This is a genomic window from Salinicoccus kekensis, from assembly GCF_900220995.1.
Classification (GTDB): domain Bacteria; phylum Bacillota; class Bacilli; order Staphylococcales; family Salinicoccaceae; genus Lacicoccus; species Lacicoccus kekensis.
This window is the reverse complement of record NZ_OBQF01000003.1, coordinates 1-57,671: the sequence shown is the minus strand read 5'-3', so window position 1 is coordinate 57,671 and position 57,671 is coordinate 1. Positions and strand designations below refer to the sequence as shown.

Below are 57,671 nucleotides of genomic sequence, written 5' to 3'. Positions count from 1 at the left end.
ACCGACGAAATCAAAAGAAGGGCGAAGGAAGAAAACCTCACACTCCGGGAAACCGCCCTCCAGGAAACGACACGTGAGACACCGTTCATGGGGACTTATGAAGAAGTGGCGGAGACGATCATCACATGGATCGATGAGGGTGCCGCCGACGGCTTCGTGCTGACACCTCATGTGCTCGGTGAATTATACAATGATTTCCTGGATGAAGTGATACCGCACCTCGTGGAAAAAGGCTATTATGACACCTCTTACGCAAGTGATACATTGCGCGGGGAGCTCGGCCTGAAATTCAAAGAGAACAGATATGCACAGAAAACCAGGGTTTAAGGATAGAAAAAAGGATGAAGCGGCTGCTTCATCCTTTTTTAACGGTCATTTGGAGCTGATCTTCAGGACCAGTTCCCCGTCCTCAGTCATGCTTTCCATATCGACCAGTTCCTCATCGGAAGTGTCGATGACATACTCACCCGACAAGTTGCCTTCATCCTTATAGAACAGTTTGATCCTATCAATGCTGTTGAAATCATACTCCAGCATGACGAGCATACTGTTGGCATGGTCGAACTCCGGATAGTTTTCATGTTCCAGGAGGACTTCATTGCGTTCCTCCATATAGTCAGCGAGCGATTTCCGGTCAATGACGAGCTCCACCCGGTCATCCTTCAGATCCAGGCGGCTGAAATGCTCTATGTTGATGGCAATCTTCTTCTCGCCGAGACCGACGATATCATCAATGAAAGAGACCGCAGTGAACTTGACCTTGTTGACATCAGATACATCCAATAGTTGATTCATTTACATTTCCTCACATCATTATAATAATATCCTGATTGTATCACACAACCGGAAAACCCTTCATGGGCATGCTCAAAATAAAAATCCCGGTCCTGGAATCTGCATTCCAAAACCGGGTTGTCAGGCTTACTGATCGAAAACGATCTGTTCTTCTTCTTGTTCTGTATCAGAACCGTCATCACCGAGGTTCAGCTCTGTAATATTGCGTGTATTGTAGCCGATCCTTTCCAAAGTGCTGATCAGATCGACATACAGGTGGCCGCCGTCCGTGGAACAGATGCCTTTATTCATCCGCTTCACATGCTGCTTCCTCAGCTTATTCTCTATGTTCGTCGATTTCTGGGTCATGTCCAGAATCATTTCGACATCCTGAGGATTGTATATATCGATGGCATTGACAGCTTTCCTGAATGATTTGCCGACATGCTTGATGAAATCATTCAGTCCCTTCTGGGCGGATTCGGATAAATAGATGTTCTTATTGTATTTCTTGATATTCAGGTCTGTAAATTCAACGATCTGTTCGCTGACTTTATAAAGCATCCGGTTGATTTCCAGCAATGTCGTCTGCCTGATGGCATCCTCATTTGAAATATCATACTTGGATAACTCCTGCAGATATTTCCTGATGCTTTCATTCAGTCCATCCACTACGCCTGCCTTTTCACGTATGCGCTTTTCAATCTTCGCATCGTTCTCCTGGGTGAAATCCCTCGCATCTTCAAGCATGCTGAGTGTCAGCTGGCCGAGATTCTGAATTTCCTTCTGGGTGCCCTGCAGTGCAATCGACGGGGACTGCTTCATCAGTGATTTGTCCAGATGGACAGGCTGATAATCCTCCGCGTAGTCCTTACCCGGTACAAGCTTCGTCACGACCCATGCTAGGAAACCGATCAGCGGCAGATGTATCAAAGTGTTCGCCAGGTTGTATGAACCGTGTGCGAATGCGATGGTCATGCGGCCGTTCAAGTCGAGCGCCGTCTCCAGATATCCCACGAACATGGTGAAGAAAGGCAGGATGAGCATGAAGATGATCGCACCGAACAGGTTGAAGACGACATGGACCGCCGCTGCACGCCTTGCCGCTATGGTGCCGACGAGTGCCGCAAGCACCGCTGTGATCGTCGTACCGACGTTGTCCCCGAGAAGGATCGGAATGGCCGCGGTCAGATCCACGAGATCATTCATATAAAAGTTCTGTAAAATCGCGATGGTCGCACTTGAACTCTGCACGATGACCGTAAGCACCGTACCCACCGCAAAGCCGAGCAATGGATTTTCAGACAGCATCAGCATGAGGTCTGAGAAGCCCTGCAGATCCGCAAGCGGCCTGACACCGTCACCCATCAATTCCAGACCATAGAACAGGGCACCGAATCCGAAGATGATGCGCCCGTAATTGTTGATCTTGGGCGTTTTAAAGAAAAACAGCAGTATGACGCCGAATGCCAGTATGGGCAGTGAATAGGCACCGATATCGAGCCCGATCACAAAAGCTGTGATGGTGGTGCCGATATTCGCCCCCATGATGACGCCGATCGCCTGTCTTAACGTCATGAAACCTGCAGATACCAGACCGATCGTGATCGCGGTCGTTCCGGAGCTGCTTTGAATCAATGCAGTGATGAGTATCCCCGCCAAAATTCCAAGGAAAGGGTTTGTCGTCATGCGGTTCAGTATTTCCCGCAGCCGGTCCCCCGCCGCAGCCTGAAGCCCATCACCCATGCTTTTAATACCGTATAGAAATATACCAAGTCCACCCAAAAACATGAATAGTACTTCCATCGGACTGAGTTCCATTTTCATTCCTCCACTTTGATACTTTGAGCTTACTGCTATCTATAACTGACTTCATATATTTTTTACAATCTTAACCTAAAATTAATTATATACACTCCCCCTTTAAAATGCATTAAGATAAATAAATTAACCCTCTCAATCCGCATTACACGGAATATTGATACTTTGCCAAATAATGTGTCAATTATACACAGATTGTGCAGCAGAGCGCCATCCAGCTCCTGGAGATATGTTAAAATACTTTCAAAGACTTAAAAAGGATGGGTATTTCAATGCAAAGCTACAAGAAAACGAAAGAGGATCTGCTTAAAGCTGAAGATTATAGAAGTTTCACGGTGCGCTCAAGATATCTGCCCGGGATGATGGATGGAGAAGCGGCGCATTTCAAAAAAATCCAGGAGACTTATAAGGAAGAGGGGTTCAACCATCTTTCCGCAGTCGAGCTGTGCCGCACATTCATCAAAGTCGATCTGCTGAAACTGTCTTTGATGCAGAGCACACACGGTGTGTTCACGGACGGCGATAAACCCTACTACCCGATGGAGCACGAAGTGCTCGGCAAATTCACCCTGAATCAGAGCGACATGGATTTCCACGAACTCGAGCTGCCTGAAGACCTTGAGAAGCTCAATCTCGAAATCAGGGATAAAATCATCGAGTTCACCAAAAGCATCGAGCCGTTCCTCCAGCTGATCGAAAAGAATGCAGGGGATTTCAATGAGACCTTCCAAACGGTGATGACCGTACTCATCAATGACAACCCGCATATTTTGAGCAAAATCTATGATGCCACATACTACGGCACCGTGCTGGACTATAACATCGATAATGCATTCGAGAAGGCATGGAAGGAACAGCTTGTCGAAAAACCCCTTGTATCATTTTATGCCGCGTTCACACTGGCGCGCTACGACAACATGTTCAAGTCACAGCTGACATGACCGATAAAAAAACCAGCCGCGGGGCTGGTTTTTATTTCTTTGAAAAATCCATCTTCGCCGGATTCTTCGGTTTTTCACGCTTTTTCTCCATCACCATACTGTCATTGTATCCCCAGATATATGTGAAGATGAATGCCAGGAACAGGGTCATGAATGTGACGAACACAGCATACCAGAAGTTTGCCGTGATGCCCTGTTCGGGATCGATGTAGGACGGCAGGCCAATGATCGAGCCGATGATGCTCCACATGTTGATGCCGAACAGGCCGGTCAGGAGCCCGCCGATGGCACTCGCAAGGCTTGCGCAGATGAACGGCCGCCTGAACCTGAGGTTGATGCCGTAGATGGCAGGTTCAGTGATGCCGCAAAATGCTGAAAAAGCACCGGCATAGCCGATTTCCTTGATTTCCGCCTTTTTCGATTTGACCGCCACAGCAAGTGCCGCACCCGCCTGGCCGACGATGGTCATGCTGACGATGGCGGATAAGTAACTGTATCCGAGTGTCGCAAAGTCGTTGACGTAAACCGGTATGATGCCCCAATGGAGGCCGAAGATGACCAATACCTGGTAAAACGCATTGATTATGAAGCCGAAGATCGGTGCGTTGGCATTCAGCATCGTTTCAAGGCCGTCCGCAAGTCCGGATGACAGGCCGACCAACACCGGACCCGTGATGATGAGGGTGATGGATGAGACCACGCCGATGACGACGATCGGTATGAAGATCGCCTGTATATAGGACGACACCCATGTCTTCAGCCAGTCCTCAAGCTTCTTGATCAACCATGCGGCAAGGATCATCGGGAAGATCGAATATGTATAGGCGATGAACGGGAAGTTGAATGTGCCGAGTGAAAATATGCTCGCTTCGGCATTCGCCGCTTCCAGTATGGACGGATGAATGATCACCCCGCCGATGACGGCTGTGAGCAGCGGATTGCCGCCGAGCCTTTTTGCGGCATTGAAACCGACCAGCACCGGCAGGAAGTAGAACACGGCATCCGCCATCGCATTGATGATCAGGTAGGCGTTGCCTGTATCGGTGACCAGATTAAAGCTTGTCATCACCGCAAGGAGTCCTTTGATGATCCCTGCTGCAGCGAGGATGTTGATGATCGGCATGACCGAAGCCGTGATCAGGCCGATGAATTTATTGAAATTGTTCTTGACCCGGCCATAGAAGGTGTCCGGATCCGAAGCATCGAATTCCGCGCCTTTCTCCGGGCCGCCTTCACCCGATGCAGGCAGCAGGGCAGTCACTTCTTTATAAATATCATCAACCGCCGGACCTACGACCACCTGGTACTGGCCGCTCCCTTCGGCGACACCCATGACGCCGTCCAGATCCTTGATCTCTTCAGTGTCCGCCTTTGATTTATCCTTCAAATAAAATCGCAGACGTGTCACACAATGAATGACGCTCTCAATGTTTTCCGGGCCGCCGACAAGGTCAATGATATTTTCCGCAAGCATTTTATAATCTTTCTTTGCCATGCAATCCACCGCTTTCCATGTTATAGATGGTATTCCAAAAACATAAAGATGTTTTCATTTTACCACACAGGAGAGATTAATATGCAGACTGAATATGGAATTATGGAGCAATTCTGGACTGCACAGTTGTGCGGTTTGGGTGAATTTCCCGGACTTGACAGTAATACCCTGTGTGATACGCTTAACATTATGTGAAAATTTTTATATTTTCTAAAAATAATGGAGGGATTCATCATTAAAAATTTCAGGATTTTCGGTTTGTTCACAGCTTTTGCCTTGATGTTGGTTCTGGCAGCCTGCGGCAACGGCGGGGAAGGCGAGGCTGAGAATGACGCTGAAGGCGGCGGAGCGGCGGATGTCAGCGAGGCCGTGGATCACACGATTTATGGGATTGAACCAGGTGCAGGGCTGACTGAGCTTGCGCACAACACTTTGGACACTTATGACAATCTCGACGGCTGGACATTGGAAGAGAGTTCCACCGGCGGCATGATGACAGTGCTGAGGGAAGCGATTGACAATGAAGAACCCATTCTGGTCACCGGCTGGTCGCCCCACTATAAATTCGTGGAGTTCGATTTGAAATATCTGGAAGACCCTGAAGGTGCAATGGGAGATGCAGAAGATGTACATACGATCGTCCGCCTTGGACTTGAAGAGGATAAACCAGAAGCATATCAGATGCTTGACCGCTTCTACTGGGAACTTGAAGATATGGAGCAGGTCATGTACGACGGGGAAGACAGCACCTATCCGGAAGCCGCTGAAAACTGGGTGGAAAACAACCGGGATGCCGTAGACGAGTGGGTTGCAGACATTGAACCGGTCGACGGCGAGCCGTTTGAACTGGTTTCAATGGCGTGGGAATCCGAAGTGGCATCCGCACAGGTCGTGCGCACGGTGCTTGAGGAAATCGGTTATGACGTGACCGTCACCGACGTGGATCCGGCAGTGGTCTTCCAGGCCATCGCGAACGGTGAGGCTGATGCAACAGTCGCACCATGGCTGCCTGTGACCCAGGGCCATCACTATGAAGAGCATGAAGGGGACTTTGAAGACCTCGGCCCCAACTCGACCGATACGAGAAACGGTATCGTCGTACCTGAGTACATGGATATCGAATCCATTGAGGAACTCGAACCCGCATCTTAAATTGAATTTTCAACCGGCACTCCTTCACCCCTTTCCGGGGAAGGGGTGCTTTTTGAATATTTGACCGGGGTTCGGGTATTTATTGGTAGCATGACCATATGCGCATAATGAAATCCAATGAGGAGGAAGAATATATATGGACGAGAAATACAAACCACTGTTCAAAACGCTGCGGCTGCCGAACGGTGCAGAACTTAAAAACAGATTTGTCCTTGCTCCGCTGACCCACATTTCTTCGAATGAGGACGGCACTGCCTCGATCGAGGAAATTGAATATATGGGTAAACGGTCCAAAGATGTGGGAATGGCGATTTCAGCCGCTTCCAATGTGACGGACCTCGGCAAAGCCTTCCCCGGACAGCCCTCGGTCGTCCGTGATTCGGACATCGAAGGTCTGAGGCACCTGGCGGATGAGATGAAGAAAAACGGGGCGAAAGCGATCCTGCAGATCCATCATGGCGGGGTGCAGGCCCAGCCGAGGCTGACGCCGGATTATGATTCCGCCGGGCCGAGCCCCATCACGACGCGGAGCTTCGATGAAACGGAGCCGCATCATTCGCGTGAAATGACGGAGGATGAAATCGTCGAAACCATCAAAGCTTTCGGCGAAGCGACGCGGAGGGCGATTGAAGCAGGTTTTGACGGCGTCGAGATCCACGGTGCCAACCGTTATATCATCCATCAGTTCGTCTCTCCCCATTTCAACAGGCGTACGGACAAGTGGGGGGAAAATCGCTATTCATTTGCACTGGCGGTGACCGATGAGGTGCTGAAGGCAAAAGCGGAACATGCCGGTGAAGATTTCATCATCGGGTACAGGTTTTCACCCGAAGAAGCCGAGACGCCGGGCATCGATATGGAAATCACAAAGATACTCATTGAAAAACTGATTGAAAAACCGCTGGATTACCTGCATGCATCCCTCGGTGAAGTGCATTCGAAGACACGCACAGGAAAATACGCGGGGACAGAGCGCATCGCACTGCTCCATGAATGGATCGGCGGCCGCATGCCGCTGATCGGCATCGGTTCGGTCTTTACAGCCGATCAGGCGCTTGATGCCATCGAGGGCGGCAATATTGAACTGATCGGCCTCGGCAGGGCACTGCTGCTCGATCATAACTTCGTCGGCAAAATCCAGGCCGGCCGGGAAAGCACAGTCAATAATATGTTCGATCCGGAGCGGGAAGACAGATACGAGCTGCCTGAAAGGTTGTGGGAGCAGCTTCATGACGGCTTCTATCCCCTCCCAAGAGTCCGCAGCAGACAGCAGTCACGGTAAACAGGACCGGCCGTCCCCGATAAGGGGGCGGTTTTTTTACGTCCTGTCATTCAGCATGGCTGCCATCAATGTCTTTGCACCTTTATTCGATACTTCCTCCATCATCGCGGCCAATTTCTTCTCATCCGGCTCGCCGCATCTTTCGATCCACAGCTGGAAGACACTGATATGGGCCGATATCTGATACTCGATGATGTACTCGAACTTCTCCGGTTCCCTGATGCCGATTTCTTCGACATAACCCATTATGATTTTCCTGATCTCACTCCTGAACTCGTACACGAAACTCGGGTCACCTTCCGGCCCGATCATCACCGCAATCTTCTCCCAGTTTGCCCTTATATACGCATTCGTCTTATCAAAGGATTCAAACACCCCTGCATCATCTTTATCAAGGTGCCTCAGATGCCCGATGATCATATCCTTTTCAGGAATCAGCGACTTTTTGAATACTTTTTGGATTTCGTAGACATCGGCGAAGTAGGCATAGAACGTCCCCCGGTTGTAACCGGCCCTGTCCGTGATCTCCCTCACCGTCATTTTGGCGAGTGGTTTTTCTTTATACAGCTCCCAGAACGCTTCCATCAGATTGCTCCTTGTCACTTCAGTCTGACTCATTTTGGACATAACTCTGCTCCTTCCGACATTATCCCGAATATTGTTTATTGAAAGATTCTCTCATTACATTTATCATTTAACATTGTACAACACGTTGTCGGGTTACACTTAAAATAAACTACTGTATTTATTCAAGGAGAGAAAACAGTTTGAAACTATCGGATTTTTCCATAAAACGTCCTAAATTTACAATCGTCGTCATGATCATCCTTCTGCTGATCGGGGCCGTCTCGTTCACACAGCTCCCGCTGCAGCTCATGCCGAACATCAATCCGCCAGTTGCGGCTGTCGCGACTACATACCAGGGCGCAGGGCCTGAAGAAGTGATGGATGATGTCACCGTGCCGATCGAATCGGAGCTTTCATCCCTCAGCGGACTCACGAACATATCATCACAGTCGCAGGAAAATTCCTCCGTCATCATCATGGAATTCGGTTATGACATGACCATCGATGAAGTCGAAAGTGACATCACCCGTGCACTTGACGGGGTCGACCTTCCGGAGCAGGCCGGGGATCCGGTGTTCCTCGAATTCGACATCTCCATGCTGCCGAGCATCCAGATGGCAGTGACCTCGGCCGGTGAAGACGTCGTCGACTACCAGGACCAGGTCGAAGATCTCATTTCCGAACTGGAAAATATAGAAGGCGTCGCATCCATTACAGAGAACGGCTCGGTCACTGAAGAAGTCCAGGTGAACCTCGATATTGACGCACTTTCTGAATTCGGCCTTTCGCAAAACGATATCGCCGGGATCATCGAAGCCAATAATGTCACGATACCCAACACCACAATCATAGATGAGGAAGAAGGTCAGGCGATCTCCACCCGGACGGTCAGCAATATCGACGGGGTCGAAGAACTCGAGGCGCTCGTCATCACCGACCTGCCGGACGGGGAGTCACTTGCTGTTTCCGATGTCGCTGATGTCTCCATCGGTGAGGAGGACAACAACATCATCACAAGGCTGAACCAGGAAGATGCCTTATCCGTCGATGTGATGCTTTCCTCCGATGCGAACGCATCGAGTGTGAATAATGAATTCAATGATATTCTGGATGAAAAGCTCGCCGAAGATGAATTCAGCAATCTGAGAGTCGAGACCTTATATGATGAAGGTGAATTCATAGACATCGCGATCAACAGCGTCTTCACCTCCCTGATCCTCGGGGCGGTGCTCGCGATGGCCGTCCTGTTCGCTTTCCTGAGGAACCTGAAGGCACCTCTGATCATCGGTCTGGCCATCCCGTTTTCAGTGATCACGACATTTGCACTCTTGTTCTTTACCGATATCAGCATCAACCTCATGACGCTCGGGGGCCTCGCCCTCGGCATCGGACTGCTCATCGACAACTCGGTCGTCGTCATTGAGAACATATACCGCCATCTGTCGATGGGCAAGTCACCAAGGAAGGCTGCGGGTGACGGGACGAAAGAGGTCGCAACCGCAATCACTGCAGCGACCCTCACTACAGGTGCCGTATTCGTTCCCGTCGTGTTCGTCACCGGTCTGGTCGGGCAGTTGTTCACCCCGCTCGCCATCACGGTGGTGTTCAGTTTATTCGCATCGCTCTTCGTCGCACTGACCGTCGTGCCGATGATCGCAAGCCGTGTGCTGACTGCACCGAAGGAAAATCTGGAAAAAGCAAGAAGCGAAAGACCTTATATGAAATTACTCGGGAGACTCTCACGCTGGACGCTCAGGCACCGCCTGATCGTTTTGCTCGTCACTGCACTGCTCCTCGTCATCGGAATCGCCGGCATATATGTCAAAGGGCTCACATTGATGCCCGAGAGCGATGAAGGTGCTTTGACCATCGAAGTCGAAAAAGAGCAGGGGACGATCTACTCCGAAACCCTCGAACTCGTTGAAGATATCGAGGAGGAACTCGCAGGCCACGATGAGGTGGATATTTACCTGAGCAATGTCGGCTCCCAGCAGATGATGTCCATGACTGAAGAACCGCACAGAGCCATGATCACTGCAACACTCGTCAGTGCAGGGGACCGCAGCATCACGACAAATGAATTCGTCGACAGCATCGAGGACGACATCGAGGCTCTGGATGAGTCGGCTGAAATCAATGTAAGCCCGATGTCCCAGACAGGGATGGGTTCCGAACCGAACACATTGACGCTCAATATTGCAGACGACAATCCCGATCGCCTCGTTGAATCGGAAGAGACCATCATCACTGAATTGGAAGACGATGCAGATATAGACAGTGTCTCCTCCAGCCGCGAAGATATGGTCGAAGAGATGCAGGTCGCAGTCGACAGGCAGGCGGCAAGGGAGAACGGCCTTCAGCCCGCTGAAATCGGCTCTGCCCTTTACGATGCATCAAACGGCGTCCTTGCTTCCACTGTCGAAACGGGCGGGGATTACCTGTCCATCAATGTGAAGTATCCCGCAGAATTCCATGAAAGCCTTGAAAATTTCGAGGACATTGAAATACCGAACAGTGAAGGAGAATACATCGCGATCAGCGAAGTGGCAGATTTTGAAGAAGCGGAAATCCTTCCGGTCATCAACCGTAATGAAGGTGAGCAGACAAGTGAACTGCTGGTGAGTTATTCTTCATCCATGTCACTCGACCAGGCCGGCAGTCATGTCGAAGACATCATCGCCGGTGCGGACTTCAGTGATGAAACCTCCCACTCGATCGGCGGGGATCTCGAAATGCTCATGGATGCCATGCCGCAGATGCTTCTCGCCCTGATCCTTGGGATCATATTCATATACCTTGTGATGGTGGCGCAGTTTGAATCATTCAGGCACCCGTTCATCGTCATCATCGCCATGCCGCTCAGCATCATCGGTGTGATGGCTGCACTGTTCATCACGAACAGTCCATTGAGTGTCGTCGCTTTCGTCGGTATCATCCTGCTGCTCGGCATCGTGGTCAACAACTCGATACTGCTTGTGGATTACACCAACCAGCAGAAGGAAAAAGGCATGGGTACGCTGGAAGCTCTTGAACTGAGTGTGCAGCACCGCTTCAGGCCGATCGTCATCACCGCACTCACCACGGCACTCGGCATGCTCCCGCTTGCACTCGGCCTCGGGGAAGGCGGGGACATGATTGCACCGATGGGTACGGTCGTGATCGGCGGCCTTGTGAGCAGCACGATCTTCACACTCTTCGTCATACCAGTCTTCTACAGCTACATCGATAAGGAAACCCGGAACATGCATAAAAAGTATGTGACGCCGGACGGGCAGGTCATCACCCAGAAGGAAATCGATGAGAATAAGCGTAAAGAAGAACAGCAGGAAAATCCGGCAGATGAGTACGACTATAGAGAGCCGGATGAGGACGCGCCTGAAATCAGGGAATATGATGAGGAACCGTCCCGCGAAGATTACATCGAAGAAATGCAGAAACTGATCGATAAGATGAAGAACGACCGGTCGGATAAATAAAAATCTTAAAACTGAATCATGACCCCCTGCACATCATCTGCAGGGGGATTTTTTTAAATGCACATATATAATTATGCATTCATCCGCTTGTTTAAACATTCATGGGGGTATAGATAAGAAATGGCTCCGGGGGTGAAATCATGAAAGTCACTATTGTAGGCATGTGGAGCAGCTTCCCTAAAAATAATGAGCCATCTTCAGGCTATCTGGTCCAAAAAGATGAGGTCACCGTGCTGATTGATGCCGGCAGCGGTGTTGCGGCCCATGTCCAGGACTATATCAGTATTCATGACCTTCACCATCTCATCCTGACACATTACCACTATGACCACGCAGGGGACCTGGAAGCTTTCATGCAGGCGCGACGGCTGGCAAGGCGCTTCAAGCACCGCAAGAGGCACCTCAACCTGTACGGGCCGGGGGCCGGGGATCCGGTCAGGCTGATGAGGCGTGCAAGGCACAGCAAATTCCATCCGATCAAACCCGACAGCAAATTCCAGATCGGGCCGCTGAAGTTCGAGTTCCACCGCAATGCACACCCAGTGGAAACTTATGCGGTCAAAGTGACGGATGATACAGGGGCGGTCTTCGTCTACACTTCAGACTCGAGCTATAATTCGGGTCTTGTACGTTTTGCATTCGGTGCCGACCTGCTCTTCACCGACTGCAGCTATTACGAAGGATTTGATGCACGGACCGACGGGCACATGAACGCAGCGGAGGCGGGCCGGCTTGCGGAAAAGACCGACGCGGCCCTCACCGTGCTGACGAACCTGCCGCACCGGGGGGCGCTGGAAGCACTGCTCGACAGCGCCGTCCAGCAGGGAGGCAAGGATATCAGGCTGGCGGAGGCCGGGATGGTCTTCAATATTTGACCGGCTGATGATTTTTAGGGAACGCAAAAGGGCCTTTTCAGGGCTCTTTTTATTGAATTTAATGATTACTCTGTCAATAAAATATATAATGGTTTTATATTATGAAAAATGAGGGATATTTATGCGTTTTGAAACGAAAGCCGTCCACGCCGGACGCGGAATTGACCCGGTCACGGGGGCTGTGACCACACCAATCCACCTCTCGACGACATATGAGCGGTCGGAAGACGGTTCATATACCGATGGATTCATGTACTCGAGGGGGGACAACCCGAACCGCCGTTCACTGGAACAGTGCCTGACTGAACTTGAAAATGGGCATGACTGTGTGACTTATGCTTCAGGCATGGCGGCCATAACATCGGTGATCGAGGCATTGCCTGAAGATCAGCCGAAACGGATCGTCATGGCGGACGATATGTATTTCGGTGTCCGCACATTGCTGATGGAGACGGATATCGGCAGAAGATATGATATCGTCACGGTCGACATGACAAACCTTGATGAAGTGAAGAATACGGTTGAAAGCGCAGAGACGGGCCTCATCTGGATGGAATCCCCGTCAAACCCGCAGATCAAAATCATCGATATAGAAGCCGTGGCCGGAATCGCAAAGGCTGCCGGCGCCTATTCGGTGATCGACAATACCGCCGCGACACCGATGCTCCAGCAGCCGCTTTCCCTCGGTGTGGACTTCTCACTCCATTCCGTGACCAAGTACATCGGCGGCCACAGTGACCTGCTGCTCGGTGCGGTCATAGCGAAAGAGGACAGTGAGATGCTTAAAAACCTCCGGACTGCCCAGCATGCGAAAGGGGCGGTACCGTCATCATTCGACTGCTGGCTTGCGCTCCGCGGTGTGCAGTCGTTATCTGCAAGACTTAATATGCAGTGCACGAGTGCCGCAGCAATCGCAGACTTTCTCGCAACCCATGAGAAAGTTGAAGAAGTTTATTATCCGGGGCTCAAAAATCACCCGGGACATGAAATCGCCGCCCGTCAGATGAGCGGCTTCGGCGGCCTGCTGTCCTTCCAGGTGAAGGGTGGCGCCGCGGAGGCTTTGAAGGTGGCGAACACCGTCGGCCTCATCACACAGGCGACGAGCCTCGGCGGTACGCACACTTACATTGAGCACCGGGCCTCGGTCGAGAAAGAATTGACGAAGGCACCGGATAACCTGCTGCGCCTCTCAGTCGGACTTGAACATGTGGAGGATCTAAAAGAGGATCTTGATCAGGCACTCGGCCATATCACGGTTTAGAACTCCGGTGCTGCGGGAAAAACCCATGTAATGGAGGGATGAAAGATGGATTATACATTACTGGGTGACTCGGGGCTGAATGTTTCAAAATATGCCCTCGGCACCATACCGTTCAGCGGCACAAATGGCTTCGAAGCTGCGGGCGGCATGTCACAGGAGACGGCGGATGAGATGGTGGATTACGCCCTCGACCAGGGCATCAACCATTTCGACACGGCAAACCTGTATGCCACGGGAGATGCGGAAAAAGTGCTCGGCAGGGCGGTCCGGGATAAACGTCAGGAGATGACGATCGCGAGCAAGACGGGATTCCGGCTCTCCGACAACCCGAACGACGTCGGGGCAACACGCATCAACATCGAAGCATCGATCGACAGGACACTTCAGAGACTGGGCACGGATTATCTCGATCTGTATTACGTTCATACATGGGACGGCCAGGTGCCCGTCGCTGAAACCGTGCAGGCGATGAACGACCTGATCAGAAAAGGGAAGATCCGCCACTGGGGCGTTTCAAACTACAGCGGCTGGCAGCTGGGCAAAACCCATACGTACGCCGCAGAAAACGGTTTGGTGCCTCCGGCGGCCCATCAGCTCTACTATACGCCGGAAGCACGGGAAGCGGAATACGAACTGCTGCCGGCCGGCCATGAGCTCGGGATAGGCAATACGATCTGGTCGCCGCTCGGCGAAGGTTTGCTTACAGGCAAAATCTCGAGGGACCAGAAAGCACCGCCGGGTACGCGCCAGGGTGAAGGATGGGCAGAGCCCTACATCAAAGATAAGGCACTGTTATTCGACCTCGTCGACCTGCTCAAGGATATTGCGGCAAGTCACGGCGCCACTGTGCCCCAGGTCGTGCTCGCATGGGTCCGGGAGAGGCCGAATGTCGACTCCGTCATCATCGGTGCACGCAATATGGAGCAGTGGCGCGAAAATGTTGCGTCCTACAACCTGAAACTCACCGGGGAGGAAGCCCGTCAGATCCACGACTTGACCGCTCCTGACGCCATTTACCCATTCTGGCACAGGGCCATGAATTCAATGGAAAGGGCATCCGATTCGGAAAAGGTCTATCTGGAATCCTATAATGAAATCATGGAAAAGAAGGATCAGGAAATATAATGAAAAAACACTTCCACAATTTATGTGGAAGTGTTTTTTCATTTTCCCCCGTCCTTTTAACTTTCCGTCTCATCAAAGTCATATGGGTTCACATGGACGTTGACGTCCCTCACGATATCGTGTTTCCTGATCAGCTGCTGCTTCACATTCCTGCCGATCCTGTGGCCGTCCTCCACAGTGATGGATGCATCCACCGATATTTTAATGTCGACGATGACATAGGACCCGTGGGAGCGTGCACTCAGTGCATCAACCTGCACCACTTTGTCGACGGACATCGCCGTATCCATCAGACCTGCAGCCTCCCGTTCGTTCAGGACCACTTCCAAAGTCATGCTCACGGCTTCCTTGGCGAGCTGGAAACCCATGTACATGATGATGACCGCGATCACTGCACCTGCGATCGGATCGAAAAATTCGAGGTACGGTATATCGTAACGGGCCCCGATGAGCGTGAGGCCGACGCCGACGAGCGCGACGGCAGATGAAATCGCATCCGAACGGTGATGCCATGCATCTGCGATGAGGGCCGGGCTGTTGATCCTGGTCCCCAGCCGGAATTTATACTGGAAGAGTATTTCTTTGACGATCAGTGAAAAAATGATGATATAAAGCACGATCATCGACGTGACCTCATTCGTCGTATCCGACCATATTGATGAGATGGAGTTGTACATGATCTCAAAGCCGACGACGACAAGCAGTATCGCAACGATCAATGTTGCGACATTTTCAGATTTCCCGTGCCCGTACGGATGCTCCTGATCTGGCGGCTTCTGCGCGGCCCTCACACCGATGTAGACGGCGATCGAGCTCACCACATCCGATGCGGAATGGGCGGCATCTGCGACCAGTGCCCGGCTGTTGCCCAAAATTCCGCCGATCCCCTTCACTACCGCCAGGATGAGGTTTACTATGATCCCTATTATTGTTGCCCGCTGCGCTTCCTTATACCTGTTGGTCATTTATATAACTTCCTTTACAGAGCATATTTCCCCGTCATCTGAATCATATCTTACAAATCCTCTTTCACTTCATTTTAACATCATACTTCCATGAGGTTCCAATCCGTTTAACAAAAAGTATGATGAAAGGTATAATCAGGTTAAATTCAAAAAAAGGGGAATGGATGATGTCAGTAAAATATGTTGATTTGGGCTACCCGATTTATGAAGGAATGCCAGTCTTTCCGGGGCTGCCGGAAGTGAAAGTCGAACTGAAGGAAAATCTGGAAGCGGGGGACCACTGGAATGGCAGTGTGCTCACCACCTACCTGCATGCGGGCACCCATGTGGATGCACCCTTCCACCATTTCAGCGGGGAGAACCTCGGCATCGACAGCATACCTGCGGAAAATTTCGTCTATGACAGACCGCTGATGCTTGATGTGCCTGCACAAAAGAAAAATGACATGATTACGATAGAACAGCTTGAAGCATACGGTGATTCGCTGCACGAAGCGGACATCCTGATATTCAACACCCACTCGTATAAGAAGCGGGATGCCGACTTTGAAGCCTATGCCGATGGTTTCAGCACAGTCAGCCCGGAAGCGGCGGAATATATCCGGGAGAAGCTTCCGAACGTCAAAGCAGTGGCCATAGATACTTTGAGCATTGAAAACATCCCCATCGGCAAGACCAACAACTTCAGGACCCATAAGGCATTTCTCGATCCTGAAAAGCCCAACGGCACCATACTGATCTATGAGGATGTCAATCTCGCACCGATCGTCGGGCAGTCGATCAGGCAGATATACTGTACACCTCTCAGGATCGTCGGACGGGATGCCAGCATATGCAACCCGGTCGCCATCATAGAAGAATGAGTAAGATTAATCCAGCGGACCACGCTCCAGTCAGGGCGTGGTTTTTTATTTTATCTCCATGCTCCATTATTTGAAATAAAAAGATAATTTAAAAAGTTAGCGTTTTCATTTAGTAGAACCTCTGCTATAATTTGACTTACAAACCTAAAGGGAGCTGAAACTCATGATTTTCAAAAAATATCTGGCTTTAATTCTCGGCGCAACGCTGTTCCTGGCTGCATGCGGAGACGACGGGGGCGGCGAATCAGCAGAGGAACCGGCTGAAGAGGAACCGGCTGAAGAAGGAGAAGAATCTTCAGAAGAAGGTGACGGCGGCTCTGCAGAGCTTGAAACAAATATAGTGACCATTGCGACCGGCGGATCATCAGGACCTTACAACATCATTGCAACAACGCTGGCTGACGGATACAGCAGTGAATTCGGCGTGAACTCCAGAACTGAAACGACGGGGGCTTCTGCAGAAAACCTGAACCTCATGGCTCAGGAAAGTGTGGAAATGGCATTCGTCATGAGTGATGCACTCGTACAGGCAGTGAACGGCGAAGAAACATTCACCGAGCCGATCGAGAATGTACAGCAGATGGCGGCACTCTATCCTAACTTCGTACAGCTCATCACGACTGAAGGCGCAGGCATTGAAAGTGTCGAAGACCTTGCAGGCAAACGCGTCGCGGTCGGAGACCAGAACTCGGGCGTTGAAATCGCCACACGTTCTGTGCTGGATGCACACGACATGTCATATGACGATATCGATGTGGATTACCTGGGTTACGCAGAAGCTGCAGAAGCCATGAGGGGCGGCCAGCTCGATGCGGCATTCCTGACAAGCGGCCTGCCGAACGCTTCTGTAATGGAGCTTGAAAACTCTGTCGACTTGAAGATTGTACCGATCGAACCTGAAGTGGTGGAAGGCATGGAAGAGGATTACTTCACTTCACTCGACATCCCTGAAGATACTTACGGTAACGAAGAGGCGGTGCCGACCGTTGCCATCATGAATGCACTGGTCGTAAGATCCGACCTCAGCGAAGATGATGTCTACAACCTCACGAAATATATGTTTGAAAACCTGGAGTCTCTTGAGAACTCACACCAGGCAGCATCAGATATCAGTATTGAAAACTCAATGGATAATATGGTCATAGATGTTCATCCGGGAGCACAGCGCTTCTACGATGAGCAATAAGAAATTATGGGTGGCCTCGGGGAGCATTATTACAGTGCTCCTCTTATTTTTCCTTTGGCCGAGATCTGCACTGGTCATTGAGGCGGAAGGTCATACTCCGGTGTGTTTAAAGCCGGAAACATTCGAGCTGCATTGGATCCATTCCATTGAACATGAGGAATGGTATGAAGTGTATGAGGTGAAAGGTGATGATCTTCTGCTCACCAGAACCTACTTCAAGACTTTTGGGGCTGGCGTGCCGACAGATTCGGAGACACCGCCTGAAATTACAGACGAGGGTTTCGTCGAGTTCACGGTGAACGTCACTTATCCTGAATTGAATGTGAACGTTTCGGAAAATGTGGAGACCAGGATCGTCCAGGATGATCACGATCATTTACTTTACGAAATGTATGAACCAAACACTTCAGTGAACATCAGCGTCGGCAACAAATCAGTATTGTGCAATTCACAGGGGGGATTAATATGACAAAGGAGCCACAGGTGGCGCCTGATACCCAGGAAGTCCTGGAGAAATATGATAGAGATGCCACCACAAGGCAATTCGACAGTAAGACCATTTTTTGGATCGTCACCATCATTGCCGTATTATATTCTGTATTTCATCTCTATATGGTATTCAATCCGATGCCGGCACTGCAGCAGCGTTCCATCCATGTTGCAGTCGGCCTCGCATTGATTTATATGCTCTATCCGATGTTCAAAAGTCAGGACCGTACAAAACTGCCTCTCTTCGACTGGTTGCTCGCGGGCCTGAGCTTATTCACCGCAGGCTACATACTCGTCGAATATCAGGCCATCGTCACTGAACGGGGCGGTATACCGAACAACGTGGATATCGCGGTGGCAATATTGGCAGTCCTGCTGATACTTGAAGCGGCGAGAAGAGTGACGGGATTGATTCTTCCCATCCTGGCACTCATATTTTTAGCATATCCGTTCTTCAGCCACATGGATTTCCTGCCGAATATGATGCTCACCAGACCTTACAGTGTAGGGGACATATTCGGGCAGTTGTATCTGAGTACTGAAGGCCTATATTCGACAGCGATTGCGGCCTCGGTCAACTTCATATTCCTGTTCATACTATTTGGAGCTTTTCTCCAAAAATCGGGCATGGGTCAGTTCTTCAACGACCTTGCCATGGCCCTCGCCGGGGCGAATAAAGGCGGCCCTGCAAAAGTTGCTGTCGTATCCAGCGGATTCATGGGGAGCATCAACGGGGCGGCTGTTGCAAACGTAGTCAGCACCGGCGCCTTTACGATTCCCCTCATGAAAAAAGTGGGGTACCACCGGAACTTTGCAGGTGCGGTGGAAGCCAGTGCCTCCGTCGGCGGGCAGATACTGCCGCCGATCATGGGCGCCAGTGCATTCATCATGGCAGAGACCACAGGGATCAACTACGGTGTGATTGCTCTTGCAGCCGTCCTTCCGGCAATCCTGTATTACTTCGCCGTGATCATGCAGGTCCATTACCGGGCAGGCAAGCGTGATTTGAAAGGTATCCCGCGGGCCGACCTGCCAAGGATTAAAGAAGTCCTTAAAGACAGGGGACATCTGCTCATCCCGATCATAGGGCTGATCATCATGCTCTTCATGAACATGCCCATCCCAAGAGCGGCAATTTATACGATTCTGTTGACGATCATCGTCGCCACACTCAGGAAAACAACCCGTATGTCACTCCGGGAGATATTCGATGCCATGGCAAACGGTGCACAGCAGGCACTCGCGGTCATGATCGCCTGTGCGGTGGTCGGTATCATCATCGGCGTTGTTTCCCTGACAGGATTCGGTGCTGTAATGACATCTGCAATCGCAAATATCGGTGCAGGTTCACTCTTCCTTACGCTGTTCTTCACGATGATTGCATCGATGGTCCTCGGTATGGGGCTCCCGTCGATTCCGGCTTATATCATTACAGCGACGATGGCGGCACCAGCATTGGCTGAATTCGGCATACCGGTGCTGCTTGCACATATGTTCGTATTCTACTTCGGCATATTCGCAAACGTCACACCTCCGGTCGCACTCGCAGCCTTCGCCGGCGCGGGCATATCGGGCGGTGATCCGATGCGGACCGGCTTCCAGGCACTTAAATTATCCATAGCAGGCTTCCTCATCCCGTTCATATTCATTTACGAACCGGCACTGCTCATGGTGGACGTGGAAGGGCTTGCTACAAATGCGAGGGAATACCCGCTCGCAAGCTTCTTTGATATCGCCCTGGTCGTCCTGACGACACTCATAGGACTGACTGCGCTGTCAGCAGGGCTTGAAGGATTCTTCAAGACGCACGTAGGTGTAGTCTCCAGAATCATCCTCATAGCTGCGGCCGTCCTTTCAGTCGTGCCGGAACCATTCACCGATGTTGCAGGCGTCGCAATCATAATCATTGTCCTCCTGCTGAACTATATGAAATGGAAGCGGCAGGATGCACCAGCGACGACGTCATGACTGTGGATAACCGTGTAAATATGTAAAAGAAAAAAGTATCAGGCGATAGTTTTTCATCGCCTGATACTTTTTCTTTTGGTCTTATCCATTTTTCAAGAATCGCGATTATCTTTCTGAACGATTTCTTGGATTGTTCGGATCATCCGGGTTATTAGGGTCTCCGGCTCTGTCCGTACCGCTCACCGAATCATTTACGTTTGGATCTTTAACTCTGCCGTCAGCGTCGCGTCCGTCAGTGCGGGCTGATGAATCCGTCCCGGCAGTTGCAGTCGCTGCACGCGGTTCCTCATATTGATCATTGATGTGCTTGAAGAACTTAAGTGAATACAACGCTGCAAGACCAACTAAGATGTAAACGATCTTGGAGAGAATGGCATCCTGTCCTCCAAATAACGAAGCAACAAGATCAAATTCAAACAAGCCGACAAGCAGCCAGTTCAAACCACCGATGATGACAAGCGCCAAAGCAATCATGTCTGCTACTTTCATGCTATTCCTCCTTAAAAATTTATGCTAGTCCACTTGTTCCCTCCTTGAATTAATATAAACGTAAAATGCATGGATTTAATGGAAATACCGTAAAGGATGTGAAGGCAACCTTTGAAGATAATTAATGGATCGACCTGTTTTCTGTAAGTTTCACTACAATCACATACGTCCTTTTCTGTAACGCCATGCGTTACCTCTTAAAATGCATGATACTGGGATTCAAAGATTTTCTATAACACTGAAATAACGCATATACAATTGGTCGTGAGGCTGTTAATCATGCTATTATCTGACTTCAAAGAAGGTGACTTGATCTATCAAAGCGTCCTTCTTATGGCTTTTAAACTCGATGAACCATGCTAAATCGATGCTCTCACCTTTTGTTGTTACAGCCGAACCGTAGGCTGCGCCTTCTTTGCCGTGGGTGATGATTGATTTCAAATCCAGCATGCTTATATCGTGCTTTTCTTTCAAAAGATGTTGATGAATTTCTTGCATCCCCTGTAATTCCTGAGCGGGGAGTATATTAAGACTCATGTCTTCATCACAGGTCATCACAAATCCATATTTATTTCCTTCCACATATGAAATTGCAAAGTCCCTGATGATTTCCCTCTTCGGTGCGTTGTTGCAGTCCAGACTGCCGAAGACGATGAAACCGGGAGTGAAGGGGAGGGGCTCATGTTTTCTGAACGCCAGGCCTTCTCTTTCCAATTCAACCTCCAGTGTACTGATGGCTTTAGGGCCGATGCCATGAACCCGGGATAAGCTTTCCTTATCCACACGACTGAGCTGCTCCAGGGATGTAACGCCGATATTCTTCAATGCATTTGCTGCCGGCTTACCTATACGGGGAAGTGATGTCATTGTATCCCTCCTCTTATCGATCAATAATACTGACCTATATGTATCTAATGATAATTACCCGGGAAATATCCTTCTTATACCGAGTCCGGCCAAAAGTTTAAAAAACAGTGATTTCATTTGATATTGAAATCACTGTTTCTTTTAATTATTCCGCTCCAGGAAGCCCAGGATCTCTTCCAGGGATTCTTCCGCTGCATATGCATTCTCCCGTTTGGTCCCGCCGAAATCTATGATCATCCCATCCACATTCATAAGAACATTGGCAGGCATCTGATTAAAGCTGTATGGAAAAGAGTTGAAGTGGCCTGCACCGGGATAATACAGGTAACGGTCAGCCTTATTGTCCCTTTCCTTTTTTATTTCCCTGCTGAAAGATGTTGATGGCCACAGTTTGTCCTCACCGCCTGAAATGATGAGCAGCGGTGCTTCGATTCCGGATACATCGATTTTATGATCAGCCGCTTTTTTGCCGCTCAGTGATTTCTTCCATACATCGAGGAAATAAAATGGACGTTTCTTAATATAGTTTCTTATAGTGGAAAACATGAAGCTCACTGGAAATTTCATTTTTAAATAGGGAAGTGCTTCACCGTCCAGCGTCCACCCGGACACGGGGGCAAAAATACCGCCTTTCATGCCTGAAGTGGCATAGTTCGAACCTGCACCGGCAATGATGGTCTGATATGAATTGAATGTCTCTCCAAGCAGTAACGCAAGCTCTGCACCTTTGGAGTAGCCTATCAGATTCACTTTGGCATCGCTTTTTTCATGATTTGATAAATACCCGGCAGCTTGTTTGAAGTAATTCAGATCGACGTTTTCCAAATGTTCATTTAATCCTTCGTCATTGAAGTAGGACAGGGAGAGTACCAGATAGCCTTTGCCTGCAAGATAAGCTGCGGCATGGGCCGTGTTGCCGCCATCCGATCCGCCGAGTATCATGACTGAAGGATAAGTGCCTTGCTCTGACGGAGAATATAAATTACCTTTCAGTTCAGGGGGCTCTATCTCGAGTGCCTCAATCCCTTCACCCTTAAACTGCAGCGTCACTTTTTCTGCAGCCAGTATTTCGTCATCGCCGGTGACATAGATCGTCGCTTCCATGTCTTCATCCGTTTTTTTAATAAAGTAATCATCCTGCCTGGTGTCTTTCCTGACCATAGACCAGAACAGCCCGGTTCCATCTGCATGCTCGTATGTGCCGTTGAGTGGTTTTGCAGTATCCAAATCTATTCTGCCGCTCTTATCAGATATGAATTCTGCGCAGGAACGGAACATCTTACCATCTTCATCTGCAAGTTCCATGCTTATCCTGACCTGCTGCTCCGGTTCCGAAGTCAGCACATTAATATTTATCGCTTCATCTACCATCAATTTATTTTTATCGAGTATAATTTCAGCCATATTTTCACCTGCTGTCATAATTTCTGTATCACTGCATTATACTTCGCCTTGATTAAATTTTCATGAATAATGGGTGAAAATCACAGGAAATTTACTGGCTCATCATGGAATCCAAAAACACTTCCCGCACCAGGATCGACAGGGGAAGTGTTACTTGTATGACAGGGGAAGTGTTACTTGTATGATGAGGGATCATTTGATCGTGCCGCTGATCACTTCTTCTTTATGTGCCGCAAAAGCCGTCAGCACTTCATTTTTCTCATTTTCAGGCACATCGAAATGATCGAGCGTATCGGCGAGGACTTTGCCTGCTGCGTCAAATTCTTCTTCAGTCAGCTTCATATCATAGTGTGTCGGCTCCAGATCCAGGGAATCATCATTCGGTTCTGTGCTCACATAACGATATGGTCCACCTGCTTTTTCGCAAACCCACAGGGTCGTCAGTACTTTAAATCCAGGCTCGCGCCATCTTCTGTTACTGTACCAATCTCTGAGGAAAGGATTATCGGACTGTTCCCCGGCAACGGGGTCTTTCGCCAGTCCTTCGGCAAAATGTTCCACCACCGCTGCAATGCTGTAAATACCGCCTAAACGTTCATACAATGACTTCTCCATCATACACGGCTCCTTTCATGTTCTTATTCATCGAAAGCCATCACCTGCGACATGAAATATTACACCTTATGAATAATTGTATCATATGAATTTTCTCTTATCAATTTGCCAGTAAAAAACCCATGCTCAAGCTTTAATCCGCTTGAACATGGGAAGTCTTCAAATTTTACATCATGACTGGCTCGCAGCCTGTTCTTTTTTATTTTTACCGAACGTCGGCCCGCCTTTGATGACGAACTGCAGGACGATCAACAGGACGAATATCGGGATGCCGATGACATCGGAAGGTGTACCCGGATACATGAGGAAAATCCCTGTCAGAAATGCAATGATCCTGACGTACCATGGTATTTTTCTGTACCAGTAGCCGACCATGCTTGCACCTATCGCATTCATTCCCATCAATGCTGTAAGTATTATGAATGACACTTCCCAGACGGTCGTATCAATCATCAGAATCTGCGGCTGGAGGACGAACATATAAGGTATGATGAATGCGGCTATTGCAAGTTTGACCGCGTTCCCTCCAGTCCGCATCGGTTCCCCTCCGGAAATACCGGTTGCGGCGAACGCTGCGAGGGCGACCGGCGGGGTGATGTCTGCGACGATACCGAAGTAAAATACGAACATATGCGCTGCAAGCACCGGCACCGCGACATCCAACTGGTCATTCAGTGCCAGGATCGCCGGCAGTGCAATCGTCGAAGTGATGATGTAGTTAGCCGTCGTCGGTGATCCCATACCCAGGATGATGGAGGCGATCATCGTGAACACAAGTGTCAAGATCAACTGCATCTCAACATTGAACGAAAGCGTACCTGCGATATCGACCAGCATATTTCCGAATTTCAATCCGAGCCCGGTCCTCGTCACAACACCGACGATGATCCCTGCACAGGCAGTGGCTGCCGCCACTCCAAGTGCTGTACGCGCACCTGATGTAAGGGCGATGATGAACCTGCTGAAGTTAATCCTTGTATCTTTACGGAAGAGGCTGACAAGTATCGTGATCGCTATACCGTAGAGTGCCGTCCTTTCGATACTGAACCCCTGGAAGAGCAGCCAGACGATGGCTACAATCGGCAGAAGCAGATGTATTTTCTTCAATACTTCCTTTTTCGGCGGAAGCTGATCCGCCGGAAGGCCAAGCAGGCCAATCCGTTTGGCTTCGAAATGGGTCACTATCCAGATACCGGTGAAGTACAGAAGGGCAGGGATGGTCGCAGCTTTTGCGATATCCCAGTAGCTCTCACCGGCAAACTCGATCATCAGGAACGCTGCCGCACCCATGATCGGCGGCATAAGCTGGCCGCCGGTGGAGGAAGCCGCCTCAACGGCCCCTGCAAAGTTTTTATGATAGCCGAGCCGCTTCATCATCGGAATCGTGTAGGAACCCGTCGTCACCGTATTGGCCACTGAACTCCCCGAAATCGTTCCATTCAGGGCACTCGAGAAGATGGCCACTTTTGCCGGCCCTCCGGTCCTTTTCCCGGCAATCGCCAAAGCAAGATCATTGAAATACGAGCCGACCCCCGTCTGGACAAGGAATGCCCCAAACAGGAGGAACAGGAAAATGTAGGTTGAAGATACCGCAAGCGGCGTACCGAGGATACCTTCAGTGGTGAAGAACATTGACGTGACCAGCTGGTTCAGGCTGAGGCCCCTGTGTGCCAGAGCCCCCGGCATATACGGCCCAAAATATGCATAAATGAGGAAGGCAGCTGCCACAATGACGATCGGCAGCCCGACAGCCCTTCTTGAACCTTCCAGCACAAGCAGGATGGCAATGCTCCCGATGACAAGCTGTGCATCGGTGGATCCGCCAATTTGCTGGACTATGGTATCGTAATAGACCGGCCAGTATCCACATACGATGATGGAAAGGATGGCAAGGAGGTAGTCATACCAGGCGACCTTACCTTTAGGGCCGCCCCTTCTTGCCGGGAACAGCATGAAAATCAACACGAGGGCAAAACCCAGGTGGACCGTACGCTGTACATAAGCTGTATATTGGCCGAACATTCCCGTATAGATTTGAAATAATGAGAATGCAATAAGTATGATAAAGACAGTTTTTCCAATGATACCGGTGAGATCCCTCGTGTTGGATTCCGCATCATATTTCTCCATCAACTTGGCCTGTTCTTCCTGGGAAAGCTCTTCTCCCCCGGCCATTTTTTCTTCTATTCTCTCATTCTCCCGCTCCAGGTCTTTCTGTTCTTCCTGCTGTTTCTTTGAATCACTCATGGATTCTCACCCCTTGTATCATTTGCCATAATGATAATTCGTCTACTTTTATAGTGAACCATGCGCCCGGTTCAAAGTAGTTGTTGAACTCTGTAATATACTCATGCTCCGGTCCCCAGACCAGTCTGTGTTCAGAAACGGCCTTTCCGTTCCTCAACTTGATTTCCGGAAAGACGTTGTTCATATTCGTGATATGGTATCTGCCGTTTTCAGAATGGAATTCTTCTTCCCCCTGTGCATTGGAGGGCATACCGATCCCAAATTCCTCATAAATCATTTCATATTGCTGTATATGCTGATTATCCAAAACGACATATTTTTCCACCACATCGGTCAGATGGATGGAGTGGGTGAAGATGATCTGAAAAGTTTCCTGATTCTCCAATGGGAGATAAGCCTCTATCTCAGTAGTGTTCTCTTTATAAAATACAAGAGACTGTTTTACAGGAACGAACAATATCAACAGGACGACAAGTGTCAGAACCATCATTAAGATTAAAACTTTTTTCATAAAAATACCTCTTAACAAACGGATTGACCGGAAGTCATCCATTTGAAGCAAGATTGACTGCCGGTCATATATCCGTAATTTTTATGAATCTTATTCTGATTCCACACCCTGCTCATCAAAGTATCTCTGTGCACCCGGATGGACATCAATGCCGATTCCATCCAATGCAGTGTCCACTGTGATGTCCGCAGCTCTCGCATGCGCCATGGATTCTGCGTTTTCATAAATCGCAGCGGTGATGTCATAAACCACATCTTCAGAAAGGCTGTCCGTCACAGCGATCATTGCACCTACTGCGACTGTAGTGACATCCTCTTCGATGCCATATGTGCCTGATTCAACCATATCTTCGGTATAGAATGGGTATTCCGCCATCAATTCTTCAATCTTATCCTGTTCAACAGGGAGAATCTTCACATCTACTGTCGCTGACAATTCTTCCACCGCACCTGTCGGTGTACCGCCTGTGATGATCGCGGCATCAATGTTTCCATCCTGGATACCACCGGTGGATTCACCGAAATCAAGGTTTTGAGCATCAATATCATCCATTGTCAGACCATGAATCTCCAAAATCTGCTCTGCGTTATAGAATGTACCTGAACCTGGAGCACCGACTGAAACACTCATGCCTTCAAGATCTTCAATCGTTTCTATTCCGGAATCAACCGTCGTGACGATTTGGACAGTTTCCGGATAAAGTGCACCAAGTGCCATCACATTATCGACAGGGTCGCCTTCAAATGCGCCGACACCGTCAACAGCCTGAGCAATCGTATCCGTTTGGACCATGCCCAGTTCCGCTTCACCGTTCTGCAGATCGATTATGTTGTCAGCAGAAGCGTTTGAAGAAAGTGCATCCGTCTGGATACCTGTTTCGTCAGAGATATTGGACGCCATTTCTCCGCCCAGCGGGTAGTAAGTACCACTTGTACCGCCTGTGAGCAATGTCAGGAAGTCAGGTGTTTCCCCTTCAGCTTCCCCTCCGTCATCCGTCGTTTCCTCTGCGCCATCTTCCTCAGTTCCATTTTCTTCAGTCGTCTCCTCTTCGGTGCCGGTATCTTCTTCGGCGCCTTCATCACCGGTATCCCCGCCGTTGCCGCAGGCAGCAAGCACGAGTACGAATACCAGGAAAGCAGACAACAACCAAAACTTGTTCAACTTCATAATTATATCCCCCTTTTTTGTTCTTAATTGAAATTTTATCCCTGTTTCAAAAAATTGTCAATACTCTGTAAATTTGTTGTCTCGCCATTTTTAGCTTCCTATGACACTGCATGCAGACCAGAGAGCATTGACAGACACATGCAAATCAAATCCCGCACTCCATTATTGAATGCGCTTACATATGATTATACTGGATGCGCATATGAAGTTACAACAGAATTTTAAAGATTTTCATCAAAAGCATCTATAGTGTGCATTTGAAGTATAGGTTGGGGTGTTAAGAGCTTTTAAAGATTTACATTACATCCGCATTACAGTACATGACGTCATTTGTAACCTCGTTATCACCGGACTGTAACCTGCCGGGCGTCATAACATGTTACATTGGGTCATGTCCTGGAAATACAGGACCGGAAGAAAACATCTATCTCAAAGGTTTGAACCATCAATTTGGAGATAAATCATGTTTTGGAGGAATTTAATTATGAAAAAAACAATACTCACTACAACACTGGCTCTTGGCCTGGGCATCGGCGGCTTTACAGCAGCGGATAACGCAGAAGCTTCAGAGCACAATATAAATAAACAGGATCTTGCTGAAATGGCGCAGTCGCATTCAAGCGAACTTGACAATGCACCGCTTCACGAAGGCGAGTATCACTATAATTTCAACTTGAACAATGTCGATTATGACTTCAAATCCGACGGTGTCAACTATACTTGGGCATACGGCAACAGCGGCACTGCACAACCTGAAGCTGCAGAACAGCCTGCAGAGCAGGTGACTGAAGCACCGGTCCAGGAAGAACAGCCTGCACCACAGGTGACTGAAACTGCTGTCCAGCAGGAACAGCCTGCACAGGAAGCCGTTGAAACGACGCAGGAAGCACCACAGGTTGAAGAGGCACAGGAAGCACCGGCACAAACTGTGCAGCAGACTGAACAGGACAGCCAGCCTGCAGCACCGGCAGCGAGCGGCTCAACCAAGGCACAGTTCCTTGAAGCGGGCGGTACTGAAGCAATGTGGGAAAACATCGTCATGCCTGAATCAAGCGGCAATCCGGATGCAGTCAACGAACTTGGCTACAGAGGCCTTGGACAGACTAAAGAATCATGGGGCACCGGCTCTGTTGCAGAACAGACATCCGGCATGCTCAACTATGCTGAAGAGCGCTACGGTTCTGTCGAAGCAGCAATGGAATTCCGCAACGCAAATAACTGGTGGTAAGATCCACATGAAATAAACCCGTATCGTCCGGACTTTTCCGGATGATACGGGTTTTCTTATATCTTATAGATTCATTGATCGAGATTCAGATCCCCGGCAGTCGATTTCCGGATCTGTTCCAATAATGAGCTGTCCTCAATTAAAGAATGGCCGTAGGAAGGGATGATTTCCTGTATCCTTGGCGTCCATTTTCCAATCTGGTCCGGGAAGCTCCTTTCAAAGACTTCAAGAGCCGTCGAGACCGATACTGAGGCACCCGGAGACTCCCCGAGCAGTGCGATGACGGTGTTGTCTTCCGAATGGACGACTTCCGTGCCGAACTGGATGTAGCCGCGGCCGTGTTCTTCGGTATCCTTGATGACCTGCACCCGTTTCCCTGCCACATGGAGATCCCAGTCCTCATCTTTTGCATCGGGCACGAATTTACGGAGCTCTTTCATACGGTCCTCCTTATCCATCATGACCTGCTGGATGGAGTATTTGACCAGCGGCAGATTTTTCGCCCCGGCGGACAACAGCGTCAATACGTTATTGGACTTGATCGATTTGAACAGGTCCGTATTGGAGCCTGCCTTCAGGAACTTCGGTCCGATCGCTGCGAAAGGGCCGAATAAAAGACTCGTCTTATCCTCCAGATACCTTCTGTCCAGATGGGGGACGGTCATCGGCGGTGTGCCTTTTGGCTCCTTTCCATAAACTTTGGCGTCATGACGGTCGACGACTTCAGGATTGTTGCACACCAGGAACGTGCCGCTGATCGGAAAACCGCCGAGCTGTCTGCTTTCCGGTATGCCCGTCTTCTGCAGGAGCGGGATGGCGTGGCCGCCTGCGCCGATGAAGATATGGTCCGCCACATGGTACTCGATGCTGCCATCTCCAAGATTGCGCACTTTCACTTCCCACTGTGAATTTTCCCTCTGCCTGAAATCAACCACTTCATGGCGGTAATGGACTTCGGCATTCTTATGATCGCTTATGTCTTTGATCATCTTCCGGGTCAGTTCACCGAAGTTCACATCGGTGCCCCCGTCCATCCTGCTTGCAGCAACGCGTTCGTCCGGTGCACGCCCTTCCATCATGAGCGGCATCCATTCTGCAAGTTTCGCGTGGTCCTCCGAATATTCCATTCCCGCAAACATCGGCAGGGGGGAGAGTGCTTCATAGCGTTTCTTCAGGAAATTCACATTATCCTCCCCGTATACGAAACTGATATGGGGAAGGGGACGGATGAACGATTCCGGATCATCGATGCGTCCGTTCCTCACCAGGTGTGACCAGAATTGAAGTGACACCTCAAATTGTTCATTGATCTCCTTCGCCTTTTCGATGTCCACAGAGCCGTCCGGCTGCTCGACCGTATAGTTCAGTTCACAGAGCGCTGCATGACCCGTGCCGGCATTGTTCTGGCCGTGCGAACTTTCCATGGCCGGCGAATCCAGCCGTTCAAATAATTTAATATTCCAGTCGGGCTCGATTTCCTTCAGGAATGAGCCGAATGTCGCACTCATGATGCCTGCACCGATCAATATGACTTTTTTCGAATCCGTATTATTCATATTCAGTCTTCCTTCCATTAGAGCATTTCTTTATTTTCCCTTAAGTTTTTATAAGAATAAAGTATCCCGCTGATGATTGTGATGAGGATTGCCGCGATGATGAGGGAACCGACGTTGAAGCTGACGCCGTTGATCCATACATAACCGATCGCCCCGGCGAAAATGATGTAGAATGCCGTCGGTATCAGCAGCTTGGCGATGATGGAACCCTCTTTGCCGATCAGGCCGACAGCAGCACTCGCCGCCACCACATTGTGTACACAGATCATATTGCCTGCTGCGCCGCCGACCGCCTGGAGCGAGACGATGACGAGCGGGCTTACATTGATCTGGTCGGCCACGCCGAACTGGAACAGTCCGAACATCATGTTGCTGACCGTGTTGCTGCCTGCTGCAAAAGCACCGAGCGCGCCGATTGCAGGAGCGACCAGCGGCCAGCCGTCACCGAATAATGTTGCGGCCGCATGGGCAAGGACCAATGGCATCGATTCATAACCAGCCTCGTTGATCCCCGAATTGATGAAGACCTGGACGAGCGGCACCGATACGATGAGGGCGGCCATGGCTGAAAGGATCGTCTTCCAGGATACTTTGAATGCACTGCCCATACTTTTGAAATCCACATTGTGGAGAAAGCCGGTTGCAACGGCGACCAGGATGAATACTACCCCCGGGATCATCAACGGAGATAAGCTGTGTGTGATTCCGGTGCCCAATATATCATCAAACGTCACCTGCCATGCAGATACGATTGCCTTCAGGCCGAGTGCTTCGATCCTGGTTACGACCAGCAGCAGTGCCACAAGGACGTAGGGCAGCCATGCTTTCATCATCGATATGTTCCGGGAGGCCGCCGCTTCACTTTTAATGTCACTGAACCATGACTCGGGCCATTTGTCCTGCGATTGGAACTCGAACGTCTCCTTCGGCATCAGAAAGCCTTTTCTGGCAAGCGGGATGACGATCACCATGCCCACGAGCCCTCCAATCAGAGACGGGAATTCCGGCCCGAGGAAGTTTGCCGTCAGCGAGTAGGGCACCACAAACGCAAGGCCCGCAAAGATCGCAAACGGCCATACTGCGAGACCCTCCATGAAGCTTTTGTTCTTCCCGAAGAACCGCGTCAGCATGGCTGACATGAAGAGCGGGATGAACAGTCCGACCATCGCATGGAATATGGACACTTGGGCACCGACATCAAAGATGAAGGTGGAGAGTTCAATCCCTCCGCTGCTCAAGTGTTCATTCACCACCGGCTGGTTTTCAAGGCTCGTATTGACGCCGACCAGTATCGGTGTGCCCACTGCACCGTAGGATACCGGAGTGGACTGCAGCATGAGTGCGATGATGACGGCTGCAAGCGCCGGGAAACCAAGTGCGATCAAAAGCGGCCCGACAATGGTCGCAGGTGCGCCCCATCCTGCCGCACCTTCCAAAAATGTTCCGAACAGCCATGCAACGATGATCGCCTGGACCCGCCGGTCAGGTGAGATGCTCGTGAATGAAGACCGGATGGTGTCGACGGCACCGCTCACTTTCATCATGTTGAGCAGGAGCACTGCACCAAATACTATGACGCCGACTTCAAGGGCGGTCATCACACCTTTGAAAGAGGCTGCTGCGATTTCAATGACGCCCATCTGCCAGCCGAAGAAGGCGATCAGGACCGTGATGATGAAACTGTAAAGCATCCCTTTCTTTGCTGGCCACCTCAGGATGACCAGGAAGAAAAAGATCGATAAGATCGGCAAAAGACTCAAAAGCACGAGCATGAAATTTCCCCCTTTGTTTCACATGACATCTAGTCATCAGATGACTAAAGATATAACGACAGTATATGTAAACGCTTTCTCATTGTCAAGGGGTTTTGAAAGGATTCACGAATCTTAAGCCAACTATAAAAAGAAGAGGCCGATGGCCTCTTCAATAATGCTTCAATAATAATTCCTCCACGCCGAGGAGATGGTCGTACATATGGCCGGCAGCCGCTTCATCACTGCCGGCTCTGATTGCTTCGTAAATCAGCTTATGCTCATTATGGATCTTCTCGATGGATTTGTGGCCTTCATAGAGCCAGATCCGCCGTGTTTCCTTCATCGTGCGGATCATCGTTTCCGAAACGTCTTCAAGCAGGCTGACCAGGAGGGGGTTTCCCGTCGATTCGGCTATGCTGATATGGAATTCATAATCCGCCTGCTCGCCGAGCTCATTATTTTCAAGCGCCGTCGGCATTTTATCAAGGGCCTCTTTTATTTTTCCGAGTCCTGCCTCATCCACTTTCCGGGCCGCGGCCCTTGCGCATCCCACTTCAATGATTTTCCTCAGTTCCAGCAGATTTTCTATATCCGCACGTGTGATGATTTCAAAATTCTGTTCAAAACCGAGCGGCATCTTCTGTTTGATGAATGAACCCTGGCCATGCTTCACCTCAATGACATCCATCACACGCAGGCTGTTCAAAGCTTCCCTGACGGAGGCTGATGATACTTGATGCGTCTTGGCCATGTCAGTGATGGAAGGCAGCCGGTCACCCGGCTCCAGCTCACCCGATTTTATATCTTCCAGTATGATATCGACAATTTCCTCGTATATCTTCTTTCTCTTAATGCTCATCCGATCACTTCCGATAGTCTTGATATGGTCTTCAACTTTCCAGGTGCCTGTAGAGTGTCGCTCTGCTGATGTTCGTCTTCTCTTTGATTTCGTCGAGCGTATACTGCTTCGACATATACATTTCGACGGCTTTCTTTATATTGTCGTCGCTGCGTCTCGGTCTCCCCATCTTTTTGCCGTCCTTGATCGCCTTGCTCACTCCGAGCTGTGTCCTGAACTTTACGACATCGCTTTGAAAGTTGGAGATCTCATTCAGGATTTTCTGGAAATTATATCGGGTTCCCTCATCAACCAGGATACCTGGATTAAGGATGTGGATTTTCACCGGCTTGCTGATGCATGTATCGATGATGTCGACGAGATGCTTCGTCGAATCCGCGAGGACACAAAAGTCGGTGACAAATAATTCATCGCCGTCCTCCAGTGTATCCAGCAGCTCCTCAAGCGCCGTCCTCTTTTTATTGTCGGCATGTGCTTCAATGAACAGATGCCCGGCATATTCAAGGATTTTTTTCTTCTGACCTTCAGTTTCATCATATAATTCAACAGGTCTTATGTATCCGTATTTCATCGGAAGGCCTCCAGTCTTTACAATATTATAACATGACACCATCATGTTTTTCTCAAAAAGGGGTATACATATGAAACTTTTCTGATATAATGACTTTAGTTAATTCATAGATTAGGAAGTGTTTTAGTTTATGGTAGAAAAATTCAAAAGGGAATGGCTGACCGATCCCGGGACCAATATAATGGCCGGACTCGTCGTGGCACTCGCCCTGATTCCGGAAGCCATCGCCTTCTCGATCATTGCAGGGGTCGATCCGATGGTCGGACTGTATGCTTCATTCCTTATCGCAGTGATCATCTCGTTCGTCGGCGGACGCCCGGCCATGATTTCTGCAGCGACAGGGGCGATTGCACTCCTCGTAGTACCGCTGGTCAGTGAATACGGTGTCGATTATCTGCTCGCCGCCACGATACTGATGGGTGTCATCCAGATCATACTCGGCATACTCAAAGTCGGGAAGCTGATGAAATTCATCCCAAACTCTGTCATGATCGGTTTCGTCAATGCACTGGCCATCATGATCTTCATGTCCCAGCTTGAACATATTTTCGGCATCTCGATAGATACATATATCTACCTTATCGCCACATTGTTGATTTTATATATATTGCCGCGTTTCTTCAAGAAGATTCCGGCACCGCTGATCGCGATTGTAGTGCTGACCGGCATCTATATCGCTTTTGGATCCAATGTAGGGACGGTGGGCGACCTCGGCACGATCGAACGGTCTCTTCCGAGCTTCTTCATCCCGGATGTGCCGTTCACCATGGAAACACTTATGATCATACTGCCTTTTTCATTATCCATGGCGGTCGTGGGACTCGTCGAGACTTTGTTGACTGCACGCATCGTCGATAATGCAACTGACACTTACAGCAGTAAGAACAGGGAATCCCGCGGACAGGGCATCGCGAACTTCATTACAGGTTTCTTCGGCGGCATGGGCGGTTGTGCAATGATCGGCCAGTCGGTCATCAACGTGAGATCCGGTGCAACCACCAGGCTGTCAACATTCACAGCCGGCGTCGTATTGATGTTCATGATCATCGTCCTCGGGAATTGGGTTGTCCAAATCCCTATGCCGATCTTAGCCGGCATCATGGTCATGGTCTCCATCGGCACATTCGACTGGGGTTCTTTCAGGTTCATGGCAAAAGCGCCGAGAACGGATGCCTTCGTCATGGTGCTCACGGTGCTCATCGTCCTCGTGACGGACAACCTCGCCATCGGCGTCATCGCCGGTGTCATATTCAGTGCATTATTCTTTGCGACGAAAATTTCAAAAGTGGATGTACACTTTGAAGAGACGGCCGATGCAATCACACTACGCTTCATCGGACAGATTTTCTTCGCTTCCATTGATACGACGATTGAACAGATCGAGTTCAAAAAGTATGATAAAGATATACACCTCGATTTTGGGGGCGCCCATCTATGGGATGACTCGGCAGTCGATGCAGTCGACACCATCGTCAGGAAGTTCGAAGAAAAAGGGAACGCCGTTTATATCAGCCGGATGAATACGGACAGCAGGAAAATCGTCAAAGAACTCGGCCAGCTCAATGAACAGCACCTCACATAAAGGAGGAAGATGAATATGTATCAGTCAATTTTACTTGCAGCAGATGGTTCGGCCAACAGTTACAGGGCGGCACAGCAGACGCTGAACTTCATCGGGGAGGGCACCACGGTGACTATCCTCCATGTCGTCGATGCGGAGGATTCAAAGGATGAAGTGCTTCACGGGGAAGGCAGCACCTTCAACAGGAAGGCGAAACTCTCCGACATCATCGCCCTTTATGATGAAAATGATGTCTCGTACGATATAAAGTTCGAGCATGGCACACCGGCACCAACGGTCGTCGATTTCGCAAATGCAGGCAGCTATGGTGTCGTCGTACTCGGCAGCAGGGGGTTGAACACCCTTCAGGAGATGGTCATGGGCAGTGTCAGCCATAAAGTCGCAAAGCGCGTAAACGCCCCCGTGATGATCGTCAAATGATGATATAAAAAACATCCATGAATATTATGGATGTTTTTTATTGCAGCTGATTCAGGCACAATCGGCCTCATATTCATATAAAACGTCATACTTCGTTCATAAAAAAATGCATGCTTTTCCTGAAGTTTATACTCGAATGATATATCATTTGAAGTAAGGAACTTTAAGCATATTAGAGGTGTTTTGTTGTTAGCCATATTATTATTCATAATCACATCCGCCGGACTTTATCTGCTCGCAGCCGGAGTCAGGAAATCGATCAATAAGGAAGATCCATTTTTCCATTACTTATACAGTACAATCGTCCTTATACTGGCAATCACTTTTTATATTTATATTGCTTACAGCGACTTTTTGTCATCCATCTCAAACATTGAAGATGTCACTTTTCAATTCATGGCGCTCTGGCTCATCAGCAGCCTGATTGCTGCAGTCTTTTTGATCAGGAATGCTGTTTCAAAAAGATCAGTCGTCATTCCCGGAGTGGTCACTGGAATCGCTTCTTCGATGTTTCTCATGGTGCTGACATTATATATATCCATGGTGTTACTTTAAACACACTAAAGAGGAACTTCTAGAAGTTCCTCTTTTTCATTCAATATGTGACGGGAATCCCCATCAGTTCATTGCTTTTTTGATGCCCGCATAGCCTTTATCTATATTGACGACATTGTCATAACCGCGTGCTTTGAGTGCACTCATTGCGATGGCCGACCGTACACCGGACTGGCAGTGGACATGGATCGTGTCGTCTTTCTCGAAGGGCAATTCTTTTTCATCGAGATGTCCAAAGTGGATATGATGGGCGTTGTCCAGATTGCCTGCCTCATATTCGGACCGTGCCCGGACGTCAAGGACCTTCCTATCCTCATAATCCTGGACGAAGTCTTCAATGGAGACATTTTCATATGAATCATCGGAATACCTGTCCGCTTCCTCTTCAGGCACGATCAGCTTGAGGTTGTCGAAACCGATCGATGCGAGGTCTTTCTGCAGCCGCCCGCTGTCTTCGGGATTTGCGATGACCGTCATCGGCTGATCATAATCCACATACCATCCTGCAAATTGAAGGAATTTATCATTGTACGGGATGTTGATGGCGCCTTTTTTGAATCCTTTTTTGAATGCTTCCTTGCTCCTGAGATCGAACACCTGGCCCGGCAGTTCATCCGGTGTGCCGACTTCAACTTCCTTCACCTTGAATTCAGGCAGGCCTTCCTTATTGACCTTCTTCATCTGCGCAAAGTAGCTGGGCGGTTCAGGCTGGTCACTCGTCAATTCCCTGCTGAATGCATCTTTATCCTCATATTCAAAGACCCAGTTGTTCCTGAATTCATATCCAAGGGTGGATAACGGGACTGCGCCGAGTGACTTCCCGCATGCGCTGCCCGCACCGTGCCCCGGCCATACCTGCAGAAATTCAGGATGATCTTTCATTTTCTTAAGGGATTCGAACATCGCCTCGGCACCTTCTTCCGTCGTGCCTTCCATTTTGGCCGCTTCCTCGAGCAGATCCGGACGGCCGATGTCGCCGACGAAGAGGAAATCGCCTGTGAAGATGCCCATCGGTTCATCACTCCCGGCGCCGCGGTCGGTCAGCATGAAAGAGATGCTTTCAGGCGTATGTCCGGGCGTATGGATGACTTTGAGTTCGACGTTACCGACATTGATGATGTCCCCGTCCTCCAGATGGACGGTGTCTTCCGGCATGTTCTCATACTGCCAGTCATCACCGCCTTCACTGGATACATAAGCCGTGGCGCCGAAGCGTTTTGCCGCATCACGGAGTCCCGATGCGAAGTCGGCATGAATATGCGTCTCGGTGACATGGGTGATATTGAAGCCTTCCGCTTCCGCCGTTTCCGCGTATTCTTCAAGGACGCGTTTCGGGTCGATGATGATTGCTTCCTTCGTCTTCTGACAGGCGGCCATGTAGGAATTCTGTGCGAGTTTCTTATCAAAGAATTGTTTAAAGAACATTTGAATGCACTCCTTGGATTTTTTGATAGGCAGTATGTCTCTATTGCTTATATCTTTTCATATTATTCCTCTTATGGCCACTGAAATTGCCTTTCAATGTCATCGGCGCATCCAGGTCGACGAGGAACAGCACAAGCGTCGAGTCTTCCCTCAGTTTGACGGATGTCAATTCTTCACGGCTGCCGGTGACCGCATCACCTTTATTAAGCACTTCCCCCGGAATTTCTATACTGCCGTCCATGACGTAAAGCCATGGTGTCATGGCTTCTTCCCGGGGCAGGGTGAGTTCATCACCCGCCTTCCCATGTACATCGAACACCGCTACTTCATTCCTGATGCGCATCGGCGGATTCATGAAGGAAGGTCCCGCAATCAGATTCCACTCAGAATCTTCCCTGATTTCACGCTCCCAAAACTGCACATCCGGTTCGAGATCCTCCTTTTCCGGACGGATCAGTATCTGCAGCATTTCATTGCCCGCGTCCGGTGTGGATTCCTCATGATAAAACTCACGGCCGGCGTTCATCACCATCAGCCTCTCCGGTGTCAGCACCACTTCATTATCGTCGGTGTCCCGATGGTGCATTTCACCTTTATAAATATAGCTCAGTATTTCATCGTTATGATGCAGGTGCATCTTTATGAGATAATCCTGCGACAGATGGACATGATCGATCCGGCTCAAAGGGCCGAAGGCATAGTCTTCACGGTCGAAATCCTGAAATATTAAACCCGGCCGCTTCGTGTGCACCTGGAAATCTTCATCGCCGTAGCGGAAGTACTGATTATTTCTCAATATATGCATAATACCCTCCCTTAAATAATCCCTCTGATGATTTCTAAATTACAGGTTTAGTACGTTATTCCCTTTTCCCGGGCAATCAAGCCCTCATGCCGCCTGTATGTTTTAAAAAACACATTGAGGGAATCATTAAAATGTTGAGGATTATAAAAATCATCATCAGAAAGGGAGTGTTCAAAATTAAAGGTTGGCAATTTACTAAAACGCACGAACCACTCGAAATGGTTGAAAAGGAAACGCCAAAAGCGGAGAAGGATCATGTCGTCATAAAGACAGGCGCCGTAGGCTTATGCCACTCCGACGTCGGTACGATGGAGGACGAAGGCTGGATGGCTTTAATGAATGCCCCGGTCATCATGGGTCATGAGAACGCAGGCACCATCATCGAAGTCGGTGAAGGTGTGACGGACTTCAAGGAAGGCGACCGTGTAGCCATATGTCCGACCGGGCCGTCAGGTCTCGCACCGGGCTATGCCTACGACGGCGGCTTCGGTACGCATATCCATGCGCCTGCATCCGATCTCGTTCCGGTACCGGATGAATTATCCATCGAACAGGCTGCTTCGGCGACGGACGCGGGGATGACGTCCTACCATGCACTGTTCACAAGAGGTAAAGCCGAAAAAGGCATGAAGATTGCGTTGATCGGCATCGGCGGCCTGGGTCAGTTCGCACTGCAGGCAGCAGTCGCCCAGGGCATTGAGGACATCTATGCAGTCGATACTTCCGAAAGGGCCCAGGAGCTGGCTAAGAAAATTGGTGCCAAAGAAGTCGTATCCGATATTTCGGAACTCGCCGATAAAGAGTTGGACCTTGTAGTGGACTATGCCGGATTTGACGTCACGACTTCAAAAGCCCTCGAGACAGTGAGACCCGGAGGCACGGTTGTGCTGGTCGGCATGGGTAAACTGCAGACGACGATCAATGTGACGGACTTCATCGTCAATAAAAAACAGCTTCTGGCATCAGTCGGCGGAAACAAGGAAGACATCGCAGCAATCTATGACCTGATGGCTTCAGGAGATTTATCACCGACACTGTCGGAGATCACGCCGGAAGAGATTCCCGAAGGCATCGAAAGACTCGCGCGCGGCGAAGTCCAAGGCAGACTCGTCGCCACCTACAATGATGATGAAAAATAAATATTTATAAAAAAAGCTTCCTTCGGGAAACTTTTTTATTTCTTTGACCTGTAATTCCGAGGAAGCACTGGCCTTGTCAATTACAGCGTGGAATATGGATTTGATGAGGACTACCACTTATATAACTGGGGTTTTTCAGAATAATATAAAGACCGGGGATATGATATAAAACTCGTATCCCCGGTCTTATTTACTGCAGCTGGATATGCATTTCATCCGATGACTTCAACAGCATGGATATATAACCTGCCGTCGTTGTGGGTGTAATTACATGAAATGAGCGTCAGTAATTTCGCATCCTCTTCAATATCCACACTGGATTCATATAATGATTCCCCTTGCAAAAATTCCCCGTATTCCTTCGTTCCGTCATTTTTAAAAGGTTCATTGATATATTGTAGGTCTGCAGGGCCGATATGGACGGAGATGATCTCATACTCCCGCTTTTTATATAGATCCTGTATTTCGATGACCTTATTCTCTTCATAAAATGACTGTGTCAAATATTTTTCAAAATCCGCAAACATATGCCCCGTGTCGGTATGGTGCCCGTAGATGAGCGTGTGGTCGTCGTGCCCATTGCCAAGGTTTCTGTAATCCATGAATATTGCACCGTAAGAATCCGGTTCGTTATAGAAGTTATTGTCCAGATAATAGGAATTGTCCCGGCCTTTGACGATAGGGTGATCGATATTTGTACCGTCCACATTGATCCATCCCGTGAAATCCGGATTCATTGCCAGGTATTCAGAAAAAGGGTTCGGAGTGAATTCATAATTAACCCGCTCATCGGCCGGCTGACCACGGGACAAATTTATGTTTCCCCCTTTGACGGTATTCATGATTTTCGAATGGAATATATGAAGGGGCATATTCATTTCGGAGGCCTCTGTGGGCGCTTCCGGTTCATTGCTGATTGAAGCTATATCCGGGACTTCCCGCGGCTCCGGAGGATTGAAATGGTCATATAAAATATAACCAGATTGGAAGACGAGAAGGGCACCCAGCGTTAATAACATGAATTTCCTTTTCATCAATACGGCCCCCCGACTTTTATGAATCGACTTTAAAATAGGTGTTTTTCCACTTTCATGGTAATATTGAAATGTAAAATGTATATTTACATTTTACCATAGTATTTACCGAAGGAGGTAATGGAATGGTTAAAGCGACAAAGGGATTTTTCATCGTTTTGGCGGCCATGATGGTTTCACTTTCGTTTGCATCGGTGATCTCAGCAGATGAACACGGGGAAGAGCCGGGCACAATCGTGGACATTGCAGCAGGTAACGAAGACTTCAGCATCCTGGTGGCAGCACTTCAGAAAGCGGAACTTGTGGAAACACTGCAGGGCGAAGGTCCGTATACGGTGTTTGCACCGACCAACGAGGCATTTGCACAATTATTAAGCGATCTTGACATCACTCAGGAAGAACTGCTGGCCCAGCCGGATTTGGCGAATGTGTTATTGTACCATGTCGTTGAAGGCGGAGTTTTCGCCGGTGACCTGGAAGATGGCATGGAAGCACCGACGGTGAACGGTGAGACATTGATGTTCGACCTCAGCGACGGGGCGATGGTCAACGACTCCAATATCGTCGATACAGATATTGAAGCATCCAACGGTGTGATCCATGTGGTGGATTCAGTCTTGGTGCCGTCCAATTTCACGCTTCAGGATGTACAGATGGATGAATCAGAAGTGCCGGATACAGGCGTACAGACCAACAACATGATGATTATCGGGGTATTTATGACTGCGATTGCATTTTTCTATGTATTCTTCAGAAAAGAAGTACGTACAGAAAAGAATAAGTAGTTTTAAATCAGGATAATGGACTTCTACATTGTAGACCTCATGTAAATTTTCATTATCTTTTTTGTGCCTGAAATTCGGGCAACACCTTTTAAACTCTGTTTTTTACTGCCTTCTCCCCACTTGCTGCGGGTATACTCTTCTCCTTCATTTTTATTACCTCTTCCCAAAAACTCTATTAAAACTACTAATACATATACATATTTAGTACTGAAAGTACGTAGATATGCCATCTGATGATGAGTATCATTTATTTGAATTGTCTGAAATTGATAACGCTTTCAATTTACAGATTATACAGATTTATCGAGTTGAAAATGAAGGGAAGTGGAACCGATAGAGCGATCAGCCTGCTGCAGTGTGAACAGAAAAGATGTTTCGGGTGCCAAAGGTACGATGACACAGACACCCGTGAAGGAAATAAAGCCCGCTTCACAAAGAACAAAAAATGAAGATCAGATCTACCTCCCCGGAGGGAGCTTCTTCATGGGCACCAATGGCAGGGAGGGTTATCCGCAGGACGGGGAAGGGCCTTCAAGGAAGATTGAAGTCAGCCCGTTTTATATGGATGTACATACCGTCACCAACCGGGAGTTTCAGGAGTTTGTCGAGGATACGGGTTATGTGACGGAGGCGGAGGCATTCGGATGGTCCTTCGTCTTTTATCAGTTCGTCAGTGAACGGACGAAGAGGAAGATCAAAAGGATGGTCCAGCAGACGCCGTGGTGGCTCGTCGTCCAGGGGGCGTACTGGAAACATCCGGAAGGGCCGGATTCCAATATCGAAAACAGGATGGACCACCCGGTCGTGCACATCTCCTGGAACGATGCCAATGCCTATGCAAAATGGGCCGGGAAAAGGCTGCCGACGGAAGCGGAATGGGAATTCGCAGCCCGCGGCGGGCTCGAGCGCAAAAAATTTCCGTGGGGCGATGAACTCACGCCTGACGGCGAACATTTATGCAATATATGGCAGGGGGAATTCCCGAAACACAATACGGCTGAAGACGGCTATAAGGGGACCGCGCCTGCCGTCTCGTTCCCTCCCAACGGCTACGGCCTGTACAACACTACAGGCAATGTCTGGGAGTGGTGCTCGGACCGGTTTTCCAAAAGCGTGCATAAAAGGGGAGGAAGAAAAGACCCGCAAGGCCCGAAATCCGGGGAATTCCGTGTGATGAAGGGGGGATCATACCTTTGCCATGAGTCCTACTGCAACCGCTACAGGGTGGCAGCAAGGTCACAGAACACGCCTGACAGCGCCTCGGGGAACATAGGATTCCGTTGTGTGTCAGATGTTTAGGAAAACTTTCAGAGTGCCATCATAAAACAGGGGGAAATACATTTGAACGTTAAAAGAGAAGACAAACCTTGGAAAAAGTATGTCGGTAAGTTCGCAAAACTCAGCACACTCGCACTTTCAGCCGCTCTGCTGCTCGGAGGGGAAACCGCAGGCGCTGCCGGAGGCGGCGGTGCCGGCCATCAGGATATGGAAGGCACCGAAGACAAGACGAATGTCATGTACATCATCCTTGATGATGCAGGGTTTTCGGACCTCGGGAGTTTCGGCTCCGAGATCGATACAGAGAACATCGATGCGATTGCCGAGAACGGATTGAAATACAACAACTTCCATACATCGCCGGTCTGTTCACCCACCCGCGCTTCGTTATTGACCGGAAGGAACAACCATGCTGTCGGGATGGGCAATGTGGCGAACTTCGACTTCGGTGAAGGCCAGCCGAACAGCCGGGCCAAAATACCTGAAGAAGCAGGCTTCGTCACTGAAGTGCTCGGTGAGAACGGCTACACCAACTTCGGCCTCGGCAAGTGGCACATCACACCGACCGTTGAACTCTCACCGGCCGGCCCGTATGACAGATGGCCGCTCGGCAGGGGCTTCCACAGGTACTACGGGAACCTCGAAGATTCTTCAGACCAGTACCGTCCGGAACTGTTCAGGGACAACAGCCCGGTGCCTGTGCCCGATGTGGAGGACTATCATTATTCAGAAGACATCGTGGAAAACGGCATCCAGTACATAACCGACCATGCCTCACTGCGTCCTGATGATCCATTCTTCATGTACCTCGGTTTCGGCGCGCAGCATATGCCGCACCAGGTGCCGGAAGAGTATATCGAGATGTACGAAGGTGAATACGATGAAGGCTGGGATGTCATCAGGGAAGAAAGATTTGAAAGGCAGAAAGAACTGGGCGTGATCCCTGAAGACGCAGAACTGGCACCCCGCGCAGAGGGCATCGCTGCATGGGATGAACTGAATGAGGAACAACAGGAATTATACGCAAGATTCATGGAGACTTACGCAGGATTCCTGACCCACACCGATGAACAGATCGGGAAGCTGGTGGATCATCTGGAGGATATGGGTGAACTGGACAACACACTCATCATGCTGATTTCCGATAACGGCGCAAGCTTCTCAGGCGGGGAACAGGGCACGATGAACCAGGCCATGGCCTACAACAAAGTGCTCCAGGATTTCGACCATATGTATGAAAATATGGATGAAATCGGCGGCGAGCGGGGCGGCAGTGACTACCCTGCCGGCTGGGCCCAGGTCAGCAATACACCATTCGAGGAATTCAAAGGCACCACCCACGCCGGAGGCATACGACTGCCTTTGATCGTCCACTGGCCTGAAGGCATCGAATCAAAGGGCGAAGTCAGAGATCAGTTCACACATGTCAGCGACCTGACTGCGACCGTGTATGACGTCCTCGGCATCGAGCCGCCGGCCCATATGAACGATACCGAACAGATGGAGATCACGGGCGTCAGCTTCAGTGCAAGCTTCGATGATCCTGAGGCATTCACAGGAAAAGACACCCAGTACTTTGAACACAGCGGCCACAGGACGATCTATCATGACGGCTGGAAAGCGGTATCCGTCCATGAGCCAGGAACGGACTTTTCAGAAGATGAGTGGAAGCTCTTTGACCAGACCAGTGATTTCTCAGAGCTCAACGACCTTTCGGATGAGTATCCGGAAGTGTTGAATAATCTGATTGATATATGGCATGTCGAGGCGGAGAAGAACGGTGCCTTGCCGCTCTCCGAAAACTTCCTGGACGGACTCGGGAATTTACCGGCAGATAACCTGCGGGCGAGGGAATCCTTTACATTCTATCCGGGCATGTCACATTTGAGCGAATCCGCTTCACCTCTCACTCTGGACCGTAATTATGAAATCACGATCCCGATTGAACTGGATGAAGGTGATGAAGGCGTGCTGCTTGCGCTCGGGAACAGGAACAGCGGCTACACGTTCTATATCAAAGACGGCGAGCTGCATTATGAATACAATAACGGCGCAGAACGCTACACCATTTCATCCGTCATCGAAGCAGGGGCAAATGAAATCAGGTACAATTTCCAAAACACCGGCGACAACCAGGGTACAGGCACGTTGTATATAAATGATGAACCTGCCGGGGAAGCTGATGTCGAGACACTGCCGTTCAAGATTGCATTTGAAGGGCTCGATGTCGGCAGGGATCTACTGTATCCGGTCAGCCCGGCTTATGAAGATGAAGGAGATTTCGAGTTTACAGGCGAAATTGAGCATGTGCATTATCAATTCGAAGAACCTGAATACATCATCTCAGAAGAAGTGGTTACAGAAGGCATCCCGATACAGGAATAAACAGCACCACCGGCAAAGCATCCCCATCCTCGAGTCATGTTCACTCGAGGGTGGGGTTTTTTTCTTCTAAAACCATCCTATTTTGAAGTGTCCCCGATTCTTCAATAAGAGGGTTACGGCAGGGCCGGAGGGGGAAGTAGAAAGTATAAATATACAACCGGAAAGAAGGGGTCGGATGAAGGTGTTCCTGTTTGGCGGCAGTGAGGAGTTGGGTGAGTATGTTTTAAAGCAGTTGGCGGAAAGAGGGCATGAAACTGTGACCGTTGCGGAGAATACAAACAGGGCGGAGGAGCTGAAGATGTTCGGCGCGGCGCATGTGATGCTTGCCGATGATGAGGATTTCACCAAAGCGATTGCGGATGCCGAGGCCATCATTTATATCGGGGCGGCGACTTTCGGTGCGGGCGGGGAGCAGGATGCGCTGGTGGACCACGAAGCGGTGATCGAGTCGCTTGAAGAGGCGGAGCGGCAGAACATTGGACGCATCGTCTATTTGAGCCCGGTCCGTATAGATGAGTCTGAAGCGTCAAAAGAGACGGGGGCCAAGGAGAAACCTGAGGAATGGATCGAGAACAGCCGGTTCGACTATACCGTCATACGGACGGTGAAGGCCGTGAGTAAACCGGGGAAAGTCACGATTGAAGCGGCGGAGAAGGTCAAACCGGATAGTGATGAAATGCCGTATGAAGATATGGCCGGCACGATTGTGGAAACACTTGAGAATGAGAATACATTCAGAAAGACATTCGAAATGACTGCAGGTGACACCCCGATAAAAGAAGCTTTGGACGCTTTGTGAAATATAAATGAAAATGGAAGGATGAACTTTATGGGGAAAATAAGGACAATCACAAAATATCTGCCGTCCGCTATCATGACCACTTCAATAGCGACGCCGCTCATATATATGGCATACATGTATCAAAAAGACGACCGCCAGCAGCAGCATGCGATCTTACGGAACTTCCCGCTGCTCGGGCGGGTGCGGTATATATCGGAGCATGTCGGTCCGGAACTCAGACAGTATCTGTTCGCAGAGGACAACGAGGGGGAGCCGTTTTCGAGGCTGCAGTTCCAAAACGTTGTGAAAGCCGGGAAATACAACGAACGGCTCGTTGGTTTCGGTTCAGACCGGAATTTCGAGGAAGAGGGGTATTTCATACGGAACACGCTGTTCCCGAAACTCCTGACTGAAATGCGTATAGATAATACGGAGAAGACGAATACTTACAAATACGTTGTGGACAATGAAGGTCTGTTCTCCCGGAAGGAGCACCGCGAAGAAGCGCAGGTCGACCCGTATTTCCTCCGGGATGAGGATGCGATCGTCCTCGGGGAGAAAACTTGCCGGCAGCCGTTCCGTCTCAAAGGCCAGGTCGGCATGTCCGGGATGAGTTACGGCGCTCTTGGTGAACGGGCGATCACCGCATTGTCGAGGGGGCTTGCGATCGCGGGCGGTACATGGATGAACACCGGGGAAGGCGGGATATCCGATCATCATCTGGCCGGCAACGCCGATTTGATGATGCAGATCGGTCCTGGCCTGTTCGGCGTCCGTACACCCGCCGGTGAATTTTCATGGGAAGCATTCAGGGAGAAAGCTGCAATGAAGCAGGTGAAGGCGTTTGAAATCAAGCTCGCCCAGGGCGCGAAGACCCGTGGCGGCCACCTTGAAGGACAGAAGGTCACTGAGGAAATTGCGAGGATCCGGCTGATTGAATCCGGCAAGACGGTGAACAGTCCGAACCGCTTCGAAGAATATGATTCCTTCCCGAAACTGTTCGACTTCATCGAAGAACTCCGCGAAGTCGGCGGTAAACCTGTGGGCATGAAGATTGTGGTCGGTGATATTGAGAGCCTTGAAGAGATGGTGCAGATCATGAAGGAATCCAACAAGGGTCCTGACTTCATCACGATTGACGGGGGCGAAGGCGGGACAGGGGCGACCTATCAGGAGCTTGCGGATTCCGTCGGCCTGCCGATCATGACCGCCCTGCCCATCGTCGATGAACTGCTCCGCGAGTACGGCATCAGGGACCGCGTCAAACTGATCGCATCCGGCAAATTGATCACCCCGGATAAGGCAGCCATCGCAATTGCGATGGGCGCAGACCTGATCCATATCGCACGCGGCTTCATGATCAGCGTCGGCTGCATCATGGCCGAAGTATGCCACACAAATACATGCCCGGTCGGTGTCGCGACGACCGACCAGAAACTCCAGACCGGCCTGATTGTGGATGAAAAACTCTACCGGGTCACAAACTACGTCACCTCACTCCGTGCCGGCCTGTTCAATGTGGCCGCTGCCGCCGGGGTGGATTCGCCGACGAAACTCGAACGTAAGCATATACTTTATAAGGACAACCAGGGCCGCATCTCAGGAGTGGAAAATATGCTTGAGAAGCTCAAGCGGCCGGTGGAAGACGAATAAAAATCAGCGACACAGGCTCCGGCAACCTTTAGGTTATCGGGGCTTTTTATTTACATCGGCATCACATTAGATTGATCATTTCGTCTTCATATTCACAAATTGGACGAGCTGCTCATTCATATAATCGGCACTGTAGGAAAAACCGTTCTTATACCAGTAAATGATCATCCCGATGATCGCGTTCGCATGATACGAGGCATACATCTGATGGTTGATCTCTTCTTCCAGCTTTATCTCCATATCCTGCTGGAACAGTTTTTCTATTTCCTCAAATAACAGATAGTAATAACTCAGCGGCACTTTTTCGGACAGAATGATCTCATAGAACATCTTGAAATTCTCAATATGATGGAAGATGCGGACCGTCGAGGGGTCCAGCTCACTCGCCCTTAAAACCGAAACTTTACGGTAAGGCTCCTTGTATGACTCAGCCAGATCCAAAGTGATCTCCTTGAAATATTCCCCGAATACATCTTCGACCTGCCTGTAGTGGAGGTAGAATGTGCCCCGGTTGATCCTCGCTCTTTTACAAATCTCTGTCACCGTGATCTCATCCAGGCTCTTCTCATTCAATATTTCCAATAAAGTCCGGTGCAATGCATCCTTGGTTTTTATGACGCGCAAATCATTTTTCGACATTTTTTTCACCTCTTATTGAACAGGTATTCCGTTTCCGTTTATTAATGAACAGATCGCATTTTTTTGATTATTGAAAGCGGTTTATACATTCATTATGATGGATAATGAACACTTGTACAATATCAAGGAGGATGAAAAAGTGAGACTAAAAGACAAAGTCGCAATCGTCACAGGCGCTGCATCCGGCATGGGCAAATCAATCGCAGAAGCTTACGCAAGGGAAGGCGCCAAAGTCGTCGTTTCCGATATGAATATTGAGGGTGCACAGGCAGTGGCGGAGGACCTTAAAGCAAATGGTGCCGAAGCGGTTGCCGTGAAGACGAATGTGACCTCCGAAGAAGAAGTGGAACAGCTATTCGAAGAAACGAAGCATAACTTCGGCAGATTGGATATACTGGTGAACAATGCAGGCATCATGGATGGTATGGAACCTGTCGGGGAGATTTCCGATGAAAGATGGGAGACGCTGTTTGCGGTGAATACGACTGCAGTCATGAAATCCATGCGGATGGCCGTGAACCTCTTCTTAGAACAGGGCTCCGGCACGATCGTCAACAACATTTCAGCCGGCGGACTGTACGGCGCACGCGCAGGCGCCGCCTACACAGCTTCGAAGCATGCTGTTGTCGGTTTGACGAAGAACACCGCCTTCATGTATGCAGATCAGAACATCCGCTGCAACGGCATTGCACCGGGCGCGGTTAAAACCAATATCAGTTCGAGCATGAAGAATGTCAGTGAAGCCGGCGCTGCCCGTCAGGGACTGGGGCTGGCAATCAACCCGCGCATCGGCGAACCGGAAGAAATTGCAGAAGCCGCCGTATTCCTCGGTTCGGATGAGGCGAGTTTCGTAAATGGTCAGGTCCTCGCCGTCGATGGCGGCTGGACTGCGTATTGATCAGTAACAACCCCGCAACTCAATATCCTCATTGGTGGTACAGCCGTTATATTTGGCTGTACCACTTTTTTAATGATTTCTCCTGCAAGAAGTATTATGAATCGTTTAGATCAACTTATAAACATTGACATTGAACATACCATTAGTAACAGTAATATTATGCCACGTTAGTTTCTTATTACTTATTTTTGTGATACAATGTATTACACAGAGTAAAGTAGTGGGAGGATGATTGGTGATGAGTACAATTACTGTCCGTTTAAACGAAAAGGAGCAAAAGATTTTTGAAGAATATGCAAAATTATATGACATGCCTTTGTCGACTCTTTTAAAACAGGCACTGGAAGAAAAGATAGAAGATGAGTTGGATTTTGATGCCATAAAATTATACGAAGAAGATATTAAAAATGATGATGTAGTAGTCTATGAGCATGACGAAGTGAAAAAGATGCTGGATTTATAATATGAAATATCGTGTGGTATATGAGAAAAGAGCTATTAAGAGTTTAGCGAAAATCGACAAAGGGCAGCAACGTATGATTATTTCATGGATTGAGAAGAACCTCCAAAATTCAAACAACCCGAAGCACAATGGAAAAGCATTAAAAGGGCAGCTCAAGGAGTACTGGCGTTACCGTGTCGGGAATTATAGAATTTTAGCAGAAATCAACGAGAACGAAGTTAAAATCGTCATCATAAATATTGGACACCGGAAAGATATTTATAAACTATAAATGAACTCTCAAAATTATTTAATTGATGCATGGCACGCATCTTAAAGATCATAAAAACACCGTATCGCATGGCGATACGGTGTTTTTGTCCGGGTTCCTAATTATTTAAACGTCGCGGTAATTGTAATTAATGAAGCACAATACTTAACAAAACATCAATAAGCGATACCGACGCGTGACTTCATGAATCTGTCATCTTCAATCTGCATGTATGCAAATTCCGCCGTATCGGGGACGGAGATCATTTTCCCGTCTTCAGGAAGAAAGTCCTTTTCCACCCGGTATTCACCCGTATATTCACCATCCGGCAGGTAAGTGGGGCAGACAATCGTCCAATCCAGTTCGGATTTTTCAAGCAGCTCGTAGACTTTGTGATGCTCCTTTGCCGCACGCGTGGTCCTCCTCTTTGATTCATTGGATTGGTAGCGTAATTTGCCGGGTTCGGTCCTGCTTTCCAGGATTCCTGCAGTCCCGATGGTGATGATCCTTTTACTCCCCGCTTCTTCCATTGTTTCAACAATAAAGGGCATGGTCTCAGAAAGCGTGGTCGTCCCGTCTGTCCCGAGTGCACTGATCACAACATCCATGCCCGCTGCCGCATTCTCTATAGCTGATTTATCCAGTGCATTGCCTTCCATCACCGTTAACTTGCTGCTTTCCACCTGGATTTTATCCGCATCCCTCACGAGGGCAGTCACCTGATGACCATCATCCAGTGCAGACTTCAGTATATGGCTGCCGGTACGGCCGGTCGCGCCTAAAATTAAAATATTCATTATAAGTAACCGCCTTTTTCAATTACTAGGATTAGGTTCATCATATCACTTTAAACTGCAGCTTTTCATTTGCCTTCTATATTGATGATGGGATAAACAGCGGATTGAGGAGAAAACAGTGAAATTGAATAATAAAAAGTCTTCAATCCTTTTCAAAGGACTAAAGACTTTTGTATTTCTGCTAGTGATTCAGGTCATCAGAAACTTCTTTCATGATTTCATAGGATCGAATTTCGCTGTCGGTGTCATAAATATTAGTGAGGGCAATGATTTCATCCGCCTGGAACATTTCCTGGAACTCCACCAATTCGCGCTTGATCCGGTCTTTGTCCCCCATAATGGTATAGCCGAGACGGTGACGGATGATGTTCAGTTCCGACGGTGATAATGTATCAATAAAATTCTCAACCGGCGGAATCAGCTTGCTCAAGTTATTCGTGTAAATATCAATGTATACCTGCAGCAGTGTCGATGAAATAAATTCAGCTTCTTCTGTTGAATCCGCGGCAACCACGTTAATGCATGCCATCACATATGGTTCTTTTAAATATTTGGACGGCTTGAAGTTTCTTCGGTAGATGCTCAGCGATTCGGCCATGGACGCCGGGGAAAACTGGGCGCCGAATGCATACGGCAGTCCGAGATTGGCAGCGATTGATGCAGAGGCGGACGAAGAACCGAGAATATATAAAGGCACATTTGTATCGCGGCCAGGATAGGCACGTACCTGCTCCTGCTCATCTTCATTACCGAGGTAACGTAAAATGTGGCCAACCTCTTTTTCAAATAAAAACACGCCATTATGATTTGAACGGCGGATGACATCCGCTGTCTGTGAATCTGTGCCCGGCGCACGCCCCAGTGCCAGATCCACCCGATCTGGATAGATGGTCTCAAGCGTTCCAAATTGTTCAGCCACAAGCAATGGAGAGTGGTTTGGCAGCATGATTCCGCCTGCACCGACACGGATGCTTTCTGTATTATTCAGTATATGCTGAACGATGTTCACGGTTGCCGAGCTCGCATAGGCATCGTGATTATGATGCTCTGCAAACCAGATGCGCTTATAACCTTGCTTTTCTGCAGCCTGCGCAAGATTCAGTGCATTGCTAATTCCCTGTTTCATCGTCTCACCCTGTCTTAAGGGTGCTACGGATAACATAGATAAATCATACTTTTTCATAAATTCCACCTCTGAATTATTCTGTATTTATAATGATAGAGATTTGAAGTGGAATATTACATAGAACAATTAAAGAGATTATAAGGTTTTAGTTTATTTTTTAAAGTGTACTAAAATTACTTGCCGATCACGATGGAAAGTTTGTAATTTGCGTATTTGTTTAAGTCCGTCAAAAATTGGTCCAACACTTCATTTGAGGGGAAACGTGACTCCAGTAAATAGCATCCCTCTCCGCTCACCTTATAGTTATTGATGACAAATTGAGGATATTCATTTAAAAATTCAAGATAGTTTTGATGAGTGATGCCGGGTATCATTATATTGATGAAAGCATGGACCGGGTAGCCGATCTTCATCTGATTCACTTCGATGCTGCAGCTTGTAATCACGCCGTTATCGAGAAGCTTCATGACACGTGCGGCAGCCGCAGCCCCGGTCAGATGCACCCTTTCCCCAAGTTCCTTCATGGAAATGCGGCTGTTCTCCGACAGTATATCCAGTATTTCCTGGTCTGTATGATCAATCATTTCATTTATTCCTTTCATGATTATATGTTTGGTACATTATATACGATTCAACCGTGTCAAAAAAGTATCTTACACATGCTTGACGTCGGTCCCGCTCCGGGAAATTTCATTATCAGTTGTTGTTGTGACCTGTTCCTAAGCAGAAACGTTTATGAGTCCAACGCACTTCTTTAAAATGAATGGTTGAGGATACAAACATAAAAAGCGAGGTAATTAGAGATGGAGAAGAAAATTGGGGTCGGCATAGTGGGTGCAAGCCCGTTGAACCCGGGGTGGGCCGTTGCAGCACATATTCCTGCACTACAGGCATTACCGGAGCATTATGAACTTAAAGCTGTCAGTACAAGCCGTCCCGAATCAGCAAAAGCAGCTGAAAAAGAATTCGGGGTGCCTGCTTATGATAACAACACAGATCTGATTAATCACCCCGAAGTTGATCTCGTAGTGGTGGCGATAAAATTACCAAATCACTATGAGGTCGTATCAGAAGCAATCGATGCCGGGAAAATGGTGTACTGCGAGTGGCCGCTCGGTAAAGGTCTCGAAGAATCTTTGGAGCTCGCAAAGCAGGCTGAAGAAGCAAATGTACGTACTGTAATTGGCCTGCAGGCACGTTTTAATCCAGTGTTCAAATATCTACGCGACTTAATCAATGATGGCTATATCGGTGAGTTGTCGGGTACGTCAATGGTAGGTTCCGGAATGGCCTGGGGAGATGTGATAGACCAGTCTAATGCCTATATATTGGATGATGATAATGGTGTGAATATGCTGTCAATCGCAATCATGCATACAGTGGATGCAATGATGTACATGCTGGGGGACATCAAGCATGTATCTGCTGAAACAGCCGTACGGATACCGGAGACTACCATACAGGAAACAGGCGAAACAGTAAATAAAACAACGCCTGACCAGGTCGCATTTTTCGGTACGCTGGAAAGTGGCGCAATGATGAGTGTTCACTACCATGGCGGCGTATCACGCGGCGAAAATTTACAGTGGACGATCAGGGGCAGCGAAGGAGAACTGGTTTTAACTTCAAATCACGGGCAGGCTCAAATGGCTGATAACCTGAAAGTGTATGGAGCAACAGGAGATGAAACCGAACTTCGGGAATTGAAAGTGCCGGAGGAATACTTTGAATCTTCTTCCCAAATACCTGAAGGCCATTATCATAACGTTGGACGGGTTTATCTGCAATTTGCGAAAGACCTTCGGGACGGCACCCATTTAGCTTCAGACTTTACAGATGCCATCAAAAACCATAAATTGCTGGACGCCATTGAAAAGGCTGATGCAGCAGGTGAAAAGCAGCCGGTCGAATAAATTCTGTAATTCATTTATTACCGGGGCTGTATGTTCAAATCCATCAAGAAGAGTCCATCCAAAATTGGGTGGACTCTTTTTAACTCTCTCAATTCCCATTTATAATGCTGCGATTTTTTTATTATCCACCGGGATGAAATACACGTCATTCATCTATTCCTCTGTCGCTTCTGCATCGTTTTTATCAGATTCCGTGCTGCGCCAGTAGCGGTAGGAGACCCACGTCAAAGCCAATACCGCGAGCCACGCGATGACTACCACTGCACCATTGAACACTGTGGGATTCACTACAAAAGCACCTAAAGCCACCAGGGAGATCTGGCCGGGGAGGGAGGCCAGGAAAGTCGCGGAGATGAATGTATACTGCCCTATCCCCAAGGCTCCGGCACCGTAATTCACCGGCCAGTAGGGCAGGGCGGGCATCAACCTCACGGTACACATCGCCCAGAAGCCTGCATTGCTGAGGTAATCCTCCACCAGTGAAGCATGGCGTCCCAGGAGCCGGAAGGTGAGGCGTTTACCCAGAGCACGAGCCAGCCAATAGCCGATCCAGGAGCCGATCACCACCCCGGTCAGGGAGAGCATCGTCCCGCCAATCACACCATAGAGGGAGCCCGCCACCACGGCAGTCACCGCTATGGGAATCGGGGTGACGGCAAGCGCTGTGATGATTCCAAGGAACACCAGCCACCCGGCCCAACCGTAGCTGAGTATGATCTCGCGCATTTCCTCCGGTGGCGGCGGGTTCATATTGAAGCTCACCCATAACAGCACAGCTACGATTACGACCAGGGTAGCCAGCGATACTATTGAATTTATGGAAAATATTTTATTGCTATCTTCGCCCGAACTCATAAATTTCCCTCTTTCGTCTTGGGTTTACATCATGTCTTGTATGCATTTAATTAATCATTTTCTTATTCTGAAGCTGATAGATAAAAAAGCAACTCTTTCGAGTTGCTCCTATTCTTAATTAATCTTCGTTGTATCTCAATGTAATATTATACCATGGCTGCAGGAGTTTTTAAATCTTCAATCATGGATGATGTTCCTTCCCACGGCGAGGGCACACCTCTCTACATTGCAGTCATTAAAATAATGTAACAGAAAATTAGTGAGAAATAAAAACATTTTAGTCTATAACTCAACACAAAGCCTTTGTGTCATAAATATATTATCGGTTACACAATAAAACCCTAGATATCGACATTCACAGGAGCTTCTTTATTTTATAGACAAAACTAAAATGCTAATAGACTCTGTATCTCTTCAATATGCTGAACAGGATATCATTCATCTCCTCAACAGAGTCTTGGAATCCGTTATGGCTCCACTCCATAATGACTCCCAATATTGCATTCGCCTGGTAAGACACCTCAAACTCATTTATTTCTTCTATACCGATTGCCTCCATTGAATTCCTTACGAGTTTTTTGATGCGGTCGTAAAACATAGCATAGTAAGTGAATCTTGAATTTTCACTGAAAACGATTTGATAAATTTCTTTATTTTCATAGATATGTTCAAAGATATAAATCATTTTAGGGTTCAATCGTTCATTTTTCATCAACCGGTGATCTGTCGTCCTTTTCATGGCGCTCTCTATCTCATCGAGTAGATCTTCGATAATTCCTTCAAAATATATTGTGATGTTTTCATAGTGAAGATAAAAAGTTTTCCTTGTGATCCCGGCTGTTCTGCACAGTTCCGAAACATTGATTTTGTCCAAGGTTTTTTCATCAAGTAATCGGATAAATGCGGTCCGTAAGTTCTTTTTTGTTTTTATCACCCGTAAATCCTCAGTCATTTATCCTGATTCTCCTAATAAATAATTTTATTGAATTTTCTAATAACTCTTTCTTATTACACACGTGTGTATTATAATTGGGTTGTATATAGTTGCACTTAATAATTAGCAGTTCACTTTCTCAGCCTACCATAGAATCATCAATAAATAATAACAAGATAAGGGGATGTTTTAATGAATTTGCAAGAAGAATACGATGTTGTTGTTGTAGGCAGTGGCGCAGGGGGCATCATATCAGCGATTACAGCTGCTAATCACGGACTGAAGACGATCATCGTCGAGAAGTCGGATGTATGGGGAGGTTCTTCAGCACTTTCCGGCGGCGGTTTATGGATTCCAAATAACCATGTATCCATCAAAGCCGGCCTGAAAGACAGTGAAGAAGAAGCGCTGACGTATATGCAGGAAGTCATCGAAGATGAAGGACCGGCTTCAACTTATGAACGGAAAGTTTCTTATGTACAGAACGGGAGTAAGATGGTCAAGTTTTTGGAGGAGTTGGGAATGGAGTGGGTTCCGGGCACTTTATATCCGGATTACTATCCGGAAAAACCCGGCGGCAAAATTGGACGGTCCATTGAAGGAAAAATTTTCAATGTCAATGAACTGGGTGAATACAAAAACACTTTAAGAACAGGGGAGATTGAAGCCCCTATCCCACTATATTCCGGTAAGGTTGCATCTTTGCCAAAAGCTTTCACAAATACAAAAGACTTCACCACAGTCGTCGGCATGTTCCTGACTGGATTCAAGCACAAATTGAAAAGGGAAAAGGCGATATCGATCGGCGCAGGCCTGGTCTCAAGGTTGATGAAGATCGCACTTGAACAAGGCGTCACTTTGAAGCTCTCTACACCAATAAAAGATCTTATCATTGAAAATGGCAGAGTGATTGGCATAGAGGCGGAACATGAGGGGCAGTCGACGTTCATTAAAAGTAAAGGCGTCATACTTGCAGGAGGCGGCTTTGAAAATAGTGAAGCGCTCCGTAAGAAATATCATGATGTCGGTACAGACTGGACTTCGGCAAGCCCGGGCAATACAGGGGATATGCTGCTGCTGGCACAAAAACACAATCTTGATACGGCGTTATTGGATGATGCCTGGTGGGGACCCTCCACGATCGATCAGAACGGCGCCAAAAAGTTCCTGGTCTATGAACGTTCCATGCCCCATTCAATGATTGTCGACCGTACCGGTTCAAGATATTTCAATGAGTCCGAATCTTATGTGGATGCGGGACATGCAATCCTTAAAAGGGAAGAAGAGAACGGCAAGGCGATCCACTCGTGGATGATCATGGAAAGCCGCCACCGGAATAAGTACCTGTTCGGTGATATGCTCCCAAGACGGACACCTAAGGAGGCAATTGAAAGCGGTTTCTTAATTAAAGCAGATACCATTGAGGAGCTCGCAGAAAAATGTGAAATTGATTTGGAAGGTTTAAAGACCACCATAAAAAGATTGAACGGCTTCGCAGAGAAGGGTGTCGATGAAGATTTTGGACGCGGCAATTCCGCCTATGATAATTATTATGGCGACCCGAGATATGATAACCCGAACCTCGGCGCCATCGAAAAAGGGCCGTTTTATGCCTGCAAAATCTTTCCTGGCGACCTTGGTACAAAGGGCGGCATCGTTGCAGATGAATATGGCCGGGCACTGAGTAATAATGAACCGGTGAAAGGATTGTACGCCACTGGTAACTGTTCAGCATCTGTAATGGGCCGAGTATATCCAGGCCCCGGCTCTACTCTGGGTCCAACCTCCGTCTTCGGTTATATATCAGCAAATCACATTAAAGAAAACCTGAGCGAATTGGCCGACGAAATTGCAGAGGAGAACATAGACATTGTTGCAAACTGAAGAGAACGCAACTCGTGTAATGCAGTAGGAGATAAAAATATATGATTTAAAGGAACCGTATCGTCACACGATACGGTTCCTTTATGTTGACTCTCGACATATTAAACTATACTGCGATTATTGAAAGGATAATGATGTCTTACATTTTTTTGAATTCCATTCGCAGTTACACATATTTAATATGTGGTCAGGGCTTACTCTGATCAATTAAGGATTTAAGAGAGAAAAACATGTCTACAAACTGTTTAACTGAAAATTTCAGTAAAACTATATACCAAATATTAAACGTTCGTAAACTATTTTTATATATTTAAGAACGTTTATTTTAATCTATTTCAAATGTTTTAAAGCTGTTCTTAAAAGTGTACTGTTATAAACGCTTTTATTAGTAGATGTCAAGGGCAACATAAAATTGTAGGTTAACGGCAATTTGAAATTGTAGGTTTTCGGCAATGCAATGTGTAGATGAAAGCTCAAGTGTGTTTCATCCGGTATGATTTACCTTTGATTTTAAAAATCTTTACATGGTGGACCATGCGGTCCAATATCGCTGCAGCCGTTT

At 48.6% G+C, this 57,671-nt stretch carries 54 protein-coding genes (1 of these 54 running past the window's edge); 27 read left to right on the top strand and 27 right to left on the bottom strand.

All coding sequences use genetic code 11. The features are described from left to right. A protein-coding gene (locus CRN96_RS06805) for an LLM class flavin-dependent oxidoreductase (RefSeq protein WP_097040481.1) crosses the window boundary here: on the top strand, positions 1–327 show its 3' end. It extends 999 nt beyond the left edge of the window; only the last 327 of its 1,326 coding nucleotides appear in the window; its start codon lies beyond the left edge, outside the window; the stop codon is at positions 325–327. Positions 328–372: 45 nt separating this feature from the next. Here CRN96_RS06805 and CRN96_RS06800 read toward each other — a convergent pair whose 3' ends face one another. Together CRN96_RS06800 and CRN96_RS06795 are read right to left on the bottom strand one after the other, a co-directional pair. Next, complete coding sequence (locus tag CRN96_RS06800) at positions 373–795, bottom strand: hypothetical protein (RefSeq protein WP_097040479.1); 423 nt, start codon at positions 793–795, stop codon at positions 373–375. 126 nt (positions 796–921) lie between these two features. Then, positions 922–2,595 (bottom strand): Na/Pi cotransporter family protein, encoded by a 1,674-nt coding sequence (locus CRN96_RS06795; RefSeq protein WP_097040478.1) that lies wholly within the window; start codon positions 2,593–2,595, stop codon positions 922–924. Positions 2,596–2,867: 272 nt separating this feature from the next. Here CRN96_RS06795 and CRN96_RS06790 point away from each other — a divergent pair, with 272 nt between their 5' ends. Then, positions 2,868–3,536, top strand: coding sequence for a hypothetical protein (locus tag CRN96_RS06790; RefSeq protein ID WP_097040476.1), 669 nt, complete (start codon positions 2,868–2,870; stop codon positions 3,534–3,536). A gap of 31 nt (positions 3,537–3,567) precedes the next feature. Here the strand turns inward: CRN96_RS06790 and CRN96_RS06785 are convergent, their stop codons facing one another. Further along, positions 3,568–5,031, bottom strand: a complete 1,464-nt coding sequence (locus CRN96_RS06785; protein ID WP_097040474.1) for a PTS transporter subunit EIIC — start codon at positions 5,029–5,031, stop codon at positions 3,568–3,570. Between the two features lie 219 nt (positions 5,032–5,250). Here CRN96_RS06785 and CRN96_RS06780 point away from each other — a divergent pair, with 219 nt between their 5' ends. After that, positions 5,251–6,183, top strand: coding sequence for a glycine betaine ABC transporter substrate-binding protein (locus CRN96_RS06780; RefSeq protein ID WP_097040472.1), 933 nt, complete (start codon positions 5,251–5,253; stop codon positions 6,181–6,183). 136 nt (positions 6,184–6,319) lie between these two features. Further along, positions 6,320–7,465 (top strand): NADH-dependent flavin oxidoreductase, encoded by a 1,146-nt coding sequence (locus tag CRN96_RS06775; RefSeq protein ID WP_097040471.1) that lies wholly within the window; start codon positions 6,320–6,322, stop codon positions 7,463–7,465. Positions 7,466–7,501: 36 nt separating this feature from the next. Here the strand turns inward: CRN96_RS06775 and CRN96_RS06770 are convergent, their stop codons facing one another. Next, on the bottom strand, positions 7,502–8,092 hold the full coding sequence (locus CRN96_RS06770) for a TetR/AcrR family transcriptional regulator (protein ID WP_097040469.1): 591 nt from the start codon (positions 8,090–8,092) through the stop codon (positions 7,502–7,504). Between the two features lie 140 nt (positions 8,093–8,232). Here CRN96_RS06770 and CRN96_RS06765 point away from each other — a divergent pair, with 140 nt between their 5' ends. The 4 genes from CRN96_RS06765 to CRN96_RS06750 all read left to right on the top strand — a co-directional run bounded on the left by CRN96_RS06765 (position 8,233) and on the right by CRN96_RS06750 (position 14,769). Then, entirely contained in the window at positions 8,233–11,508 is a 3,276-nt protein-coding gene (locus tag CRN96_RS06765) for an efflux RND transporter permease subunit (RefSeq protein WP_097040467.1), read from the top strand. Between the two features lie 140 nt (positions 11,509–11,648). Further along, complete coding sequence (locus CRN96_RS06760; protein WP_097040465.1) at positions 11,649–12,383, top strand: MBL fold metallo-hydrolase; 735 nt, start codon at positions 11,649–11,651, stop codon at positions 12,381–12,383. Positions 12,384–12,504: 121 nt separating this feature from the next. Further along, positions 12,505–13,644, top strand: coding sequence for a trans-sulfuration enzyme family protein (locus CRN96_RS06755; RefSeq protein ID WP_097040463.1), 1,140 nt, complete (start codon positions 12,505–12,507; stop codon positions 13,642–13,644). A 45-nt stretch (positions 13,645–13,689) separates the two neighbouring features. Beyond that, positions 13,690–14,769, top strand: coding sequence for an aldo/keto reductase (locus CRN96_RS06750; protein WP_097040462.1), 1,080 nt, complete (start codon positions 13,690–13,692; stop codon positions 14,767–14,769). A gap of 56 nt (positions 14,770–14,825) precedes the next feature. Here CRN96_RS06750 and CRN96_RS06745 read toward each other — a convergent pair whose 3' ends face one another. Then, complete coding sequence (locus tag CRN96_RS06745) at positions 14,826–15,734, bottom strand: cation diffusion facilitator family transporter (RefSeq protein ID WP_097040460.1); 909 nt, start codon at positions 15,732–15,734, stop codon at positions 14,826–14,828. 167 nt (positions 15,735–15,901) lie between these two features. Here CRN96_RS06745 and CRN96_RS06740 point away from each other — a divergent pair, with 167 nt between their 5' ends. From CRN96_RS06740 to CRN96_RS06725, 4 genes are all read left to right on the top strand, one after another. Next, entirely contained in the window at positions 15,902–16,597 is a 696-nt protein-coding gene (locus CRN96_RS06740; protein ID WP_097040458.1) for a cyclase family protein, read from the top strand. 163 nt (positions 16,598–16,760) lie between these two features. Beyond that, positions 16,761–17,783 (top strand): TAXI family TRAP transporter solute-binding subunit, encoded by a 1,023-nt coding sequence (locus CRN96_RS06735; protein ID WP_097040456.1) that lies wholly within the window; start codon positions 16,761–16,763, stop codon positions 17,781–17,783. Next, a complete protein-coding gene (locus tag CRN96_RS06730) occupies positions 17,773–18,252 on the top strand; it encodes a DUF1850 domain-containing protein (protein ID WP_179647141.1) in 480 nt (159 codons plus the stop codon). The genes CRN96_RS06735 and CRN96_RS06730 overlap by 11 nt, the downstream gene beginning before the upstream one ends. Then, positions 18,249–20,240, top strand: a complete 1,992-nt coding sequence (locus tag CRN96_RS06725; protein WP_097040452.1) for a TRAP transporter permease — start codon at positions 18,249–18,251, stop codon at positions 20,238–20,240. The genes CRN96_RS06730 and CRN96_RS06725 overlap by 4 nt, the downstream gene beginning before the upstream one ends. Before the next feature lie 105 nt (positions 20,241–20,345). Here CRN96_RS06725 and CRN96_RS13480 read toward each other — a convergent pair whose 3' ends face one another. The 7 genes from CRN96_RS13480 to CRN96_RS06690 form a co-directional block, all read right to left on the bottom strand. Continuing rightward, entirely contained in the window at positions 20,346–20,729 is a 384-nt protein-coding gene (locus CRN96_RS13480; RefSeq protein WP_097040450.1) for a DUF378 domain-containing protein, read from the bottom strand. Positions 20,730–21,014: 285 nt separating this feature from the next. Beyond that, positions 21,015–21,596 (bottom strand): helix-hairpin-helix domain-containing protein, encoded by a 582-nt coding sequence (locus CRN96_RS06715; protein WP_097040448.1) that lies wholly within the window; start codon positions 21,594–21,596, stop codon positions 21,015–21,017. Positions 21,597–21,737: 141 nt separating this feature from the next. Then, positions 21,738–23,000: an acyl-CoA thioesterase/bile acid-CoA:amino acid N-acyltransferase family protein gene (locus tag CRN96_RS06710; protein ID WP_179647140.1), complete on the bottom strand. Its 1,263-nt coding sequence runs from the start codon at positions 22,998–23,000 to the stop codon at positions 21,738–21,740. A gap of 192 nt (positions 23,001–23,192) precedes the next feature. Continuing rightward, the gene (locus CRN96_RS06705) at positions 23,193–23,615 is read right to left on the bottom strand and encodes a group I truncated hemoglobin (protein WP_097040444.1); all 423 of its coding nucleotides are present in this window, start codon (positions 23,613–23,615) and stop codon (positions 23,193–23,195) included. Between the two features lie 171 nt (positions 23,616–23,786). Beyond that, complete coding sequence (locus tag CRN96_RS06700; RefSeq protein WP_425442530.1) at positions 23,787–25,745, bottom strand: TRAP transporter permease; 1,959 nt, start codon at positions 25,743–25,745, stop codon at positions 23,787–23,789. A 109-nt stretch (positions 25,746–25,854) separates the two neighbouring features. Further along, the gene (locus CRN96_RS06695; RefSeq protein ID WP_097040443.1) at positions 25,855–26,373 is read right to left on the bottom strand and encodes a DUF1850 domain-containing protein; all 519 of its coding nucleotides are present in this window, start codon (positions 26,371–26,373) and stop codon (positions 25,855–25,857) included. A 90-nt stretch (positions 26,374–26,463) separates the two neighbouring features. After that, a complete protein-coding gene (locus CRN96_RS06690) occupies positions 26,464–27,540 on the bottom strand; it encodes a TAXI family TRAP transporter solute-binding subunit (protein WP_097040441.1) in 1,077 nt (358 codons plus the stop codon). Positions 27,541–28,024: 484 nt separating this feature from the next. On the opposite strand from CRN96_RS06690, the gene CRN96_RS06685 reads away from it, so the two are divergent. Further along, positions 28,025–28,768, top strand: coding sequence for an aggregation-promoting factor C-terminal-like domain-containing protein (locus tag CRN96_RS06685; protein ID WP_097040439.1), 744 nt, complete (start codon positions 28,025–28,027; stop codon positions 28,766–28,768). A 71-nt stretch (positions 28,769–28,839) separates the two neighbouring features. On the opposite strand, the gene mqo is transcribed toward CRN96_RS06685, so the two are convergent. The 4 genes from mqo to CRN96_RS06665 all read right to left on the bottom strand — a co-directional run bounded on the left by mqo (position 28,840) and on the right by CRN96_RS06665 (position 33,508). Then, the gene (gene mqo / locus CRN96_RS06680) at positions 28,840–30,324 is read right to left on the bottom strand and encodes a malate dehydrogenase (quinone) (RefSeq protein WP_097041021.1); all 1,485 of its coding nucleotides are present in this window, start codon (positions 30,322–30,324) and stop codon (positions 28,840–28,842) included. A gap of 17 nt (positions 30,325–30,341) precedes the next feature. After that, a complete protein-coding gene (locus CRN96_RS06675) occupies positions 30,342–32,096 on the bottom strand; it encodes an L-lactate permease (RefSeq protein WP_097040437.1) in 1,755 nt (584 codons plus the stop codon). Between the two features lie 151 nt (positions 32,097–32,247). Continuing rightward, a complete protein-coding gene (locus CRN96_RS06670) occupies positions 32,248–32,937 on the bottom strand; it encodes a FadR/GntR family transcriptional regulator (RefSeq protein WP_097040435.1) in 690 nt (229 codons plus the stop codon). 31 nt (positions 32,938–32,968) lie between these two features. After that, the gene (locus CRN96_RS06665; protein WP_097040434.1) at positions 32,969–33,508 is read right to left on the bottom strand and encodes a recombinase family protein; all 540 of its coding nucleotides are present in this window, start codon (positions 33,506–33,508) and stop codon (positions 32,969–32,971) included. Between the two features lie 130 nt (positions 33,509–33,638). On the opposite strand from CRN96_RS06665, the gene CRN96_RS06660 reads away from it, so the two are divergent. The 3 genes from CRN96_RS06660 (at position 33,639) to CRN96_RS06650 (ending at position 36,065) form a co-directional block, all read left to right on the top strand. Continuing rightward, entirely contained in the window at positions 33,639–35,090 is a 1,452-nt protein-coding gene (locus CRN96_RS06660; RefSeq protein ID WP_097040432.1) for a SulP family inorganic anion transporter, read from the top strand. A gap of 15 nt (positions 35,091–35,105) precedes the next feature. Then, entirely contained in the window at positions 35,106–35,510 is a 405-nt protein-coding gene (locus CRN96_RS06655) for a universal stress protein (protein WP_097040430.1), read from the top strand. 186 nt (positions 35,511–35,696) lie between these two features. After that, entirely contained in the window at positions 35,697–36,065 is a 369-nt protein-coding gene (locus CRN96_RS06650; protein WP_097040428.1) for a hypothetical protein, read from the top strand. 63 nt (positions 36,066–36,128) lie between these two features. Here the strand turns inward: CRN96_RS06650 and CRN96_RS06645 are convergent, their stop codons facing one another. Together CRN96_RS06645 and CRN96_RS06640 are read right to left on the bottom strand one after the other, a co-directional pair. Beyond that, on the bottom strand, positions 36,129–37,490 hold the full coding sequence (locus CRN96_RS06645; protein ID WP_097040426.1) for an MBL fold metallo-hydrolase: 1,362 nt from the start codon (positions 37,488–37,490) through the stop codon (positions 36,129–36,131). 40 nt (positions 37,491–37,530) lie between these two features. Beyond that, the gene (locus CRN96_RS06640) at positions 37,531–38,295 is read right to left on the bottom strand and encodes a pirin family protein (protein ID WP_097040424.1); all 765 of its coding nucleotides are present in this window, start codon (positions 38,293–38,295) and stop codon (positions 37,531–37,533) included. A gap of 218 nt (positions 38,296–38,513) precedes the next feature. Between CRN96_RS06640 and CRN96_RS06635 the strand changes: the two genes are divergently transcribed. Further along, the gene (locus CRN96_RS06635; protein ID WP_245844575.1) at positions 38,514–39,434 is read left to right on the top strand and encodes a zinc-binding dehydrogenase; all 921 of its coding nucleotides are present in this window, start codon (positions 38,514–38,516) and stop codon (positions 39,432–39,434) included. A 212-nt stretch (positions 39,435–39,646) separates the two neighbouring features. Here CRN96_RS06635 and srtB read toward each other — a convergent pair whose 3' ends face one another. Beyond that, a complete protein-coding gene (gene srtB / locus CRN96_RS06630) occupies positions 39,647–40,468 on the bottom strand; it encodes a class B sortase (protein WP_097040422.1) in 822 nt (273 codons plus the stop codon). Positions 40,469–40,593: 125 nt separating this feature from the next. On the opposite strand from srtB, the gene CRN96_RS06625 reads away from it, so the two are divergent. Continuing rightward, a complete protein-coding gene (locus CRN96_RS06625) occupies positions 40,594–41,253 on the top strand; it encodes a fasciclin domain-containing protein (RefSeq protein ID WP_143544297.1) in 660 nt (219 codons plus the stop codon). 23 nt (positions 41,254–41,276) lie between these two features. Here the strand turns inward: CRN96_RS06625 and CRN96_RS13150 are convergent, their stop codons facing one another. Continuing rightward, positions 41,277–41,483 (bottom strand): hypothetical protein, encoded by a 207-nt coding sequence (locus CRN96_RS13150; RefSeq protein ID WP_143544296.1) that lies wholly within the window; start codon positions 41,481–41,483, stop codon positions 41,277–41,279. Between the two features lie 163 nt (positions 41,484–41,646). On the opposite strand from CRN96_RS13150, the gene CRN96_RS06620 reads away from it, so the two are divergent. The 4 genes from CRN96_RS06620 (at position 41,647) to CRN96_RS06605 (ending at position 47,350) form a co-directional block, all read left to right on the top strand. Then, positions 41,647–42,552, top strand: a complete 906-nt coding sequence (locus tag CRN96_RS06620) for a formylglycine-generating enzyme family protein (protein WP_097041016.1) — start codon at positions 41,647–41,649, stop codon at positions 42,550–42,552. A gap of 42 nt (positions 42,553–42,594) precedes the next feature. After that, positions 42,595–44,916 (top strand): arylsulfatase, encoded by a 2,322-nt coding sequence (locus tag CRN96_RS06615; protein WP_245844574.1) that lies wholly within the window; start codon positions 42,595–42,597, stop codon positions 44,914–44,916. A 175-nt stretch (positions 44,917–45,091) separates the two neighbouring features. After that, positions 45,092–45,715: an NAD(P)H-binding protein gene (locus tag CRN96_RS06610; protein WP_097040420.1), complete on the top strand. Its 624-nt coding sequence runs from the start codon at positions 45,092–45,094 to the stop codon at positions 45,713–45,715. A gap of 30 nt (positions 45,716–45,745) precedes the next feature. Next, positions 45,746–47,350, top strand: coding sequence for an FMN-binding glutamate synthase family protein (locus CRN96_RS06605; RefSeq protein WP_097040418.1), 1,605 nt, complete (start codon positions 45,746–45,748; stop codon positions 47,348–47,350). Positions 47,351–47,425: 75 nt separating this feature from the next. Here the strand turns inward: CRN96_RS06605 and CRN96_RS06600 are convergent, their stop codons facing one another. Next, on the bottom strand, positions 47,426–47,989 hold the full coding sequence (locus CRN96_RS06600; protein WP_097040415.1) for a TetR/AcrR family transcriptional regulator: 564 nt from the start codon (positions 47,987–47,989) through the stop codon (positions 47,426–47,428). 139 nt (positions 47,990–48,128) lie between these two features. Between CRN96_RS06600 and CRN96_RS06595 the strand changes: the two genes are divergently transcribed. The 3 genes from CRN96_RS06595 to CRN96_RS06585 all read left to right on the top strand — a co-directional run bounded on the left by CRN96_RS06595 (position 48,129) and on the right by CRN96_RS06585 (position 49,621). Beyond that, a complete protein-coding gene (locus tag CRN96_RS06595; protein ID WP_097041012.1) occupies positions 48,129–48,887 on the top strand; it encodes an SDR family oxidoreductase in 759 nt (252 codons plus the stop codon). 238 nt (positions 48,888–49,125) lie between these two features. Beyond that, positions 49,126–49,350: a type II toxin-antitoxin system RelB family antitoxin gene (relB, locus tag CRN96_RS06590; RefSeq protein WP_097040413.1), complete on the top strand. Its 225-nt coding sequence runs from the start codon at positions 49,126–49,128 to the stop codon at positions 49,348–49,350. 1 nt (position 49,351) lies between these two features. Next, positions 49,352–49,621 (top strand): type II toxin-antitoxin system RelE family toxin, encoded by a 270-nt coding sequence (locus tag CRN96_RS06585; protein ID WP_097040411.1) that lies wholly within the window; start codon positions 49,352–49,354, stop codon positions 49,619–49,621. Between the two features lie 155 nt (positions 49,622–49,776). On the opposite strand, the gene CRN96_RS06580 is transcribed toward CRN96_RS06585, so the two are convergent. The 3 genes from CRN96_RS06580 to CRN96_RS06570 form a co-directional block, all read right to left on the bottom strand. After that, positions 49,777–50,397, bottom strand: a complete 621-nt coding sequence (locus CRN96_RS06580; RefSeq protein WP_097040409.1) for an NAD(P)-dependent oxidoreductase — start codon at positions 50,395–50,397, stop codon at positions 49,777–49,779. Between the two features lie 181 nt (positions 50,398–50,578). Further along, entirely contained in the window at positions 50,579–51,580 is a 1,002-nt protein-coding gene (locus CRN96_RS06575) for an LLM class flavin-dependent oxidoreductase (RefSeq protein WP_097040408.1), read from the bottom strand. Between the two features lie 116 nt (positions 51,581–51,696). After that, complete coding sequence (locus CRN96_RS06570; protein WP_097040406.1) at positions 51,697–52,107, bottom strand: Lrp/AsnC family transcriptional regulator; 411 nt, start codon at positions 52,105–52,107, stop codon at positions 51,697–51,699. A gap of 219 nt (positions 52,108–52,326) precedes the next feature. Here CRN96_RS06570 and CRN96_RS06565 point away from each other — a divergent pair, with 219 nt between their 5' ends. Continuing rightward, entirely contained in the window at positions 52,327–53,436 is a 1,110-nt protein-coding gene (locus CRN96_RS06565) for a Gfo/Idh/MocA family protein (RefSeq protein WP_097040404.1), read from the top strand. Positions 53,437–53,589: 153 nt separating this feature from the next. Here CRN96_RS06565 and CRN96_RS06560 read toward each other — a convergent pair whose 3' ends face one another. Together CRN96_RS06560 and CRN96_RS06555 are read right to left on the bottom strand one after the other, a co-directional pair. Beyond that, complete coding sequence (locus tag CRN96_RS06560) at positions 53,590–54,291, bottom strand: TVP38/TMEM64 family protein (RefSeq protein ID WP_097040402.1); 702 nt, start codon at positions 54,289–54,291, stop codon at positions 53,590–53,592. A 394-nt stretch (positions 54,292–54,685) separates the two neighbouring features. Continuing rightward, entirely contained in the window at positions 54,686–55,243 is a 558-nt protein-coding gene (locus tag CRN96_RS06555; protein ID WP_097040401.1) for a TetR/AcrR family transcriptional regulator, read from the bottom strand. 174 nt (positions 55,244–55,417) lie between these two features. Between CRN96_RS06555 and CRN96_RS06550 the strand changes: the two genes are divergently transcribed. Further along, entirely contained in the window at positions 55,418–57,109 is a 1,692-nt protein-coding gene (locus CRN96_RS06550; protein WP_097040399.1) for an FAD-dependent oxidoreductase, read from the top strand. Between the two features lie 473 nt (positions 57,110–57,582). Here the strand turns inward: CRN96_RS06550 and CRN96_RS13490 are convergent, their stop codons facing one another. Next, positions 57,583–57,654 carry an ATP-binding protein gene (locus tag CRN96_RS13490; protein ID WP_425442529.1) on the bottom strand — a complete coding sequence of 24 codons (72 nt, stop codon included), beginning with the start codon at positions 57,652–57,654 and terminating at the stop codon, positions 57,583–57,585. Positions 57,655–57,671: the final 17 nt, after the last annotated feature.

What these genes read in the sequence shown, in the direction of transcription:
- CRN96_RS06800 (WP_097040479.1), bottom strand. Translation starts at nt 795, where the DNA reads ATGAATCAACTATTGGATGTATCTGATGTCAACAAGGTCAAGTTCACT.
- CRN96_RS06795 (WP_097040478.1), bottom strand. Translation starts at nt 2,595, where the DNA reads ATGGAACTCAGTCCGATGGAAGTACTATTCATGTTTTTGGGTGGACTT.
- CRN96_RS06790 (WP_097040476.1), top strand. Translation starts at nt 2,868, where the DNA reads ATGCAAAGCTACAAGAAAACGAAAGAGGATCTGCTTAAAGCTGAAGAT.
- CRN96_RS06785 (WP_097040474.1), bottom strand. Translation starts at nt 5,031, where the DNA reads ATGGCAAAGAAAGATTATAAAATGCTTGCGGAAAATATCATTGACCTT.
- CRN96_RS06780 (WP_097040472.1), top strand. Translation starts at nt 5,251, where the DNA reads ATGGAGGGATTCATCATTAAAAATTTCAGGATTTTCGGTTTGTTCACA.
- CRN96_RS06775 (WP_097040471.1), top strand. Translation starts at nt 6,320, where the DNA reads ATGGACGAGAAATACAAACCACTGTTCAAAACGCTGCGGCTGCCGAAC.
- CRN96_RS06770 (WP_097040469.1), bottom strand. Translation starts at nt 8,092, where the DNA reads ATGTCCAAAATGAGTCAGACTGAAGTGACAAGGAGCAATCTGATGGAA.
- CRN96_RS06760 (WP_097040465.1), top strand. Translation starts at nt 11,649, where the DNA reads ATGAAAGTCACTATTGTAGGCATGTGGAGCAGCTTCCCTAAAAATAAT.
- CRN96_RS06755 (WP_097040463.1), top strand. Translation starts at nt 12,505, where the DNA reads ATGCGTTTTGAAACGAAAGCCGTCCACGCCGGACGCGGAATTGACCCG.
- CRN96_RS06750 (WP_097040462.1), top strand. Translation starts at nt 13,690, where the DNA reads ATGGATTATACATTACTGGGTGACTCGGGGCTGAATGTTTCAAAATAT.
- CRN96_RS06745 (WP_097040460.1), bottom strand. Translation starts at nt 15,734, where the DNA reads ATGACCAACAGGTATAAGGAAGCGCAGCGGGCAACAATAATAGGGATC.
- CRN96_RS06740 (WP_097040458.1), top strand. Translation starts at nt 15,902, where the DNA reads ATGTCAGTAAAATATGTTGATTTGGGCTACCCGATTTATGAAGGAATG.
- CRN96_RS06735 (WP_097040456.1), top strand. Translation starts at nt 16,761, where the DNA reads ATGATTTTCAAAAAATATCTGGCTTTAATTCTCGGCGCAACGCTGTTC.
- CRN96_RS06730 (WP_179647141.1), top strand. Translation starts at nt 17,773, where the DNA reads ATGAGCAATAAGAAATTATGGGTGGCCTCGGGGAGCATTATTACAGTG.
- CRN96_RS06725 (WP_097040452.1), top strand. Translation starts at nt 18,249, where the DNA reads ATGACAAAGGAGCCACAGGTGGCGCCTGATACCCAGGAAGTCCTGGAG.
- CRN96_RS13480 (WP_097040450.1), bottom strand. Translation starts at nt 20,729, where the DNA reads ATGAAAGTAGCAGACATGATTGCTTTGGCGCTTGTCATCATCGGTGGT.
- CRN96_RS06715 (WP_097040448.1), bottom strand. Translation starts at nt 21,596, where the DNA reads ATGACATCACTTCCCCGTATAGGTAAGCCGGCAGCAAATGCATTGAAG.
- CRN96_RS06710 (WP_179647140.1), bottom strand. Translation starts at nt 23,000, where the DNA reads ATGGCTGAAATTATACTCGATAAAAATAAATTGATGGTAGATGAAGCG.
- CRN96_RS06705 (WP_097040444.1), bottom strand. Translation starts at nt 23,615, where the DNA reads ATGGAGAAGTCATTGTATGAACGTTTAGGCGGTATTTACAGCATTGCA.
- CRN96_RS06700 (WP_425442530.1), bottom strand. Translation starts at nt 25,745, where the DNA reads ATGGAGAAATATGATGCGGAATCCAACACGAGGGATCTCACCGGTATC.
- CRN96_RS06695 (WP_097040443.1), bottom strand. Translation starts at nt 26,373, where the DNA reads ATGAAAAAAGTTTTAATCTTAATGATGGTTCTGACACTTGTCGTCCTG.
- CRN96_RS06690 (WP_097040441.1), bottom strand. Translation starts at nt 27,540, where the DNA reads ATGAAGTTGAACAAGTTTTGGTTGTTGTCTGCTTTCCTGGTATTCGTA.
- CRN96_RS06685 (WP_097040439.1), top strand. Translation starts at nt 28,025, where the DNA reads ATGAAAAAAACAATACTCACTACAACACTGGCTCTTGGCCTGGGCATC.
- mqo (WP_097041021.1), bottom strand. Translation starts at nt 30,324, where the DNA reads ATGAATAATACGGATTCGAAAAAAGTCATATTGATCGGTGCAGGCATC.
- CRN96_RS06675 (WP_097040437.1), bottom strand. Translation starts at nt 32,096, where the DNA reads ATGCTCGTGCTTTTGAGTCTTTTGCCGATCTTATCGATCTTTTTCTTC.
- CRN96_RS06670 (WP_097040435.1), bottom strand. Translation starts at nt 32,937, where the DNA reads ATGAGCATTAAGAGAAAGAAGATATACGAGGAAATTGTCGATATCATA.
- CRN96_RS06665 (WP_097040434.1), bottom strand. Translation starts at nt 33,508, where the DNA reads ATGAAATACGGATACATAAGACCTGTTGAATTATATGATGAAACTGAA.
- CRN96_RS06660 (WP_097040432.1), top strand. Translation starts at nt 33,639, where the DNA reads ATGGTAGAAAAATTCAAAAGGGAATGGCTGACCGATCCCGGGACCAAT.
- CRN96_RS06655 (WP_097040430.1), top strand. Translation starts at nt 35,106, where the DNA reads ATGTATCAGTCAATTTTACTTGCAGCAGATGGTTCGGCCAACAGTTAC.
- CRN96_RS06645 (WP_097040426.1), bottom strand. Translation starts at nt 37,490, where the DNA reads ATGTTCTTTAAACAATTCTTTGATAAGAAACTCGCACAGAATTCCTAC.
- CRN96_RS06640 (WP_097040424.1), bottom strand. Translation starts at nt 38,295, where the DNA reads ATGCATATATTGAGAAATAATCAGTACTTCCGCTACGGCGATGAAGAT.
- CRN96_RS06635 (WP_245844575.1), top strand. Translation starts at nt 38,514, where the DNA reads ATGGTTGAAAAGGAAACGCCAAAAGCGGAGAAGGATCATGTCGTCATA.
- srtB (WP_097040422.1), bottom strand. Translation starts at nt 40,468, where the DNA reads ATGAAAAGGAAATTCATGTTATTAACGCTGGGTGCCCTTCTCGTCTTC.
- CRN96_RS06625 (WP_143544297.1), top strand. Translation starts at nt 40,594, where the DNA reads ATGGTTAAAGCGACAAAGGGATTTTTCATCGTTTTGGCGGCCATGATG.
- CRN96_RS13150 (WP_143544296.1), bottom strand. Translation starts at nt 41,483, where the DNA reads ATGGCATATCTACGTACTTTCAGTACTAAATATGTATATGTATTAGTA.
- CRN96_RS06620 (WP_097041016.1), top strand. Translation starts at nt 41,647, where the DNA reads ATGACACAGACACCCGTGAAGGAAATAAAGCCCGCTTCACAAAGAACA.
- CRN96_RS06610 (WP_097040420.1), top strand. Translation starts at nt 45,092, where the DNA reads ATGAAGGTGTTCCTGTTTGGCGGCAGTGAGGAGTTGGGTGAGTATGTT.
- CRN96_RS06605 (WP_097040418.1), top strand. Translation starts at nt 45,746, where the DNA reads ATGGGGAAAATAAGGACAATCACAAAATATCTGCCGTCCGCTATCATG.
- CRN96_RS06600 (WP_097040415.1), bottom strand. Translation starts at nt 47,989, where the DNA reads ATGTCGAAAAATGATTTGCGCGTCATAAAAACCAAGGATGCATTGCAC.
- relB (WP_097040413.1), top strand. Translation starts at nt 49,126, where the DNA reads ATGAGTACAATTACTGTCCGTTTAAACGAAAAGGAGCAAAAGATTTTT.
- CRN96_RS06585 (WP_097040411.1), top strand. Translation starts at nt 49,352, where the DNA reads ATGAAATATCGTGTGGTATATGAGAAAAGAGCTATTAAGAGTTTAGCG.
- CRN96_RS06580 (WP_097040409.1), bottom strand. Translation starts at nt 50,397, where the DNA reads ATGAATATTTTAATTTTAGGCGCGACCGGCCGTACCGGCAGCCATATA.
- CRN96_RS06575 (WP_097040408.1), bottom strand. Translation starts at nt 51,580, where the DNA reads ATGAAAAAGTATGATTTATCTATGTTATCCGTAGCACCCTTAAGACAG.
- CRN96_RS06570 (WP_097040406.1), bottom strand. Translation starts at nt 52,107, where the DNA reads ATGATTGATCATACAGACCAGGAAATACTGGATATACTGTCGGAGAAC.
- CRN96_RS06565 (WP_097040404.1), top strand. Translation starts at nt 52,327, where the DNA reads ATGGAGAAGAAAATTGGGGTCGGCATAGTGGGTGCAAGCCCGTTGAAC.
- CRN96_RS06560 (WP_097040402.1), bottom strand. Translation starts at nt 54,291, where the DNA reads ATGAGTTCGGGCGAAGATAGCAATAAAATATTTTCCATAAATTCAATA.
- CRN96_RS06555 (WP_097040401.1), bottom strand. Translation starts at nt 55,243, where the DNA reads ATGACTGAGGATTTACGGGTGATAAAAACAAAAAAGAACTTACGGACC.
- CRN96_RS06550 (WP_097040399.1), top strand. Translation starts at nt 55,418, where the DNA reads ATGAATTTGCAAGAAGAATACGATGTTGTTGTTGTAGGCAGTGGCGCA.